Source organism: Deltaproteobacteria bacterium (genome assembly GCA_013151235.1).
GTDB lineage: Bacteria > CG2-30-53-67 > CG2-30-53-67 > CG2-30-53-67 > CG2-30-53-67 > JAADIO01.
Genome location: JAADIO010000031.1, coordinates 1 through 43,089 on the forward strand (window position 1 = coordinate 1; position 43,089 = coordinate 43,089).

General features: G+C 54.5%; 43 protein-coding genes and 2 tRNA genes. 10 read left to right on the forward strand and 35 right to left on the reverse strand.

Going from position 1 to position 43,089, the window contains the following annotated elements; all coding sequences use genetic code 11:
* Positions 1–70: 70 nt before the first annotated feature.
* The 5 genes from GXP58_05690 to GXP58_05710 form a co-directional block, all read right to left on the reverse strand.
* Positions 71–706 (reverse strand): hypothetical protein, encoded by a 636-nt coding sequence (locus tag GXP58_05690; protein ID NOY53099.1) that lies wholly within the window; start codon positions 704–706, stop codon positions 71–73.
* A gap of 554 nt (positions 707–1,260) precedes the next feature.
* Positions 1,261–1,337: transfer RNA gene (locus GXP58_05695), tRNA-Met, on the reverse strand.
* Positions 1,338–1,420: 83 nt separating this feature from the next.
* A complete protein-coding gene (locus tag GXP58_05700; protein ID NOY53100.1) occupies positions 1,421–2,473 on the reverse strand; it encodes a hypothetical protein in 1,053 nt (350 codons plus the stop codon).
* 35 nt (positions 2,474–2,508) lie between these two features.
* Entirely contained in the window at positions 2,509–3,492 is a 984-nt protein-coding gene (locus tag GXP58_05705) for a 2-hydroxyacyl-CoA dehydratase (protein NOY53101.1), read from the reverse strand.
* A gap of 119 nt (positions 3,493–3,611) precedes the next feature.
* Positions 3,612–4,124, reverse strand: coding sequence for a tRNA (cytidine(34)-2'-O)-methyltransferase (locus GXP58_05710; protein NOY53102.1), 513 nt, complete (start codon positions 4,122–4,124; stop codon positions 3,612–3,614).
* Between the two features lie 209 nt (positions 4,125–4,333).
* Here GXP58_05710 and GXP58_05715 point away from each other — a divergent pair, with 209 nt between their 5' ends.
* On the forward strand, positions 4,334–5,293 hold the full coding sequence (locus GXP58_05715; GenBank protein ID NOY53103.1) for a hypothetical protein: 960 nt from the start codon (positions 4,334–4,336) through the stop codon (positions 5,291–5,293).
* A 5-nt stretch (positions 5,294–5,298) separates the two neighbouring features.
* Here the strand turns inward: GXP58_05715 and GXP58_05720 are convergent, their stop codons facing one another.
* Positions 5,299–5,853 carry a hypothetical protein gene (locus GXP58_05720; protein ID NOY53104.1) on the reverse strand — a complete coding sequence of 185 codons (555 nt, stop codon included), beginning with the start codon at positions 5,851–5,853 and terminating at the stop codon, positions 5,299–5,301.
* A 35-nt stretch (positions 5,854–5,888) separates the two neighbouring features.
* Positions 5,889–6,296: a hypothetical protein gene (locus GXP58_05725; protein NOY53105.1), complete on the reverse strand. Its 408-nt coding sequence runs from the start codon at positions 6,294–6,296 to the stop codon at positions 5,889–5,891.
* 235 nt (positions 6,297–6,531) lie between these two features.
* On the opposite strand from GXP58_05725, the gene GXP58_05730 reads away from it, so the two are divergent.
* From GXP58_05730 to GXP58_05745, 4 genes are all read left to right on the forward strand, one after another.
* Positions 6,532–7,308, forward strand: a complete 777-nt coding sequence (locus tag GXP58_05730; GenBank protein ID NOY53106.1) for a hypothetical protein — start codon at positions 6,532–6,534, stop codon at positions 7,306–7,308.
* Complete coding sequence (locus tag GXP58_05735) at positions 7,305–8,288, forward strand: response regulator (protein ID NOY53107.1); 984 nt, start codon at positions 7,305–7,307, stop codon at positions 8,286–8,288. The genes GXP58_05730 and GXP58_05735 overlap by 4 nt, the downstream gene beginning before the upstream one ends.
* 344 nt (positions 8,289–8,632) lie before the next feature.
* Positions 8,633–9,106, forward strand: coding sequence for a MerR family transcriptional regulator (locus GXP58_05740; GenBank protein ID NOY53108.1), 474 nt, complete (start codon positions 8,633–8,635; stop codon positions 9,104–9,106).
* 109 nt (positions 9,107–9,215) lie between these two features.
* A complete protein-coding gene (locus tag GXP58_05745) occupies positions 9,216–9,647 on the forward strand; it encodes a hypothetical protein (protein ID NOY53109.1) in 432 nt (143 codons plus the stop codon).
* Positions 9,648–9,657: 10 nt separating this feature from the next.
* On the opposite strand, the gene mtnA is transcribed toward GXP58_05745, so the two are convergent.
* The 18 genes from mtnA to GXP58_05835 all read right to left on the reverse strand — a co-directional run bounded on the left by mtnA (position 9,658) and on the right by GXP58_05835 (position 30,993).
* Positions 9,658–10,734, reverse strand: a complete 1,077-nt coding sequence (mtnA, locus tag GXP58_05750; protein ID NOY53110.1) for an S-methyl-5-thioribose-1-phosphate isomerase — start codon at positions 10,732–10,734, stop codon at positions 9,658–9,660.
* 32 nt (positions 10,735–10,766) lie between these two features.
* Complete coding sequence (locus tag GXP58_05755) at positions 10,767–13,172, reverse strand: phenylalanine--tRNA ligase subunit beta (protein NOY53111.1); 2,406 nt, start codon at positions 13,170–13,172, stop codon at positions 10,767–10,769.
* Between the two features lie 35 nt (positions 13,173–13,207).
* On the reverse strand, positions 13,208–14,224 hold the full coding sequence (pheS, locus tag GXP58_05760) for a phenylalanine--tRNA ligase subunit alpha (GenBank protein NOY53112.1): 1,017 nt from the start codon (positions 14,222–14,224) through the stop codon (positions 13,208–13,210).
* A gap of 19 nt (positions 14,225–14,243) precedes the next feature.
* A complete protein-coding gene (gene rplT / locus GXP58_05765; protein ID NOY53113.1) occupies positions 14,244–14,609 on the reverse strand; it encodes a 50S ribosomal protein L20 in 366 nt (121 codons plus the stop codon).
* Positions 14,610–14,668: 59 nt separating this feature from the next.
* Positions 14,669–14,866 carry a 50S ribosomal protein L35 gene (rpmI, locus tag GXP58_05770; GenBank protein ID NOY53114.1) on the reverse strand — a complete coding sequence of 66 codons (198 nt, stop codon included), beginning with the start codon at positions 14,864–14,866 and terminating at the stop codon, positions 14,669–14,671.
* Between the two features lie 26 nt (positions 14,867–14,892).
* A complete protein-coding gene (infC, locus tag GXP58_05775) occupies positions 14,893–15,528 on the reverse strand; it encodes a translation initiation factor IF-3 (GenBank protein ID NOY53115.1) in 636 nt (211 codons plus the stop codon).
* A gap of 34 nt (positions 15,529–15,562) precedes the next feature.
* A complete protein-coding gene (gene thrS / locus GXP58_05780) occupies positions 15,563–17,512 on the reverse strand; it encodes a threonine--tRNA ligase (GenBank protein NOY53116.1) in 1,950 nt (649 codons plus the stop codon).
* Between the two features lie 148 nt (positions 17,513–17,660).
* Positions 17,661–17,737 (reverse strand) — tRNA-Val (locus GXP58_05785).
* 179 nt (positions 17,738–17,916) lie between these two features.
* Positions 17,917–18,186 carry an HU family DNA-binding protein gene (locus tag GXP58_05790; GenBank protein ID NOY53117.1) on the reverse strand — a complete coding sequence of 90 codons (270 nt, stop codon included), beginning with the start codon at positions 18,184–18,186 and terminating at the stop codon, positions 17,917–17,919.
* Between the two features lie 145 nt (positions 18,187–18,331).
* Entirely contained in the window at positions 18,332–19,783 is a 1,452-nt protein-coding gene (locus GXP58_05795; GenBank protein NOY53118.1) for a sigma-54-dependent Fis family transcriptional regulator, read from the reverse strand.
* A gap of 30 nt (positions 19,784–19,813) precedes the next feature.
* Positions 19,814–20,965, reverse strand: a complete 1,152-nt coding sequence (locus GXP58_05800; GenBank protein ID NOY53119.1) for a PAS domain-containing protein — start codon at positions 20,963–20,965, stop codon at positions 19,814–19,816.
* Complete coding sequence (dusB, locus tag GXP58_05805; protein ID NOY53120.1) at positions 20,949–21,956, reverse strand: tRNA dihydrouridine synthase DusB; 1,008 nt, start codon at positions 21,954–21,956, stop codon at positions 20,949–20,951. The genes GXP58_05800 and dusB overlap by 17 nt, the downstream gene beginning before the upstream one ends.
* A complete protein-coding gene (gene tsaD, locus GXP58_05810; protein NOY53121.1) occupies positions 21,953–23,032 on the reverse strand; it encodes a tRNA (adenosine(37)-N6)-threonylcarbamoyltransferase complex transferase subunit TsaD in 1,080 nt (359 codons plus the stop codon). Before tsaD ends, dusB begins: the two co-directional genes overlap by 4 nt.
* Before the next feature lie 16 nt (positions 23,033–23,048).
* The gene (locus GXP58_05815; protein NOY53122.1) at positions 23,049–24,269 is read right to left on the reverse strand and encodes a divergent polysaccharide deacetylase family protein; all 1,221 of its coding nucleotides are present in this window, start codon (positions 24,267–24,269) and stop codon (positions 23,049–23,051) included.
* Between the two features lie 188 nt (positions 24,270–24,457).
* Positions 24,458–26,032, reverse strand: a complete 1,575-nt coding sequence (murJ, locus tag GXP58_05820) for a murein biosynthesis integral membrane protein MurJ (GenBank protein ID NOY53123.1) — start codon at positions 26,030–26,032, stop codon at positions 24,458–24,460.
* A 219-nt stretch (positions 26,033–26,251) separates the two neighbouring features.
* Complete coding sequence (locus GXP58_05825; protein NOY53124.1) at positions 26,252–27,778, reverse strand: SpoVR family protein; 1,527 nt, start codon at positions 27,776–27,778, stop codon at positions 26,252–26,254.
* Positions 27,778–28,884 carry a DUF444 family protein gene (locus GXP58_05830; GenBank protein NOY53125.1) on the reverse strand — a complete coding sequence of 369 codons (1,107 nt, stop codon included), beginning with the start codon at positions 28,882–28,884 and terminating at the stop codon, positions 27,778–27,780. The genes GXP58_05825 and GXP58_05830 overlap by 1 nt, the downstream gene beginning before the upstream one ends.
* Before the next feature lie 42 nt (positions 28,885–28,926).
* Positions 28,927–30,993 carry a serine protein kinase gene (locus GXP58_05835; protein NOY53126.1) on the reverse strand — a complete coding sequence of 689 codons (2,067 nt, stop codon included), beginning with the start codon at positions 30,991–30,993 and terminating at the stop codon, positions 28,927–28,929.
* Positions 30,994–31,251: 258 nt separating this feature from the next.
* Between GXP58_05835 and GXP58_05840 the strand changes: the two genes are divergently transcribed.
* The 5 genes from GXP58_05840 to argJ all read left to right on the forward strand — a co-directional run bounded on the left by GXP58_05840 (position 31,252) and on the right by argJ (position 35,147).
* On the forward strand, positions 31,252–31,890 hold the full coding sequence (locus GXP58_05840; GenBank protein ID NOY53127.1) for an MBL fold metallo-hydrolase: 639 nt from the start codon (positions 31,252–31,254) through the stop codon (positions 31,888–31,890).
* A 99-nt stretch (positions 31,891–31,989) separates the two neighbouring features.
* Positions 31,990–32,424 (forward strand): 50S ribosomal protein L13, encoded by a 435-nt coding sequence (gene rplM, locus GXP58_05845; protein ID NOY53128.1) that lies wholly within the window; start codon positions 31,990–31,992, stop codon positions 32,422–32,424.
* A gap of 19 nt (positions 32,425–32,443) precedes the next feature.
* Entirely contained in the window at positions 32,444–32,839 is a 396-nt protein-coding gene (rpsI, locus tag GXP58_05850) for a 30S ribosomal protein S9 (GenBank protein ID NOY53129.1), read from the forward strand.
* A 43-nt stretch (positions 32,840–32,882) separates the two neighbouring features.
* Complete coding sequence (locus tag GXP58_05855; GenBank protein ID NOY53130.1) at positions 32,883–33,923, forward strand: N-acetyl-gamma-glutamyl-phosphate reductase; 1,041 nt, start codon at positions 32,883–32,885, stop codon at positions 33,921–33,923.
* 9 nt (positions 33,924–33,932) lie between these two features.
* Positions 33,933–35,147: a bifunctional glutamate N-acetyltransferase/amino-acid acetyltransferase ArgJ gene (gene argJ / locus GXP58_05860; protein ID NOY53131.1), complete on the forward strand. Its 1,215-nt coding sequence runs from the start codon at positions 33,933–33,935 to the stop codon at positions 35,145–35,147.
* 23 nt (positions 35,148–35,170) lie between these two features.
* Here argJ and GXP58_05865 read toward each other — a convergent pair whose 3' ends face one another.
* The 10 genes from GXP58_05865 to GXP58_05910 form a co-directional block, all read right to left on the reverse strand.
* Positions 35,171–35,452 carry a DUF507 family protein gene (locus tag GXP58_05865; GenBank protein ID NOY53132.1) on the reverse strand — a complete coding sequence of 94 codons (282 nt, stop codon included), beginning with the start codon at positions 35,450–35,452 and terminating at the stop codon, positions 35,171–35,173.
* 59 nt (positions 35,453–35,511) lie between these two features.
* Positions 35,512–35,787 carry a DUF507 family protein gene (locus tag GXP58_05870; GenBank protein NOY53133.1) on the reverse strand — a complete coding sequence of 92 codons (276 nt, stop codon included), beginning with the start codon at positions 35,785–35,787 and terminating at the stop codon, positions 35,512–35,514.
* A gap of 34 nt (positions 35,788–35,821) precedes the next feature.
* Complete coding sequence (gene tsaE, locus GXP58_05875; GenBank protein NOY53134.1) at positions 35,822–36,289, reverse strand: tRNA (adenosine(37)-N6)-threonylcarbamoyltransferase complex ATPase subunit type 1 TsaE; 468 nt, start codon at positions 36,287–36,289, stop codon at positions 35,822–35,824.
* Positions 36,290–36,291: 2 nt separating this feature from the next.
* Complete coding sequence (locus GXP58_05880) at positions 36,292–36,741, reverse strand: CBS domain-containing protein (GenBank protein ID NOY53135.1); 450 nt, start codon at positions 36,739–36,741, stop codon at positions 36,292–36,294.
* A gap of 31 nt (positions 36,742–36,772) precedes the next feature.
* Entirely contained in the window at positions 36,773–37,519 is a 747-nt protein-coding gene (locus GXP58_05885; GenBank protein ID NOY53136.1) for a hypothetical protein, read from the reverse strand.
* Between the two features lie 40 nt (positions 37,520–37,559).
* Entirely contained in the window at positions 37,560–39,152 is a 1,593-nt protein-coding gene (locus GXP58_05890) for an NAD(P)H-hydrate dehydratase (protein ID NOY53137.1), read from the reverse strand.
* A 103-nt stretch (positions 39,153–39,255) separates the two neighbouring features.
* On the reverse strand, positions 39,256–39,969 hold the full coding sequence (locus GXP58_05895) for a pyridoxine 5'-phosphate synthase (GenBank protein ID NOY53138.1): 714 nt from the start codon (positions 39,967–39,969) through the stop codon (positions 39,256–39,258).
* A gap of 30 nt (positions 39,970–39,999) precedes the next feature.
* Positions 40,000–41,355: a phosphoglucosamine mutase gene (locus GXP58_05900; GenBank protein ID NOY53139.1), complete on the reverse strand. Its 1,356-nt coding sequence runs from the start codon at positions 41,353–41,355 to the stop codon at positions 40,000–40,002.
* Positions 41,356–41,415: 60 nt separating this feature from the next.
* Positions 41,416–42,372 carry a hypothetical protein gene (locus GXP58_05905; GenBank protein ID NOY53140.1) on the reverse strand — a complete coding sequence of 319 codons (957 nt, stop codon included), beginning with the start codon at positions 42,370–42,372 and terminating at the stop codon, positions 41,416–41,418.
* A 19-nt stretch (positions 42,373–42,391) separates the two neighbouring features.
* A partial coding sequence (locus tag GXP58_05910) for a TIGR00159 family protein (protein ID NOY53141.1) occupies positions 42,392–43,089 on the reverse strand: 698 nt, incomplete at its 5' end.

The window sequence follows — 43,089 nt, forward strand, 5'->3', positions numbered from 1 at the left end:
TTTATAGTTATGCGATATTGCCGTCTCTTTTGAGGTCACACTAGTAGTAGTCGATGTTTTCGTCTGAGTACTACTCATCGTCGTCCCCCTCTAATTTTAGGTTGAACATTGAATTAAGAAGTTCTTTGGTTAATGTAATCATCCCTGATGACCGACTAAGCCATGTAGTTAGTTCTTCGACCTTGGTTGATGAACGATGAAAATTGAAGAGCAGGAATCCAGAAATGTCTTCACTTTGATGGATTTCAATATTTAGAATTCCTTCATTCCATGTGATTGAGCGCTTCATCACTTTACCAACTATACTATAGTTGGCATCTGAAAGTTTCTCATCGAGCGACATAGTTAATAACTCAAGCAGTTCTTCTGGTAATGAATCAATTTTGAACCGTAAATTTATTCCGGCTGCATTCATGGGTGTTTCGGGTAATGATTGTATTCCTTGAATACAAATGGACGCAGCCTTGTCGAGTCCATCCGGGGTTGGATCATTGGGCGCAATAACAAGACGACTGTTTGAAGGTACAACTGTTATGTCATTGTAAACAACGCGGATCGGAGCCTGTTGTTCGAGAGGTACCTGTATCTCGACAAGTTTATTCGATTCGAGTTGGAACAGGCGTTTTGCAATCCCCTCAGGAGTAAGGATTGCGATATTCCATGCCCCTGGAACCACTACATTCCAATCTACCGGAACTATAGACATTCTTGACTTCCCCTTTGCGGGCAATCTTTTCGTTTTTAACTATGCGGCATAACACCTAACTACACGAAGGTGATCCTCAGCCGCAACCAATTCACTGCGGCATAGATCCAGTTCTCATAGTAACATTTCAGTGCATATTCGCGATGTACTTTTTGAAGTACGTCGAAATTTACTCCAATATCACATTCACGTCAACACGAATATTGCAGTGACGACTCGTGATTGGCCAAAATAATATTGTGCCATATATCATTAAGATGCAAAGCTGAGAGTTCAGACAATGATGTTGGAATGAGTATTCAAAAAAGACCAGAATAGGGTGTGCAATGTAGACCGGGATAAGTAGCCCCACCCACAGGCCGCCTTTTTTATCGCGCCAGAAAGTCACCAGCCACCACCCAGCATTTGCAAGGCTTTGCGACAGGGGTGGTACACCACTGACCAACATTTTATGACAACACGTAAGTCATTGAAAAGGCAGGTGTGACACACCGGTGACACACCGTTTGGGGGGTGGCGATTGGAGTTAAGTGTTTGATTTATTTATGATTTTATGGTGGCGGTGGCTGGACTCGAACCAGCGACGCTACGGATATGAGCCGTATGCTCTGACCGACTGAGCTACACCGCCGTACCGGATGGAGATGGGTAAGCTAATGGATTCTTTCGGGAATGTCAAGATTTTTCGGTCCTGTGTGTTGCACCGGCGTGCTACTACTGGATGTTTTTACGGATATCCTCGCCGAGAAGATTGAGCAGGGCATCAAGCTTTTGCCGGATCAACTGGCGGACCATGAAAGGTGAAGCGGTCCTTTTTATCATCAATTCACCCTCCCGGATGCCTAACAGTGCGGCATCGCTGGATCGAATCGCCCGGACCCAGATTTTGACGGAGAAATCTTCTTCAAAGGCCGGCATCTCCGACTCTTTGGCCGTGCGGATCTCGACAAGTCCCAGCACCACGGCATCGGCACTCAGGCGCCTCCCCTGAAGCGCTGTCAAACGGTTATTCACTCGCAGTTTCTCAAAACTGTTGGGGCTTTCTTCGCTCGCAACGGGATCCCGGATAATCTCAAATCCTCTCGTCCGGTACTGCTGAGCGGCAAAGCGGGTGAAATCTTCTTTATTTCCCATCAGGCGGTTAGGCACACCTTGGTCGATTCGTGTCTGAATAAAGAGCGCCAGGGCAAGGGTTTTGCCTTCATAGCGGATCAAGCCGACTTCCGCAAGCTTCCGTTTAATCTTCTCTTCGGAAACTCCGGCTTCGACTTCAACCTTGTAAAGATTATCCTCCCGCCGGTCGAAAAGAATTCGGTAGCGGTCTATGTACTCCATTGGATCGTGTGAAAGGATCTCCTTCAGGGCATCGTTGTAACGGGAGAGGGTCGAAAAATAGAAGAGTCCGGCCACGGTTTCTTCCACAGCGCCGGAAAAGGCCTTCTTGAGGGCTTGATCTCTTGCGGCATTGACATCCTTTTGCAGGATGACGCCGATCCCGGTACTTTGTACGGTCTTGAGGGCTGATGCCGATTGAGGGAACACAAAAAAAAGAAGAACAAAGAGGCATACGCACCCGAAAGAAACCCCGTTCTTTCTTTTACCCCGGAGGATGGCGCAAGATTTTTTAAAAGGTTCAACCATGATGGTGTCGTAAAAAGTCACGAAGCCCTTCGACCCTTCGACCAGCTCAGGACAGGCGTGCTCAGGGCGAACGGTGTAAGTGATTGATATTTTGATATTCCGTTCGTGGTGAGCCTGTCGAACCATGAACGGAATCCGGAAAACGACTTTTTACGACTTCATCAACCATTAAGCATCTCCACGAAGGCTTCGAGCCGAATCCGGGTCCGCTGGTCCAGTCCCCCCGGTTTATCCCCCTCCAGCGTCAGGACCGGCACTTCCAGCCGTTTCCGGAAGAGGATATCCTCAATCTGCCGGAAGCAGAAGGCCTGGGCATAATGAATGATCCCGTGAATCTTCCTCTGTCGAATCTGTCCCTGCACATCCTCCAGCCGCCCATAGATACTGTAGGGATAGGTATAGATGAGATACTGCTCAACGAGATCCGCCGCTTCAAAAGGCATGGCAAACTGCCTCTGCACTTCGTTATAGACAACCCGTCCTCCCATCTCCTCGATCGCCTCATAGAGTCCGTTGATAATCGGAGGAACACCAATGAACCCGATTCGGGGTCCATCGGGAAAGGGCTTTCGCTGCGCCACTTCCGCAAGAAAGCGGTCGAGCTCAGATTCGTAGGTCACTGGGTCTCCACGAAAGTCACTGGCGCAGACCTGGTAGTAATGATTTTCCTGCCCGGTGACCCGGTTTCCTTCCCAGGTTTCCCGATCGATCTTTCGGATCTTTCCCCGGAGGGACAAAAGCTTTTTCCGGACCGATTCCGCGGCCTCCAGGGTGGTCCCAAAATGTCCGGCCGTCTTCTCCATTTGCAGACGGAGCAGGTCCGGGTCCCGGTCGTAGGGATAGGCAAAGGGGAAGATGCGGATCCCCTCTTCTTCAAAGATCTCCATGAGGGCATGGGTGTTGCTGCAATCCCCTTGGGTAACGGCGATGACTTCCTCAAGTCCTTCTTTGCGGGCCGCCGAATAGATCCCCTTGATCCACCCGCAGGTGTTTCGAGGAAACCCGCGTTCCTCCGCCTCTTCCACACGGCTGCAAGGATCGGGATCCTCGATAAAAATATTGTTCAGGTCCACCGGCGTCCGGCCTGCGGCCAGAAGAATCTCCACGGGGATGCTTGTCGTAAACCCGACCGGTTCGTTTTGCATGAAGGTTAAATTACATGAACCATAAGAAGCTGTCAACTTTCTCCTTACGTCTGATTAAAAGAGCAAGATCTTTCTCTCCGCCGACACCCATCGGGTGATCAGACATCATCCCTTGTCAATCACCGCCCGGTTCCTCTACTGTCGCATGAATGATCCGGAGAGAAGAGGGTATGCTGCCGGATCATTTCGTAGGAAACAATGGCGACGGCATTTGAAAGGTTTAAAGATCTCATCCGACCGGTCATGGGGATGGTAATCGTATGGTCGGCGTTCGCCCGGAGCAAGTCCTCGGGAAGCCCTTTCGTCTCCTTTCCAAAGACCAGGAAATCCCCTTCCCGATAGGTAACGTCGGTATAGTACCGTTTTCCCTTTCGGGAGGCATAGAAGAAGCGTCCTTCGGGATAGGCCTCCTGCAACTCGGTCAGAGAATCATGGTAATGAAGATCGAGGTATTCCCAGTAATCAAGCCCGGCCCGGCGCAGGTGCTTTTCATCGGTCCGGAACCCGAGTTTCCCCACAAGATGAAGGGTGGCCCCCACGCCGACGGAGAGACGGGCGATATTGCCCGTATTGGGGGGGATCTCCGGTTCCACCAGAACGATATGAAAACGGGGCAGTCTCAGAGTCGTCATATGCAGATTCTTTCCCTCCGGTCAGGCAGATAAATATGGACGAAAATTATAGCCGGGCCGTGCGGGAAAAAACAAGGAAAAAGGAAGACCGCACAGAGACAAGGCGGAAAATATGCGCTCTCGGTGATCGCTTTTGCAAGAGAAACATTGACGGATTTGAGGTGATGGGGTTAAAATTTTAATAGGAGCCGGAAAAAAAGGAGAATATCGTGCTGGATTTGAGTACTCCCTTTGTCATGCGGGAAGATTTATATGCCTGTGACGGGACCTTGATTTTGCGTCAGGGCGAGATCCTCACCAAGCGGGTAATCAATGAAATACAAAAGAGCGCCAAAATGAGAACCCCGGAGGCATCCCCGGTAAAGAACTCAGAGGTTCTTGACGATTACCGGGCTGTTATGGAAGAAGAGAATTATCACGTCATCTTTTCGAATGATGCCGTCAAGGAGGAAGTGCTCGGTATCGTAGGTGAAATCTCTTTGATCCGGGAAGTCTATCAGGAACTGGAACTCTGCAAGGTCATGGATCACTATACCTACCGGCATATCCTGATCACATCGCTTCTCACAACCCTGCTGGCAAAAGACTCTTTCTCCGACCTGCAAGAGGTTCTCCAGGCGGGATCAGCCGCGCTGACCCACGATTTCGGCAAATCCCGTATCCCCATTGAGGTTCTTCAATCCGCCCGGAAGTTGGATTACGACGAATTCCTCTATATCCTGGAACACCCCTGGATCAGTTTTCTTCTTTTAACCTACTATACGGGAGAAGCGGAAGCGCTCCACTCGCTGGTGGCCTTCAATCATCATGAAAAGATCGACGGTTCCGGTTATCCACGCGGAATCAAGATCGAAGATCCGATCATTCGTCTGGTGACAATATGCGACATGTTCGATGCCCTCATCTCCCCCCGGACCTACCGTGTCGATCCCTTCAATGTACGTGGAGCACTCGATTTTCTCTATGAGGAGGCCACTTTCGGACGTCTCGATATGACCTTCGTAAAATTCCTGATTTCCCACAACCGTAATGTCAAAATGCCGGTCGATTCGTTGATCATCTCCCAGGACAATACCGGCTACCGCCCTCCCTCTGAAAAGAACAATTACAGTTGCCACCAGGATTACGAGGAGCCGGACTGGGAAGATGGATCCGCCAATACCGCCTAACCCCATCAGGGCCAGTAAGGATAGTAAGGAAAATAGTAGGGGTAACGATAATAATAGGGGCCGTAGAAATAAGGATCGTACCACCCGTAAGGAGGATAGGAACTCTCCTCTTGCACCGGCCAGAGGCGAATCTTGGTCACCGTGATGACCGGATAGCCGTAACGGATCTCACCTAAAGCACGTTCCTCTTTCCCACTCACAACTCCCAGCACCGTCACACGACGGTCTTTGCTGTACACCTTTGTTTCCAGATATCCCTTATACAGTGCAATGAATCGTCCGTACGATTCATCCACCTCCCGAGGCTCGTCTCCTCGATCCAGAGGCTTCTGGAGAATTGTAATCTCCGTTCCCTGTGGCCGGTTCACAGCGGAGAGGATGACGCCTCCCAGAACGACCAAGGTCCCCCGGTAGTATTCCGGGTTCTGCACCAGTTGCGAAAAAGAGACACTGCGGTTTACCCGCCCCCGGAGTTCCGGAGGTACGACAGGAGCGGCACATCCCGCTGCGTAGATTATCAGGGCAAAAAAAGGAAACAGACGAGAGAGACAACGCTTCATGACCCCTCCTCCTTCCCGGGGAAACCGGAATATCCCTACGGCAACAGAGCCCGGAATTCATCCAGGTCCTTGACTTCATCGAGGAGAATCTTGTTGATCGTATCGTACATGTACTCATGCTCGCTGAGCAACGGCAGCAGCTCCCGGTAGATGCCGATGGCCTGCTCTTCTCTTACGATATTGTTGCGGATCATCTCATCCGGAGTCCGCCCGACCTCAACCGGCTCCACGCTTTCCGCCGGGTCTCCTCCCAGATTAACGACCATCTCCGCCAGCAGTTTTGCATGCCCCAATTCCACATCGGCCTCGGCAGCCAGGAACTGACTCAAGGCAAGGGTGCTGTAGCCCCGTACCTTCAGGGATTGATAAAAATACTGGATAAACGCCTGATACTCCAACGCCACAGCCTTGTTCATCAGAGTAATCACTCGCTCGGTCTCCATCTCCACCTCCTTTTATTACAGTCCAATACGGATAAAAACAATATACCGAAGGTCCCCGATTTTGTCCAATCGATACAGGATTACTGCGTATGTGGAATAATCAGGTTACGTTGTTGTAGGAATCAAAAAAAAGTGCTATAGTTCTTGAAATCAAACGCCCGTTGCGGTACTGTTACACAAAAGCAACATCCACTGTGGTATTTGGCAGCGGGGCTGATGCAAGTTGAAGGATGACGTGAAAAGATCATGTAATGTGAAAGAGGATTTCGACAAAAACAGGTCGTCGGAAACCGCTTCATTCATGGAATTTGATCGGGCGAAGTTGCCGGAAATGGATGCCGTGATTTCCGCGCTCTCTCATGATCTCCGGTCTCCGTTGAACACGATTATCGGGTTCTCCGAGATCCTGTTAAGCAAGCGGATCGGTAAACTGAACGCAAAGCAACAGAAACAGATCGGAATCATTCTGAGACGAGGGAACCTTCTTCTTTCGATGCTTGATCAACTGATCGACTACACGAAAGTAATCCGCCGGGAGCAGCCGCTTCGACCGGCATCACTGGCATTAAATGTTTTGCTGACCTCTATCGTAGAGCAAATCCGAACGAACCGGCCGCCCGAGGCGCCCCCTCTTGTCTATCGGCCGGCGAAAGGCTCTTATCGAATCAAAGGCGATGAACGAAAATTGCATAGAACCCTGATGCAGATCATCCGGGAGGGTGATGAGTTCTTTCAACCTCGGGAAATCCGCATCTCTCTTGGCAAGATCCGGAACGATGGGAAGAAGTCGACACGAGAGAATTTTCGAATCCGTATCCAATTCCTCGGCCGGGACATGATGGACATCCGGGAGTTACCGCCATTCAATGACAACCGCAAGATCCCAGGGAAAACAAAGTTTGCATGGCACCTGGCTGATTTCTATATAGGATTAATGAAAGGGAAACTGGGGATTTCCCGGAAAAGAGGCTCCATTGACTTTACTGTAGACTTTTGTGAGGAAGAAAAATGAATGAGATCTTGGTAGTGGACGATATTCAGGACAACCTGCTCCTTTCCAAAACCATTCTGGAATTGAACGGTTATTACGTACACGCAACACAGAACCCGAAGGATACAAACAAGATCCTGAAGAGGAACAATGTCGATCTGATCATTCTCGATGTGAATATGCCTGAAGTCAATGGAATCGAACTGTGCAAGCGGCTCAAGAAAAATCCGAAGACGGCTCATATTCCGGTAATTCTTTTTACAGCGGAGCGGACCTCAACGGAGGACATTGTCTCCGGTCTGAACGGAGGAGCAGACAAGTACCTCACCCGTCCGATCCAGGAGGAAGAACTGCTGGCCTGGGTGCGAGCCTCGATTCGGGACAAAATGGCCTATGATGATGCCTTCCGTCAGATGAAAGAAGAGCGGCTGGTCTTTGAACAGGCCTGCAATGAAGCGCCTCCGGCCATGATCCTCTTTGACTCCGAAGGCACACCGGTTTTCCTGAACCCCGGAGCCCAGGCGATCTTTTCCCGCTACAGCACAAAAACCCGGACCCGGACGAAACCGCCCTATGGACTGCATCCCTCGGTCATCAAACTGCTCAAGAACCTCTATGCAACAACTCTGGTGGCACGGAGGCGGAAACGATCCAATCGGGCCGATACGGAGTGGACACTGCCGGACGGACATACCCTGCAGATGTTGATCATGTCGCTCGAAAGTGATCCGAAAGATTCCCGTGGAAATGACTACACCCTGGTCATGACCCAGGTGCCGCTGAAGAATCTTCCCTTCGATCCCGATACCTTCGCCATCCGTCACGGTCTTTCCAAGCGGGAGAAGGAACTGGTAACCCTGATCTTCCAGGGCTACAGTAACATGGAAATCGGGGAGCGGATGTTCATCAGTGAACACACAGTGAAGGTCCACCTGAAGCACATCTTCGACAAGGTCGGCGTCAAGAACCGGACCTCTCTGATCCGGAAACTTTTCGTCTGAGGTGTCCCACAACGAAATGTTTCAAAGCACTTTGAAAACATGGAACCGCCCTCCCGCAAAGAGGGCGGTTTTTCTTTACCCTCTTTGATCCCTTTTATTCCTTACCCACATCCTGGCCTGCTGTCTTTTGCCACCCGGCGGAGGCGGGAAAACCGTGTCCGTTAGATGCCGTGAACTGGGGAAGTCGAAAGCTGTGAGTGGCGGTCATCCGAGTAGGTTACGAAGACCTTCTCCCTGAGATTTCCTTCTTCAATAGTGTTCATTTTTTTACAGAAAGGTACTTGATAATACAGTAACGTTACTGTATTATATAGGCGCCTTGCAATACCAAAAGGAGAACACAAATGAAACCAGCGGAAAAACTGTTACAGATCGGTGAGGTAGCCAAACGATCAGGGACAACGATCCGGACCGTCAGATACTACCTGGAGGAAGGATTCATCGAAGCCGGCAACCGCAGTCCGGGGGGGTTCTATCTCTTCAATGCGGATGTCGTCGAAAAGGTCCTCTTTATTCAGAAACTCAAAAAACTGGGCCTGCCGCTCAAAGAAATAAAATCGCTCTACAGCATCCGCCGGGAACAAAAGACCGGCGCCCAGGCCTGCTTGCTGGTCCGGGGAAAACTTCAAAGAGGACGAGAACGGACGACGGCAAAGATTGTGGACTACAGGAATCTTCTGAAAGAACTGGATGAAGCGATCGAACTTGTTTCCGAATGTGAAGGATGCCGGAAACGTCCGGCCAAAGAGAATTGTCTTGCCTGCGAAGTGGTCAAGAAAAGGGACCATATCCCTTTGCCCTTCGGAGCGATTCTATAGAAGAGTGATTTCATCGACGGACTCGAATCTGTCGGGGCTTCGAGTTATCCGGATATTGCCGGCAACACAAAGATCAATCTTTCCATATGATGCAAAGGCGGTCCCCGATATGGACATCAAGGCAATTGCACGATTCATAAAACACCGTGTCATCACTGACCCGCGGTGTGAACCCCGTGTTGCCCCGGAATTGGATCTGGAGGCGCCCCTGATGGTGCCGAAGGCGGTTGTGGTCCGCGCGCTTCTCGACCGGATGATGCCGGGCCGGGAGATCATTCTCAGAAGCCGGGACCTCGAGGTCCCATGGGAAATCGAGCATCTCTGCAACCGGCTGGGCCATGAACTCGTGAAGGTTGAAAGAGAGGGGGCTACCTGCTGGTTTACGCTGAGAGCAAGAGAAACGGAATGCCGGCTTGCCTTTCAGGACCCCTTCGGCCTGGAGCTGACCCCGCAGGTCCCCGTCACGACAATCGACGTTCCCCGCAGGAACAAATTGAAGGGGCCGGGAAGAGGGATATCATCCGCAAGCGGAGCCGGGTGACGGGGATCCCTTATTTGGGCTCAGGCCCCTTCAGCCGGACCTCATCGAGGTCCGCCTTCGGGTCGTTGAGGAAGTGAAGATCCTCGGGCCGGAAGGCCCCCTTCTCCGTGATGATGGCCGTGATGTAGCGGGCAGGGGTTACATCAAAGGCGGGGCTTTCGACTTTCACCCCTTCGGGAGCGATTTCGAGCTGGTTGCAGATCCGGGTGACCTCTTCGGGGTCCCGTTCCTCGATGGGAATCCCCTCCCCCGTCGGAATGGAAAAATCGATCGTGGAGGTCGGAGCGGCCACGTAGAACGGGATCCCATGCTCTCCGGCAAGGACGGCGACGGAATAGGTCCCGATCTTGTTGGCCACATCGCCGTTGGCCACGGTCCGGTCCGTCCCGACCACGACCAGGTCGATCCTTCCCTCCTTCATGAAGTGACCGGCCATGTTGTCGGTAATGAGGGTCACGTCCACCCCTTCCTCCATCAGTTCCCAGGCGGTAAGCCGGGCACCCTGGAGGATCGGACGCGTTTCATCGGCAAAGACGCTGACCTTCTTCCCCTGCTCGCGGGCGGCATAGATCACCCCCAGGGCCGTGCCGTAAGCGGCCGTGGCAAGAGAGCCCGCGTTGCAATGCGTCAGGATCGTCGCACCGTCCGGAACGAACTCCGCGCCATATCTCCCCATGGCCCGGTTGACCGCGATGTCCTCCTCACGCATCCGGTCGGCCTCGTCGATGAGCGCCTGTTTCAATTCAGGAACGGAGAGTCCCTCCTGCCCGGCGGCGAATCTCCGCATCCGCTCGATGGCCCAGAACAGGTTGACGGCCGTTGGACGGGCCGAGGCCAGGTGATCGCAGACCGGCTGGAGGCGCCTCAAAAACTCTTCCCGCTCCTCCGTGTCTATACCCTGCGCCCCCAGGGCCACCCCCATGGCCGCCGTTACACCGATGGCGGGCGCTCCCCGGACCACGAGATCCCGGATTGCAGCGGTCACCTCCCGGTAATCGCTATAGTCGATGTAGACCACTTCCCTCGGAAGTTTTGTCTGGTCGATCAGCCGGACCTTTCCGGCCTTCCATTCAACGGTGGGAATCATTCATTTTCTCCGGTCCGGTTGCGGACCCGTATCTAATCACGCAGGGTCGCATCAAATTCATTCTCCAGTTTTTTCACGATACCGTCCCGTACATCGTTGACCTCGCTGTCCGTCAGGGTCCGGTCTTCCGCCTGGAAACGTATGGAGAAAGCGAGACTCTTCCTGCCTTCCGGGATCGGTTTCCCCCGATAGAGGTCAAAGAGCCGGACGTCCCGGATCAGCCCGGGCGCAGATTCCCGGATCGCTTTGTCGATCGATCCGGCCGGAACGGTGTCGGGGAGAACCAGCGCAATATCCCGTTCCACGGCGGGAAAGCGGATTGCAGGACGGTATATAATCTTTCCGGACGCCGCCCGGAAAAGGGCCTCAAGATCGATGTCGAAACAGAGGACCCGCTGCGGCAGTTCAAAACGCTTCATCGCTTCCGGGTGCAATTCGCCGAGGTACCCGAGAGAGGTTTCGCCATTTCGGATCAATGCGCTTTTCCCCGGGTGAAGAAAAGGAACCGTCTCCAGCGCCGTCCATTCCGTGGAAGAGATCCCGAGTCCGCGGAAAAGCCTTTCCAGGACGGATTTGAGGTCGAAGAAATCGACCTCTCTCTCCTGACGGTCCCATCCCGGAAGGACTTCCGCTCCGGCGGCGACTCCGGCAAGGCGTTCTTTTTCCAGCGCCGGGGCATCGGCGCTTTTCTCAAAGGTCCGCCCCACCTCGAAAAGACGCAGGCCGGACCGTGAACGTTTCAGGTTCCGCCGGAGATTGTGAAGCAGGGCGGGAAGCAGGGTTGTCCGCATGACGCTCTGATCCCGGCTGAGGGGGTTTCGAATCTCGATGAACCGCCGCAGGGGGTCATCCGGGGCCAGGCCGAGCCGGTCGAGATCATCGGGGTTATGGAAACTGTAGTGGATGGTTTCGAAGAAACCTTCCGCCGCCAGAGCCCGGCGGATCCGCATCGACAACTGCCGGTTGCGGGTGGTGCCGCCCGGTTCCAGGGTTGCCCTTGTGCGTGTGCTTGGAATGCGGTTGTAACCGTATATTCGGGCGATTTCCTCGATGAGGTCGATTTCACGTTCCAGGTCGACGCGGAAGGGCGGAATAGCAACGTGGAGGGTTTCCCGATCCCCCTCTTCCACAGTCAGCTGAAGACGTTCCAGGATCAGGCGGATCTCCCCTGCGGGAAGAGAAATGCCGAGCAGGTCCCGGACCTTTGCAGCACGGAGAGGAATGACCCCTTCCCGGAAGGGCGCCGGGTAGATGTCGATCCGTCCCTTCGCCACGCGCCCGCCAGCCAGCGCAGCAATAAGGGAGGCGGCGCGGTCCAGAGCGGTAGCCAGACCTTCAATGTCCGTTCCCCGCTCGAAACGGTGGGAAGACTCGGAATGAAGACCCAGCCGTTTCGCCGTCCTCCGGATCGAGGCCGGCTGAAAACAGGCCGCTTCGAGCAGGACCCGCCGCGTTCCGTTTCCGACTTCACTGTTGCCTCCCCCCATGACCCCGGCCACGGCGACCGGTTTCTTACCGTCGCAAATCAGCAGCATCCCCTCGTCGAGGGTACGTTCCACCTCGTCGAGGGTACGGATCTTTTCTCCCTCCCCTGCCCGGCGGACTTCGATCCGGTTCCCCTTAAGCAGATCGAAGTCAAAGGCATGGAGAGGATGACCCAGTTCCATGAGCAGATAGTTCGTGACATCGACGACATTATTGATCGGCCTAAGACCGACGGCACGGAGCCGTTCCTGCATCCAGGGTGGAGAGGGAGCAATCGTCACATTCTCGATGACACGGCAGGCATAACGTGGGCAAAGATCCGGTTCGCGGACATTCACGTCGATCAGGGTCGAAATCTCCGGGCCCTTTTCTTCAACTACGGCTGCGGGCTCTTTCAGGGCGTTCCCCGTCCACGCGGCAATCTCCCGCGCCACGCCGAAATGGCTGAGACAATCGGGGCGGTTCGGGGTCAGGTCGATCTCGAAAACGGTATCGTTCCGTCCCAGAATTTCCGCAGCGGGGGTCCCGGGAACGGCATCCCCCGGAAGGATCATAACCCCCTCCGATGTATCGGAGAGGCCCATCTCCTTTTCGGAGCAGATCATCCCGAAGGATTCCACTCCCCGGATCCCGGCCGGAACGATTTCCATTCCGTTGGGAAGACGGGCGCCCGGAAGGGCCACGACGACCTTGTCACCCTGCCGGTGATTCGCGGCGCCGCAGATGATCTGAACCTCGTCCTTCCCCACATCGACCCGGCAGAGGGTCAGGTGGTCGGAATCGGGATGGGGGTCCTTCCTGAGTATATGTCCGACCACCAGCCGATCGAATCCTTCCGCAAGATCCCGTACCGATTCCACCTCCAGGCCGGCCATGGTCAACCGCCCGGACAGTTCGTCGGGGGACTCGTCAATGGAAATAAATTCTTTCAACCAGTTGAGACTGATCAGCATGGATAACTCTCATCAAGAAGGCGCCGCGGTCCCTTTCAGAATTGCGACAGGAAGTGCGGATCATTTTCGAAAAAACGCCGGATATCATCGATCCGGTAACGGAGCATGGCAATCCGTTCCACCCCCACGCCGAAGGCAAATCCCGAAACCTCCTCCGGGTCGTAGCCGACCCTGAGGAAGACCTCGGGGTCGACCATACCGGCCCCGAGAATCTCCAGCCATCCGGAATGTTTGCAGACGCGGCATCCCTTCCCGTTACAGATCACGCAGGCGATATCGACTTCTGCCGATGGTTCCGTGAAGGGGAAAAAACTCGGCCGGAAACGGATTCCCACATCTTTTCCGAAGAGCCTGTGCAGGAAGATCTCCAGGATCCCCTTGAGGTCACCGAAACGGATACCCCGGTCCACCATCAGCCCTTCCACCTGGTGGAACATGGGGGTATGGGAGACGTCGGCATCACAGCGGTAGACCTTGCCCGGGGCGATGATCCGAACGGGGGGAGGCTGTTTTTTCATGATACGGATCTGAACGGGCGAGGTATGGGTCCGCAGGAGTATGTCCCCGGAGATATAGAAGGTATCCTGCATGTCCCGCGCGGGATGGTCCCTGGGAATGTTCAGGGCTTCGAAATTGTAAAAGTCTTCTTCAATCTCAGGTCCTTCGGCTACCCGGAAACCGAGTCCGGTGAAGACCGATTCGATCTCCCGGAAGGTCCGGGTAATCGGGTGGAGCGTCCCCCGCCGGCGGGGCCGTCCGGGGAGAGTGATGTCGATACGTTCTTCACGGAGCCGCCGCTGCAGTTCCTGATCTTCAATTTCTTCACTTCGCCGGGCAAAAGAACGGTTCAGCCTCTGCTTGACCTCGTTGACCGCTTTCCCGACGACCGGACGTTCAGCGGGGGACAAATCCTTCATCCCGGCAAGAAGTTTCGTCAGTTCGCCCTTCTTGCCAAGGATGCAGACCTTGCAGTCTTGAACCTCGGTTAAGGTCGATGCCTTCCGGATTCGTGCATCCGTTTCCGACTCGATGGCTTTCAGTTTTTCAATCAGTTCAGACATATCACCATCATCAGGATTGGGGTGCAAGACTGCTCTTGGCAATCTCCGCCAATTGCGCAAAATCCTGAGGATGGTGAACCGCCAGTTCCGCCATCATCTTCCGGTTGATCCCAACCTGTGCATTTTTCAGTCCCCGGATCAGGCGGCTGTAAGAAAGTCCCTGTTCCCTAGCCGCGGCATTGATCCGCACGATCCAAAGCGATCGAAAATCCCGCTTCCGGAGTTTCCGCCCGATATAGGCCTCCTGCATCGATCGATCCACCGCTTCAATCGCTGTGCGAAACAGGTTTTTGCGGGCTCCATAAAACCCCTTGGCCTGTTTTAAAATTTTCTTCCTGCGGGTAAGACGTCGATTACCCCCTTTTACTCTCGGCATAACTGCTTCCTCCTGCTACGATCGAACTGTTGTTTACCACAATGTCAGGGAACAAGGACTCACGCGTAGGGAATGAGTATCCGGATCGCTTTAAGATTGGTACTATCGGCCGTCGTAGATTTCCTCAATCCCCGTTTCCGTTTCCGCGATTTCGTTGTCAGGATATGACTCGCATAAGCCTTGTTCCGTTTGATCTTCCCCGATGCGGTTTTCTTGAAACGCTTTGCCGCACCACGGTGTGTCTTGATTTTCGGCATCTCCTTCTACTCCTTTATCTTAAGAATTATGAATCGGCTGCAGGCGGATTCTCCTGCACCGGTTTCTTGTCGGCGGCCGCAGCCGGTTTCTTTTTTCCGGCGCCGGCAGCCGGGCCCGAGGGCGCCAGAATCATTACAACCGTTCGTCCCTCCCGTTTCGGCATCAATTCTATGACGCTGATTTCGGAAAGACGCTTCGCAAAGTCCATCAGCATCTGCTTGCTTCGTTCGGCATACATCATTTCCCGGCCACGAAAACGAACGGTAATCTTGGCCTTGTTCCCATCCTTGAGAAATCGCTCGGCATGCTGTAACTTGAAGGCGAAATCATGCTCCTCCGTGTTGGGTCTCAGCTTGACCTCCTTGACATGGATAATTTGCTGCTTCTTCCGTGCGAGGTTCGCCTTCTTGCTCTTCTGGTACTGAAACTTTCCGTAATCCATAATACGGCAGACCGGCGGCTTTGCTGTGGCCGCAACTTCTACAAGATCCAGTCCTTGGTCCTCGGCAATCCGGAGGGCCTCCTGCGTCGCAAGAATTCCAAGTTGTGACCCGTCTTCATCCACGACCCGGACCTCCGGAATACGGATCTCATGATTGATCCGTTCCTTTCGTTCCTGTCTGCCCTTGGGGCTTCTTCGTTTTATAGAACCACCTCCCATTCGATTGCGCCGGGATTACACTCCCGGCGGATTGTCATCTGCCGCCTTCAGTTGTCCCGCTCCCGTCCCGTTTTTCCTCGATTTCAGAGCGGATCATCCGCAGGGTTTCTTCAACACTGCAATCCCCGAGATCTCCACGGTCCCGTGAACGAAGGGAAAGGCGGGACGACTCCACCTCCCGGTCGCCGATAATGATCATGTAGGGAACCTTCTGCATTTGTGCTTCCCGAATCTTGTACCCCATCTTTTCCTTCCGGTCGTCCAACACCGTCCGAATCCCGGCGACATCGAATTGTTCCTTCACCTTTCCGGCGTAAGAAAGCTGGGCATCCGTAATATTGATAATAACCGCCTGCGTCGGGGCCAGCCAGGTGGGGAATTTCCCGGCATGATGTTCAATGAGAACCGCCATGAACCGTTCCAGGGAACCGAGGATGACCCGGTGGAGCATGACCGGCCGGTGTTCGGCACCGTCGGAACCGACATAGGTAAGCTGAAAACGTTCCGGCAGGGTAAAATCGCATTGAATGGTCGCACACTGCCAACTCCGCCCGATCGCATCCCGGATTTTGACATCTATCTTCGGTCCGTAAAAAGCGCCGTCTCCTTCATTGATCTCATAGGAAAGGTGATGGGTTGCAAGGGCATCCTGCAGCGCCTTCGTCGCCCGTTCCCAATCCTCATCGGAGCCGATCGACTTTTCAGGTCGGGTGCTGATCTCCAGGGAATAGGCGAAACCAAAGACCTTCATCACATCTTTGATAAAGTCGATGACTCCGATGATCTCGCCGGTCAACTGCTCCGGCAGACAAAAGATATGGGCGTCGTCCTGGGTAAATCCCCGGACCCGGAGAAGACCGTGGAGAACACCGGTCTTTTCATGGCGGTGTACCGTGCCTAATTCAAAGAACCGGATCGGAAGGTCCCGGTAGCTGCGGGTCTTCGACTTGAAGATCATCATATGAGCCGGACAGTTCATCGGCTTGATGCCGTATTCCTTCCCTTCGATCTCGGTAAAATACATATTTTCTTTATAATAGTCGTAATGACCGGAGATCCGCCAGGTATCACTCTTCAAGATCTGCGGACCGATGACCGGCTGATACCCCCGCTTGAGATGTTCCTGCTTTTCAAAATCTTCCAGAATCCAGCGGAGCATCGCTCCTTTGGGGTGATAGAGGATCAGGCCGCCGCCGACGGTCTCGTTAATCTCGAAGAGTTCCAGTTGACGACCCAATTTCCGGTGATCCCGTTTTTTGGCCTCCTCCAGCATTTGGAGATATTGCTTGAGATCTTCCTTCCGGGCAAAGGCCGTTCCGTAGATCCGCTGAAGCATCGCATTCTTCTCGTCCCCCCGCCAATAGGCTCCGGCAACACTGAGGAGCTTGAAATGACGCAACAGGGAGGTCCGGGGAAGGTGCGGCCCGCGGCAGAGATCAACATAATCCCCCTGCGTATAGAGAGAGACCGTCGGTTCATCGGTCAGATCGTTAATCAGCTCCACCTTGTAATCTTCATGACGTTCCGCGAAGAAGGCCAGGGCCTCCTCCCGGCTCATTTGACTCCGGACAATGGGGAGATTCCGCTTGATGATCTCACGCATCCGTTTGGTGATCTTCTCCAGGTCCTCCGGTGTGAAGGGACGTTCCGTATCGAAATCGTAATAGAACCCTTTTTCAATGGTCGGTCCGATGGCCACCCGGGTGCCGGGAAAGAGTTCCTGGACTGCCTGAGCCATGATGTGCGCCGCCGTATGACGGAGAATATCCTCCCCCTCTTCGGACTCCGGAAGGATCCCCGCCAGTTCGGCAGATTCATTCACAGGAAAAGCCAGATCCACGGCCTTCCCGTTCAATCTGGCACCAATAAAACGTTTTTGATCGTCCGGCATCAGGACCGAGAAAACCGAAGCAATGTTCGCCCCCGCATCAAATTCACCGGCAGGACCATCTGTAACCCGTATTTTGATCTTTTCCACACCCATAAAAAACTCACCCAAAAACGGTTTTCCGTACCGCCATCAAGGATGTTCAAAAACAAAAAGGGCATCACATCCATGAAAAGTGTTGTGATGCCCCCACAAACAACTCTGATTATTCCACAAATGTTCCCCAGCTATTCGATAATAAGGATGGTAGGCGGTACTGGAGTTGAACCAGCGACCTCCACGATGTCAACGTGGCGCTCTAACCAACTGAGCTAACCGCCTTTACCGGACAAATTCCGTATAAATCTAATGGATTCGGGCGGTTCATGTCAAGACAAAAATGAGGCAATGGAAAAGCTCCATTGCCTCATTCGGCCTGATTCACAGCATTGCAACCCTCCGAAATCTCCCGAGGCTTCAATTCCGGTCCCAATCTGTTCAATCTTTTCATTCCGTCTCTTTCAGAGAGCGGACCGGAGACCTTTACCCGGGGTGAACTTCGGCACCTTTTTGGCCTTGATCTTGATCGTTTCACCGGTCTTGGGGTTCCGGCCGGTCCGGGCCTTCCGTTTGACAACGGAGAAGCTTCCGAAACCGACCAGGGTGACCTTGTTGCCTTTCTTGAGGGTCTTGGTGACACTTTTGATCATCGAGTCCAGGGCCTTGGCGGCAGAGGCCTTACTGATCTTTGCATCTGAAGCCATCGTTTCGATCAACTCTGCTTTCGTCATCAAACGTCCTCCTCTGAAAGATGTTTATGTTGTGGGAAATGGTTGACTGACTTGTGTAGACAAAAACCAAAATAGCAACGGATTCCGGACTTGTCAAGGAGAAAAGTGCCTTCAAGCCTTTATTTTTCAGGTCCCGGACGTTTTTTTATTTCGGGATCGACCGGAATGATTTGGGGTCGATATGGTATTCCCGGATTTTTTTCCGCAGGGTATTTCGATTAATCCCGAGAAGGTAAGCGGCTTTAATCTGGTTCCCGCCGACCTCTTTCATGACCATCTCAATCAGGGGGGCCTCAATTCGATCAAGAAGAAGTTTCCGGATATCCCGGGCACCCGCCAGGACCATTCGCTGCACGAATTCAGCGAGATTGTTGCGCAGGAGGAGGTCGAAATTGTTTTTCCCGGCTTTCTCCGTTGTGGTGCCATCCTGAAGGATCGTGCAGATATATTCCGATGTCAGGTTCGGGCCCCGTGACATCACAACCGCCCGTTTAACAAGGTTTTCCAGTTCCCGGACATTTCCCGGCCAGAAGTATTGCAACAGGCAGTCAAGCGTGGCCTCCGTATAACCGGTGACCTCCGTACCGAGTTCATGGCGGGACTTCTCCAGGAAAAACTTCAGAAGCAGCGGAATATCCTCTTTTCGCTCCCGGAGCGGCGGAATCCGGATCGGTACGACATTGAGGCGGAAAAAAAGATCGTCCCGGAAACGACCCTCCCGGACCTCCTTCTGAAGATCACTATTGGTCGCAGCAAGGATACGCACATCCACGGGGATCGGTCCCGTTCCGCCGACCCGCTCAACCTCCCTTTCCTGGAGTACGCGAAGCAACTTGGTCTGGAGGTTCATTTTCAGATCGCCCACCTCATCGAGGAAAAGCGTTCCCCCATTCGCCTGTTCGAATTTCCCGATCTTCCGGGCCGTCGCCCCGGTGAAAGCTCCCTTTTCATGGCCGAAGAGTTCCGACTCCATCAGGTCATCCGGAATCGCCGCCAGGTTGACGGCCACAAAGGGTTTTCCGAAGCGCCGACTATGATAATGGATCGCCCGGGCCAGCACCTCTTTGCCGGTTCCGCTCTCCCCGGTCAGCAGGACCGTCACATCCCGAGCAGCGACCCGGCCGATCGTCTTGAAGATCTCCTGCATGACCGAACTCTCACCGACGACGGTATCGGCTTCAAACTTCTCGAGGATCTCTCCCTTCAGGGTCTTCACCTCCTCGTTCAGCGCAAGGATCCGGAAGGCCTTGGCAACGAGAACCTTGAGCTCCTCCATATCGAACGGTTTGGTAAGATAGTCGAAGGCCCCCCACTTCATTGCATCAACGGCATTATTCATCGTGGCCTGTGCCGTCATTATGATCACCAGTACGGGATTTCCGTTCTCCTGCAGTTTCTTCAGGAATTCCAGACCGCTCATGCCGGGCATCCGGATATCGAGAATCAGCAGAGGCCAGGATTCCTCGTTCAGCCGCGACATTGCTGCTTCGGCGGAATCAAGTGTCAGTACCTGGTACTGCTCCTTTTCGAGAGCTTTGCTGATCACCCAACGCATGCTCTCATCGTCATCCACGACCATGACTTTTTTGCCGACCATAATTCCCTCAAAGATTTTTCCGTTGACGAATCACAACTCCGTGGCGGCAGCCACCGGCAAAGATGTACGAACACAGGTTCCCTCATCGGGCCGGCTGACGACATCGATCTTCCCGCCATGTTCCTCGATCATCCGGTGACACAGCGCTAACCCCAGGCCCACGCCGTCCGGTTTCCCGGTATAAAAAGGTAAGAAGATCTTCTTCAGATTTTCCGCAGGAATCCCGCAGCCCCGGTCTTTCACTTCCACGGAAATCATTCGGCGTTTGACGGAATCACCCCGACGAACCTGGTAGCCGGGCAGAATCCGGGTAGTCAACGTTAATTCCCCCGCACCGCCCATTGCATCGATCCCGTTCCGGCAAAAGTTGAGAAAGACCTGGGTCAACGGGTCGGGATCACCCACTATTTCCGGCAGGCTCGGGTCGTATTCCCGAACGATGGAGATCGATCTCCCTCCATACTCCATCTTCACCAGTTCCGCCACATGGTCCAGTACCTGATGGACATTCATGGCCCTAAGATGAAGCGGCGCCGGTCTTGAAAAATCGAGCAGTCCTTCCACGATCTTGTTCAACCGGTCGACCTCCCGGATCATGACATCCGTGTATTCGATACAGGAGGATTCCGACGATAGTTCCTCCCGGAGCAGTTGTGCGGCCCCGCGGATTCCCCCGAGGGGGTTTTTGATCTCATGGGCCATGCCGGCAGCGAGAACCCCGAGGGAGGCAAGACGCTCCCCCTGACGGACCCGCTCCTCCAGGGATTTCATCCGGGTCAGGTCCCGAAAGACGATCACGACCCCCGAAGGGTTTCCATCCCGGTCCAGCAGGGGGGAAGTGGTCAGACCGAGAGAGCGATGTTCTCTCCGGAAGGTCTTGAAGGAAAAGCTGGAATCGGTATGGCCCCTCCCCGTGGTCAGGGTCTTTTCGACAAGGTGATGGAGTTTCTTCTCTCCGGCGAAAACATCCGTCATCGTCCGATCCTGTACGTTCTGCGCCTTGAGGCCGGTCATCTGTTCGGCGGAGGCGCTGAAGATCATGATCCGTAATGCAGCGTCCACCACAACAATCCCGTCCACCAATCCCGCCAGGATATTATGGTAATAATCCCGGACCTCCTCCAGAGAAGGAGGGGCTTTCTCTCCGTCGGGCACACTCATGGATTCACGTTCCGATTTCATAGGCCAAGCCCGCCGCCTTCGGGGAAGGCCCCTTTTGCAGGAAAAAGGATTCCATCTCACAGAGGAAATCCTCGCAGGTCAGCACATGGTTAATCCGGTCCCGGAAAGCCGTAGATGCCGGCAGCCCCCGGGAATACCAGGAAGCGAATTTCCGCATCCTGAAAACGGCACGGGTTTTGCCGGAAAGCTCAACTTCACAAATGAGCTGATCCCGCAGAACGGAATAAATTTCCCGGGGCGACGGACGGGAAGGAATTTCACCGGTCAGCAGATAGGTACGGATCCGCTCGAAAATCCACGGGTCGCCCAATGCCGCACGGCCGATCATCATCCCGTCGCAACCGGTCCGACGGAGCATGTCGGCGGCATCCCCAGGCGTCCGGATATCTCCGTTTCCGATGACCGGGATCTTCACGGTCTCCTTGACCTTCCGGATCTCTTCCCACTCCGACCGGCCGCCGAACCCCTGGGTCTTCGTGCGGGGATGGAGGATCACGGCAGCGGCCCCCTCGCCCTCCGCCATTCGGGCCACCTCCGCTGCACAGAGGCTCTCATGATCCCAACCGGAACGAAACTTCACAGTCACCGGCAGCGGTGTTGCACGAACCACACTCCGCACGATACGGGCGGCGTGGTCGAGGTTCCGGAGCAGCGCAGCCCCGGAACCGGAGCGGACCACCTTCTTTACGGGACATCCCATATTGATATCGATCAGATCCGGATCTCTTTCCGTCAAGAGTGCCGCGGCCTTTTCCATCTCCTCCGGTTCGGCACCGAAGAGCTGGGCGGAGATCGGACGGGGATCGAGAGGATGGGGCATGTAAGGTTCACAAACCTTCGGATTGCGGGAGAGCGCCGCCGCCGAAATCATCTCGGTACAGACCAGGTCGGCGCCGAGACGGCGGGTAATCCTGCGAAAAGGGGAACCGGTCACACCGGCCATCGGCGCCATCACCAGTCCCATTCCAAGTTCAAGGGAACCGATTTTCATGATGACGAGTCCTCTTCTTTCTTCTCCCTGTCTCTGTTCGCACGAGAGAAATGGTGTCCCAGGCGAAGCGCCGCCGAAGCATTGAGGGAGAGATCGTCCACGATGCCCCGTGCATGATAGCGGGAAGCAACGGCGGCAATCATGGCGGCATTGTCCGTACAAAGGATGGAAGACGGCAGGGAACAGACAGCCCCTTCCTTTTCAGCGGCCTGGGCCAGCCGTCTTCTCAGCATCCCGTTGGCGGCAACCCCCCCCCCCAGCGTGACACGCGCCAACCCTTCCCGGTGCAGTGCCGTCATCGTCTTTGTGATCAGGACTTCCATGACGGCCTCCTGAAAGGAGGCGGCAACATCACTCAAATGTTCCCGCAACCCCTCTGCCCCCTCCCCTTCCGGACCCCAGCCATTCCGTAACAGAAAATTCAGGACGGCCGTTTTCAGCCCGCTGAAACTGAAATCGAGAGAGTCGTTCTTCAGCATGGAGCGGGGGAATCGTACAAAACAGGGATTTCCCTGATGCGCCAATCGATCGATGACGGGTCCGCCGGGATATCCCAATCCCATCATCTTGGCAACCTTGTCGTAGGCCTCCCCGACGGCGTCGTCCCGGGTTTTTCCCAGCACCCGGTACTCTCCGAAAGCCCGCACATGGATCAACGCCGTATGCCCGCCGGAGACCACGAGACAGAGGTAGGGGGTGGGGACTTCCCGCTCCAGGGTGACGGCATGGATATGCCCCTCGATATGATGGACCCCGACGAAGGGGATGCCTCCGGCAAAAGCCAGGGCCTTGGCGTAAGAGAGCCCGACCAGCAAGGCGCCGATCAGACCGGGTCCGCAGGTTGCACCGATCAGGTCAATCTGCTGGAGGGAGACCCCGGCGTCCATGAGCGCCGCATCCACGACCTGGGTCACCTGTTCCACATGATGCCGGGATGCAAGTTCCGGAACCACCCCGCCATACTTACTGTGTATCTCCACCTGCGAGGAGATAATATTGGAACGGATCTCCCGGCCGTCTTCCACGACCGAGGCCGAGGTCTCATCACAGGAGGTTTCAATCCCTAAACAAAGCATGCTATAACCTAACGGATTACGACCGATCAAGCAACTCCGAAACGGGTACAATCCTGATTCCCGCGGCACGAAATCGTCCCAGTGCATCCCGGAGTGCCTCCAGGGTAACGGCATGGGGGTGGCAGATGGCAATCGCAAAGCCCTTTTCCTGTGCCCGTTCAATCAAACGCCCAATCTGTTTTTCCACAGCATCAGGATGGATCACATCATCGAGAAATATATCCCGCCGGGCCGCAGGAACTCCCAACCGCCTCGCCTCCTCATACGCAACGGAACGGCTTGTCGTCAGACTGTCCACAAAGAAGAGGTCCCGTTTTTTGATTTCCTCCAGGACCACCGCCATCCGGTCCCGATCCTGCGTAAACCGCGATCCCATATGGTTGTTCACACCGGCGATCCGGGGATAAAGATCGAGTAATCGCCGGACCCGCTCCCGGATCTCCTTTTCCCCCATCTTCACCAGGAGAGCGTCCGACCCGGGCCGGTGTTCTAAAGAATCGATCGGCTCCATCGGCAGATGAAGCATCAATTCCCGGTGGTGATCAACAATCTCCCGAACGGCGTCTTTCGAATGGCGCAAGTCCGGCAAAACGGAAAAAGTGATCGCAACATTCAGAGCGATCAGGCTGTTGAGCGGAGCAAGGCCTGCGCCGATGTCGTCCACAATAATGGCCACGCGCGGCCCCGAAGGTTTTTCCCCGGCACCTGCCGCCGGAACAAGAGAAACGAGAACGACGCTCCGTACAATCGTACTCCCCACATACAGACTCAGGATCGTCCGCTCTTTTTTCCCCGCAAGCTCATGACGTGTCCGGAGAAAAACACCGGGGAATTGACGGACATACCGATTCAGTTTCATCTCAAACAGGGAAAGCGTCTCCCTCCGGGAAAGATCCACTTCCACCCGTTTGGAGATAAATGTGCCCTTCGGACCCTTCCTGCGTGTTCTGTGTACCCGGATATTTCTCCGGGCGACATGGGCATCTTTCAGTAACCCGTCCAGATACCGGTCGAATCGTTTCAGCACGAGATCGTATTCCACCGATGAGATTTTCCTCTCGGCATGTTTTTTGCCGGCCCCGACCCATTCGGAAAAACGTTCGCGGTGAACTTCAAAATAGAGAAGAATCGAGACAGCGGCGGCCAGAAAGAAGAGTACGGAACCGATCGTGAACCAGAGAGAACGATTGTTTTTCCGCCCCATTTTTCGGGACCGCCGTTTTTTATTTTTTTTCATTCATCAATCCTTGATGGTGTCGTAAAAAGTCACGAAGCCCTTCGACCCTTCGGCCGGCTCAGGACAGGCGTACTCAGGGCGAACGGTGTAAGTGATTGATATTCCGTTCGTGTGGTTCGACCATGCTCGGAAGCTTGTCGAACCATGAACGGAATCCGGAAAACGACTTTTTACGACTTCATCAATCCTTAACGATGGGGACTCCCGGAACGCCTCAAAAGCCAGTCCCGGACCATCCGGACCTCTTCGACACGAAAAAGGAGACACATCACCGTATAGCCGCCGCCCCCCAAAAGGATCCCCCAGCCCAGCCTATAAAATTTTTCCAGCGTATGTCCATGAAGTTTCCAGAGAGCCGTTCCCGCCCCGTAGTACGCACAAAATCCGAGGATCGCCGAAGCGGGAAGAATTTTCAGCAGAAGACGGAGAAAGGCCGTCCCCCCGAGGGGACCGACCCGTTTTCTGAGAATCCAGACCAACAGGGAAACGTTCAGCATGGAGGAGAGAGAATTGGCCAGGGCCAGTCCCCCATGCTTCAGAGGCCCCATGAGAACCAGGCTCAGCACGACGTTGGCCAGAACGGCCGTGGCGCCGATCTTCATCGGCGTCCAGGTATCCTGCAGAGCATAATAAACCTGAGCGACCACGCGTACTTCCGCAAAGGCCCACAGCCCCAGGGAATAATAGAGAAGGGCCTGCGCCGTGGCAACGGTCGCGGAATAGCTGAAATTTCCCCGCTGGAAGAGTGCACTGACGATGGGAACGCTCAATACGGACAGCCCCACCAGGGAAGGAAGCATGAGAAAAATGACTAATCGCATGGTCCGGCCAAGGGTCTCCACCATCCCCGGGAGATTCTTTTCGGCGGCGTGCTGTGACAGCGTGGGCAACATCGCCGTGGCGGCGGAGATACCAAAGACTCCCAGAGGAAACTGCACCAGCCGATCGGCAAAAAAGAGAAAGGAAATACTCCCCGTGGGGAGGAAGGAGGCCAGAATATTTCCGATGAAGATGTTGATCTGGAGTACGCTCTGGCCGATGATACCGGGGACCATCAGACGGACGACACGCTGAAACCCAGGATGACGCGGCTGAAACCGGAATCGAAAACGGAAGCCTCTTTTCCATAAAAAGGGAACCTGCACGAGAAGCTGAAAGATCCCTCCCAACAGGATGCCGATGGAAAGACTCAGGATCGGCACGGACAGATGGGGCGATAGAAACAGGGCACAGAGAATCATCATAATGTTCAGAATGGCCGGGGCCAGGGCGGGGGCGCCGAAGTGTTTCAGGGAATTCAAGACCCCCATCACCGCTGCGGAGATCCCGATAAAGACGGCAAAAGGGAAAGTGACCCGCGTCAGCAAAACGGCCAGTGCAAACTGTTCAGGATTGTCGGAGAACCCGGGGGCCAGGCCCCGCACGACCCAGGGAGCAAAGAAGATCCCGAGAAGAGTCAATAACGTTACCAGCGCTGAAATGGAAGTCATGACCACGTTGGCCAGTTCCCATGCTTCGCTTTTGGACCGGCGGGTCAGATATTCCGAGAAAACCGGGACCAGGGACGCGTTCAAGGTCCCTTCTCCGAAGAGTCTGCGCAGGTAGTTGGGAATCCGGCTGGCGACGATAAAGGCATCCGTGGCCAAACCGGCGCCGAAGAGATTGGCCACGATGACATCTCTCAGATATCCCAAAATCCGGCTCAGGAAGGTGGCACTGCCGATGATACCGGCAGCCTTCGCAATCTCCTGATTCTTGCCCATGTTTCCTCTGTTTCAGATCAATGCGGAACGGCTTTGAAGGATCCCTTCCGCGCAGCCCGGAAGGCGGACCTCAACAAATTCAGGACGGGAAAATTGCCGGGTAATATAGCATACCCCCTGAATATGGACAATCGCAAAAGACCGTACCTCTATAATCTTTTGAAAGGACTTCGGAAATTCCCGAGGCATGGCGAGTTTGATCCCGACAGAAAATGGAGATCAGGCCTCGACCTTTTCGGCTGTGTCTTCTTTTTCGGCGGCGGGGATCTTTTCTTCGATGACCTCTTTGCCGTCAAAACCGATCCGCGTCGCTTCATCGTTCACGACGGTTTCGATAAAGACCGGGCGCCGCCAGATGGTCTGGATGTTCTTGAGGGTATCCCGGGCGTAATCCTGCTTGAGACCGATTCCTTCGTACTGGTGTTTGAGGAGCAATTCACCCCGGTTCCTGTAGTTCCCGTCGATAACCGTGATGAGGGGCTGTCCGAAGTTGGTCAGTCCGAAAAGGAGTTGGGCCTTGATCTTCCGATAGTCCCGATCGGCAATCTCATACATTCCCGTTTGACGATTGAACTTGTAGGTGAAAAGCTTGTGCTTGTCGCAGAATTCCTGGGTCAGGAAGGTATCAATAAAGGTAATGTCGTTATGGATCTTCCGGACTTCGAAGATCTTTTCCCTGCCGAGTCCGAGTTGCTTATCCCAGGCCTTTTTCTCGGCGACATTTTCACATTCTTCGAATTCCTTCCCGAACCGTCCCCTGTTCCAGCGGTCTTCGATATCCCGGAAGAGTTCGATCCCCACCTTGTACGGGTTGATTACGCCGGGCCGGGTCCCCATCGTCCCGGAATGATGGTCGGCGTAGTCGATCAGTTCGGAGTCCTGAAGGATCTTCTGCGTCATGATCGTCGAGTGCCAGTAGCTGGCCCACCCTTCGTTCATGATCTTGGTCTGCCCCTGGGGCGCGAAGTAGTAACTCTCTTCCCGAATGATCGAGAGGATATCCCGCTCCCAGTTCTCCAGGGGTGAATATTCGATCAGAAATTGCAGGACATCTTTCTGCGGCGATTCGGGGAAGGCCTTCTTTCTCTCCATCGACTCCCGGGCCTTCTCCAACTGCGCTTCGATATATTCCCGGGGATTGATGAAATCGTTCATGTACTCTTTGCTTTTAAACTTTCGGGTGCTGGGAGCTTGATTCTCTTCTTCGTCAAGCGTACGGCCGGTCGGCTTTTTCCTGCGCTGAACAAAAGGAGCATGATAGTCGATCAGGTGTTCCAGTGAGAGGCAGGCGTCAAGAAAGGTTTCCACCTTCTCCATTCCGTACTTCTCCATGTGGCGCCGGACCCGGACCCCGTGATTTGCCATTTCATCGAGCATCTTTCGGTTCGTTTTTGAAAACCAGTCGTTATTCTTGAAAAAATCGACGTGACCGTAAACATGGGCCATGACGATCTTCTGGTCCACCAGGTTATTGACGTTCAGCAGATAGGCATGGGCGGGATCATTGTTGATGACCATTTCATAGATCTTCTGCAGTCCGTAGGCATAACCCTTGCTCAGCCGGTCGTATTCCATTCCGAACCGCCAGTGGGGATAGCGGGTCGGGAACCCGCCGTAGGCCGCGACCTGGTTGATGCCCGCAAAATCAAGCAAGTGGAAGAATACCTCGTAAAAATCAAGACCGTACCCCAGGGCAACGTCCCGGATCCGCATCTTGATTTCGGCCATTTCCGGTGGAAGCAGCATCAGCGCCCCTTTCCCAGGAAGTCCTTGATCGATTGCAGAATGTCATCCCGGCTGTTGATTTCGGAGGCGACCATCTTCTCCTCGTCGGAGAGGTGCTGCCGCAGGTCCTTGATGAACTGTCCACTGCCGTAATGGCTCTTGACCTGGCCGTAGGAGAACTGGTTGCTCACGGGAAGGAGTTCATCTTTCAGAAGCTTCAGGCACCGCGCCGTGTCGCCCCCGCTCCAGTTGTCGCCGTCGGAAAAATGGAAGGGGTAGATATTCCACTCATCCGGGTTGTATTCCTGTTTCAGGATCTTCCGGCAGAGTTCGTAGGCCGAGGAGATCACCGTCCCGCCGCTTTCCTTTGTCCGGTAAAAGGTCTCCGAATCGACCTCCCGGGCGGTGGCGTCGTGAACGATGTAACGGATCTGCAATCCTTCGTACTGCGAGTGAAGCCAGGTCTCGATCCAGAAACTTTCGATCCGGACCAGTTCCTTCTGCTCCTCCCCCATGGAGCCGGAGACATCCATCATGTAGAGGATGACGGCAGAGCTTTCCGGTTTCACCTGTTCTTTCCAGGATCGGTACCGCCTGTCTTCCCGGATGGGGATGAGGATCGGGCGGTCGGGATTGTAGGTTCCGGAGATAATCTGCCGTTTCAGGGCTTCTCGATAGGTCCGTTTGAAGTGGCGGAGCGATTCCGGCCCCACCCGGCGGATGCCGGTGTAGCGACCTTTGCGGGAAATGATGTTCTTCCTGCCCTTCGGTTCGATCCGGGGCAGTTCCAGCTCTTCCCCCAGGATCTCCGCTAATTCTTCGATGCTGATTTCCGCTTCGAGGAGGTGTTCACCCGGCTGGTCCCCGGCCTGTCCCGTCCCCTCTCCCGGATCCCCCTGCCCGATCGGCGTGCCCGGCTCTCCCTCCCCCTGCCCGACACCGCCGACCTCTTCGTGACCGTACTTGAAATGGGGAAGATCGATCTGGGGCACGGGGATGCTCACAAGGTCCTTCCCCTTCCGCCCGATCATCTCGGAATGGCTGATATACTTTTTGAGATTTTTCCGGATCGTCCCCTTCACGATCTGACGGAAACGGCTGTAATCCTTTTCAATCCTCGCGGCCATGGGTATCCCTCTTCCATCTCAGAAGTGATCCCGGCAATGGCGTTAACTCTTCACATCGCCCCGGGCAAAGATACTCGCCACAAAATGCAGGACATCGCCGGCGCAGATATCGCAGTAACCGTAGTTCCGGATCAGGCGGCTTTTGACCACATCGATCTTCTCCTGCGTCTTGTCGTCCACCACCGCCGAGGAGACGAGACTGGTCAGCTTGATGCTGTCCTTCTGATCCTCAAAGAGCTTCAGTTCCAGCGCCTTCTGAAGCCGTTCGTTGGTTTTGTAGTCGAACTTCTTCCCATCCACGGCGAGGGCGCCGATGTAATTCATGATCTCACTTCGGAAGTCATCTTTGCGGCTGTCCGGGATATCGATCTTCTCTTCGATGGAGCGCATCATCCGCTCATCCGGTTCCTCATCTTCACCGGTATATTTGTTCCGGACCTTTTCCTTCTGGGTATAGGCCTTGACGTTATCAATGTAGTTCGCACAGAGCTTGGCGATCGACTCCTCGTCGGCCGAGATGGCCCGCTGCACATCGTTCTTGACGACATTCTCATATTCCTCCCGGACCACGGCGAGGAGTTCCTTGTACCGTTTCCGCATCTCATCCGAACTGATCAGGGAATGATGGGCCACCCCTCCCTCCAGTTCTTTCAGCACCATGAAGGGATTGATGCACCCTTCATGTTTGTCGCTCACAAGGGCATTGGAGATCTTGTCCTGAATATAACGGGGGGAGATCCCTTCCATCCCTTCCTTCTTCCCTTCCCGGCGAAGTTCGAGAACGTTGTCCTCGGTGAAACCGGGGAGCGACTGCCCGTTGTAGAGTTTCAGTTTCTGCATCAGGGTGAGCTGCGCCTTTTTCGGTTCCTCGAGGCGGGTCAGGATCGCCCACATGGCCGCCGTCTGGATCGTATGGGGAGCGATATGGATATGGGGGATCTTTTCGGAATTGAAATCCTTTTCGTAGATCTTGATCTCGTCGTCGAGCCGGGTAATGTAGGGAATGTCGATCTTGACCGTCCGGTCCCGGAGGGCCTCCATGAACTCATTGTTCTGGAGTTTGCGGTATTCCGGCGCGTTCGTATGACCGATAATCACCTCGTCGATATCGGTCTGGGGAAACTTCTTCGGTTTGATCTTGTGTTCCTGCGACGCCCCCAACAGGTCATAGAGAAATGCGACATCAAGTTTGAGGACTTCAATAAACTCGACCAGTCCCCGGTTGGCCACGTTGAACTCCCCGTCGAAATTGAAGGCACGGGGATCCGAATCGGAACCGTACTCGGCAATCTTCCGGTAATTGATATCTCCAGTCAACTCCGTAGAATCCTGATTCTTCTCATCCTTGGGCTGAAAAGTTCCGATCCCGACCCGGTCCTTTTCGGAAAGAATGACCCGACGGACCCGTATGTGGTTCAACACCTGTGTCCAGTCGCCCCGGTAGCGGGAGATCAGTTCCTTGTACATCTGACGGCAGCAGGGACACAGTTCTCCTTCAATATGAACCCGCTCTTCCGGAGGCCGCCCTGCATTAAGTTCTTCGAGAACCTTCGCCCGCCAGTCCAGGGGAATCAGGTGGAGCGGCTCCTCATGCATGGGACAGATCATCTCGTCGCTGAGACGATTATGGCTGTCCCCTCCGTCTTTCCCGGCAGAGGTCCAGGCAATCGTGTACAAGGCCCCCGCATCGGTCCGGGAATAAACCTCCAGCCCCCGCTTCATCAGGCGGACGATGGTGCTTTTCGCACACCCGACCGGCCCATGGAGCAGCAAGACCCGTTTTTCCGTCCCATACCGACGGGCGGCGGACTTAAAGACATTCACCATCCGCATCAAGGGCCGTTCCAGACCGAAGACAGCGTCCCGCCCATCGGCCGTAGGATCATCAAAAAACTTGTACCGGACAAGATGTTGTTTGTTGTCCTCGAACGCCTCCGTACCGTAACTGAGGATCATATCATAGATCCTCTCGAAAGCGCTTCGAGTCACCCTGGGATCTTCCTTTACAATATTGAGGTAGTCTTCGAATGAACCTTGCCAGTGGAGAGTCTGGAAATTGTCCGTGTTCTGGAGTTCCTGGATATGGTGGATGATACTGTTTTCGCTCATGATCACTCCTCCCCTGATGGGTCCTCTTCAGTTGCAGAGTCAAGATCAGAACTGTATTGTATTTGAACATCTTCAATGTATCATACGAAACATTCAAAGTCAATTTAACCATCAGGAAATATTGACGTTTTTGCATATCCGGAAAGACCTTTTCCCTTGATTTTTAATCAGAGTGCCGTTATCTTGGTTTCTTCTTACTACCGCAGGAGATACGGACCGGAAAAGATCGACAGAAAAGGGAAAAGAGGAAACGGAAGAATGATTTTAAAAAGCCTGGTCGTCGGTCCCCTCGAAGTCAACTGTTACATCCTCGCTCCGGAATCCGGGACAAAGGCCGTTGTCATTGACCCCGGCGATGAGGGAGAGAAGATCCTCAACGTCTTGAAAAACGAACGGTTGACCCTGGCCGCCATTCTGAACACCCACGGTCATTTTGATCATATCGGCGCCAACCGGTTGCTGAAAGAAAAAACAGGCGCCCCCATTATGATCCATGAAAAAGATGCCCCCCTGCTGCCGGCCGCCGGGGAACATGCCCGGCTCTTCGGAATGGAGGGAATCCCCTCCCCTGGGGCGGACCGTTTCGTCATGGACGGGGAAGTCCTGACGATCGGGGAAATGACCTTTGAGGTCTATCACACGCCGGGCCATTCCGAAGGAGGCGTCTGTTACCGAAGCGGCGATCTTCTCTTCACCGGGGACACCCTTTTTGCGGATTCCATCGGGCGGAGCGATCTGCCCGGCGGCTCCTTTCGGGACCTCATGGTCTCCATCCAGAACCGGATCCTGCCGCTCGGTGACGGAATCGCCATCCACCCCGGGCATGGGCCGGCATCGACCATCGGTCGGGAAAAACGGACCAATCCCTTCCTGACGGACTTCAAACATCCCTATTGATAGAAAAAACGTTTCAATTTGCGTCAAATTTTTCTTGACATCAGCCCCTAACTTCTTTATAAATATGAAGTTCTGTAAAAATACTCGAAGGAGCATTGGATGAAAACCTTTATGGCAAAAAAAGAAGACACGGAACGCGGCTGGTATGTCATTGATGCCGAAGGCGCTACGCTGGGACGCCTTGCAGCAAAGATCGCCGTCCTGCTGACCGGGAAAAACAAACCGACCTATACGCCGCATGTCGATACGGGGTCTTTCGTGATCATCGTCAATGCGGAAAAGGTCCGGCTGACGGGACGAAAATTAGATCAAAAAAACTACTATCATTACAGCGGCTATCAGGGAGGTCTGAAACAGATCACGGCAGGGAAGCTTCTGGAAAAACATCCCGACCGTCTGATTCGTTTTGCCGTACGGGGGATGCTGCCGAAGAACCGCCTGGGTCGGGCCATGCTGAAAAAACTGAAAATCTATGCCGGACCGGAACACAAACACACCGCGCAGAAACCGGAATCATATTCGGTGACATCATAAACGAGGGAGGCCAAGCAGAATGAATCAGGAGCGTATCTACGCCACGGGAAAAAGAAAGAATGCCGCCGCGAGGGTCTATCTTTCGGAAGGTACGGGGCGGATGATCATCAATCGTAAAGAAATGAAGGAATACCTCGGAGGGCGTGAGACGCTCCACATGATGGTCCAGCAGCCCTTTGAATTGACCGAGACCGTCGGTAAATTTGATGTACTGGTCAATGTAACCGGCGGGGGAATTTCCGGACAGGCCGGCGCCATCCGTCACGGGATTTCCCGGGCACTTTCTCTTCAGGACGGTTCCAACCGGGCCGTGCTGAAAAAAGCCGGACTGATCTCCCGGGATCCGCGGAAGAAAGAACGGAAAAAACCGGGACAGCCGAAAGCAAGGAAAAAGTTCCAGTTCTCGAAACGTTAAAACAAAAAAAGGCCTTCGGGCCTTTTTTTTTGAGGTCTTCGCCATGATCAAGATCGCCATTGCCGGCGCCACGGGATATACGGGATCGGAACTCCTCCGGATCCTCCATCATCATCCGGAAGCCTCGGTTATCAGGATCACATCGGAACGGAGCGCCGGCTGCCATATCACGGAAATTTTTCCACAATTTCAGGATCTCTACGACCTGACTTTTGAGTCACTGCAGGAAGACACCTTTTTACAGGACGTCGATCTTCTCTTTACGGCACTCCCCCATGGAGAATCGATGAAGGTCATGCAGCGGATCACGAACAATTCCGTCCGGATCATCGATCTCAGCGCAGACTTCCGGCTCCATGACCGGAATCTTTATCCCCAGTGGTATCATTATGAACATACCGCCCCGGATCTTCCGGACCGGTGGATCTACGGATTGCCGGAACTGCACCGGGAGCGGATCGTGAACGCAAAACGGATCGCGAATCCCGGCTGTTACCCGACCGGCGCCATTCTGGGAATCACTCCCCTGATCCGGGAGGAGAAGGTTAATCTTCAGGGAATGATCTTTGATGCCAAGTCCGGCGTCACCGGTGCAGGAAAATCCCCGAAGGCCCATCTCCACTTTCCCGAAGTCAACGAATCGCTCACGGCCTACCGGATCGGGGAACACCAGCACACACCGGAGATCGAGCAGGAAATTTCTCTGTCGGCAGGGGAAAAGGTTACCATCAACTTCACACCGCACCTGATCCCGATGAACCGGGGAGTCTACAACACCATCTATGCAACCCTCTTAGAACAGGTTTCCACCCGGGATCTGTTAGGGATCTATCAGAACTTCTATCAAGGAGAACCCTTCGTCAGGGTCCTCCCTGAAGGAGTTCTTCCGAACACAAAACAGGTGCGGGGTACCAACTTCTGCGATATCGGCCTGAAGGCCGATCCGCGGACCGGCAGGGTGATTATCACATCGGCCATCGACAACCTCGTCAAGGGAGCCGCCGGTCAGGCCGTACAGAACATGAATCTCATGATGGGATTTGAAGAAACGGCCGGTCTGCAGTTTCCAGCGCTGAGCCCATAGGACATTCCAATGACTGCGACAATCCGGTCCATCACGGGCGGTGTCACTGCGCCTGCGGGATTCCAGGCTGCAGGTCTTGCCTGCGGAATCAAGAAAGACAACACCCCGGACCTGGCTCTCCTCTTCTCCGACCGGGACGCCGCCGCCGCAGGCGTCTTCACCCGGAACCGGGTCGTTGCAGCACCCGTCGTCTGGACACGAAAAATCCTCCGAAAGGAAAAACTTCGGGCGGTCATCGTCAACAGCGGGAATGCCAATGCCTGCACAGGCCGACGCGGGAAGGACGACACAACGGCCATGGCGGCGGAGACGGCACGCTGTTTCAACCTCTGCGCGCAGGATATCGCCGTCGCTTCAACCGGCGTAATCGGGCAGCCCCTGCCGATGGAAAAGATCCTTCCTGCAATCCCGCTCGTGGCAGCAAAACTTTCCGGGCGGGGAAACGCACAAGCCGCCCGGGCCATCCTGACGACCGATACCTTCCCCAAATCGAAGGCGGTTGAAATCCGGGAAAAGACCGGCCGCTTCAGGATCGGGGGGATTGCCAAAGGTTCCGGAATGATTCACCCCGACATGGCCACCATGCTCGCATTTTTTACAACCGACGCAGCGATTGCTCCCGCCCTGCTGAAGAAGGCGCTCCGTACTGCGGTGGACCGATCCTTTCACCGGATCACCGTCGATGGGGACACGAGCACCAACGACACGGTTCTGATCCTGGCAAACGGCGCATCCGGAATCCGGATTGAGGAAGGAGAACTAATCTCCTCCGGTTTTCAGAAAGCACTGAACGGGATCTGTCTCGAACTGGCACAGGAGATCGTCAAAGACGGGGAAGGCGCAACAAAGTTCATCACCCTTCGGGTGATCCACGGAAGAAAAACGCAGGAGTGCCTGAAAATAGCCAAGGCCATCGCCACCTCCAGCCTTGTCAAGACGGCCCTGTTCGGGGAAGATGCCAACTGGGGCAGGATCTTGTCGTCCGCCGGGACGGCCGGCGTTCCTTTTCGACCGGAATCGGTCGACATCTATTTCGGCGATATCCAGATCGTGAAAGGGGGCTGCCCTTCCGGGGCGGCAGAGGAAAAAGAAGCCGCACGGCTCCTCAAGAAAAGGAAGATTCAGATTACCGTCGACCTGAATCTCGGCACAGCCGAAACCGAGGTCTATACCTCGGACCTGAGCTATGACTATGTCCGGATCAATGCCGAGTACCGCTCCTGAAAGTCATTCTTTCCACAAACCGGCTACCGCGATCCACTCTTTCCCTTCTCCTCATTGTAAAATCGTTGATACAGGATATCCCATTCGCTGCTCCCCTCCGGGATATCCCTTCGATAGGATGCAATTTTTTTCCGGACACGGTCATCGAGTTCATCTTCTTTGCTCAGTTCGCCGAGAAAGACCGTTTTAATCTTCCGGCGCAGCGCCGGTTCCTCAAGCTCGGAGACAAAGAGGAACCCCTTGTTGAGAAGCTGATCGAGAATCAGATGCGAAAGATGGGAGATCCGTTCTTCACTTAACCGCACAAGAACCTCCAAAAGGGGTCAAGTCTGCTCTTGACTTTTCTTGCACCACACCGGCCCTCTTACAGGATAAAACCCTTTTCCTTGACCAACTTTTTCTTGATCATCAGAAACATCCTGTGGGGGTCCACACTTCCCCGATCGATCTCCCGGGCATATTGATCCATGATTCGGTCACATTCGTCGTTAATCCGCCGTTCTTCCGCCATGTTGCGAGAGAGGACGGCAATGATCTCCTGAACGATTTCCTCCTTCGTCCGGTGAAGATCAACTTCTTCGCTATCAAAGGTATTGGTAATCCGCTCTGCAATCCGCTGTATCTGTCCGTCAGTCAGCATGGAACAGGTCCTTCTGAAAATAGCCGAAAACACTTTACGGATCTTCCCGGAGTGCCCTGATTAAACCCTGGAAACGATCTCCCCGGGAGCGAAACTCCAATTCACGCCCCTCTTCCGAAAACCGTCTCAGTTCCAACAGCAGATAAGGCTCCGGAAGCCATTCAAAAAAGCGGTCCGGCCACTCGATCACCGTAACGGCATCCTTTTCAAAGGCATCATAAAAACCGATATTCTCAAGGTCATCAGGATCTTCAAGCCGGTAGAGATCAATGTGGAACAACCGCAAAGGACCTTCAATCTCGCGAATCAGAGTATAGGTCGGGCTGACCACATCTTCTTCATCAATCCCCATCCCCCGGGCAATCCCTTTCACCAGACAGGTCTTGCCGGCACCCAGATTGCCCTGCAGGGCCAGGATCTCCCCTCCGACAAGTCTTCTCCCGATCCGTTCTCCCCATGCCCGCGTCTGCTTTTCGGAATAAGACCGTATGCAATCCCGCATGGTTATTCAATCATCGACCTGACCACATCGGCCTTCCCCACAATTCCAACCATCTCCCCCTCCCGAAGTACAGGAAGGAGATCCTTCCCCTGGTCTGCGATCAAGGTTGCGATTTCCCGAAGGGTAGTCTCTTCCGAAATCGTCTCCACCTCGGAGACCATAATGTCTTCCACGGTCGAGGCAGCCAATTTCTTCAAGTCCTCTTTGAAGTGTTTCTCGCTTTCCAGGTAGATCACGGCATCAAAGAGGGTCACCACCGTAGGAAGATGCAGTTTTTTATCACGGGAAATCAGGTCCTTTTCCGTCACAATCCCGCAGAGCGTTCCATCGGCCTCGACAACGGGAACACCGCTGATATTCTTCTTTATCAGAAGTCGCGCCAGATCTTTCACCGATGTCTGTTTCTCAACAGTGATGACCTCCCGGGTCATAATGTCTTTCGCCTGAAGCATCTTCTATATTCTCCGGAAAGTTCGAGCGTTATTAAAATCGGAGTGTTGCCGAAACGGAGGGGCCTTCCAGCTTTACGTTGGCACGATCACCGTTATCGGAGATATCAAAATGAATCGCGCGATACCCGAGGGCAAACGACAGATTGTTAATCGGTCGGTAAGACAGCTCCACGTTCCCATCCCAGAAGCCGCTCCCCTTCCACCAGAGACCCGTCAACTGCCCCGTGAGTTCCACTTTGTTTTGCAGGAACCCGGCGCCGAGACGGATCCCCGGCATGGGCAGGACCAGGTTCGCCTTGTTATCCGTCGAAGTCATGGAAGATTTTAATTTGGCATAGATGGAATAATAGTTTACATTCAGGATAAAACCTGCCCGAAAACTCTCAGACTGCAACAGGTCGAAGGCATATCCGGCCCCCAGAGCATCAAGATCCAGCGTGGTGGATACCTTTGTCCCTACGGAAAATGTTTCCCCATTAAACCGGACCTTGGTCTTCAGGTTCTGATTGTGGTTATCATACCCGACGGACCAGTAGGAAAGCAGAAAATGCTGGCTCCGGCCGAGTTTAAGATCAACCGTAATCCCGGGAATAGACTCATTATCCAAACCGAGTTCATTGACGAAATCGACTTTTTCCCCGACCGAACTTTTCTGAATCTTTGCTTCGGCATTGAGATCCGGCTTCCAGTACATCGGCTTAACAGAAATTTCCGCTGCTGCAGCCACAGAGACCATCCAGAAGATCACGCACCCTGTCATCAATAGAATTCTTTTCATCCCCTCCTCCTTTCGCCATTCCCAAGAAACATTACTGAGTTTAACCACACGCTTTTAAAACACAAGGGACCTCATGTAAAAGATCCCGGGCAATCAGACTCCGTTTTCCCAAACGACCGGCTGCTCGATCCCCGCACAGCCCATGGATATAAACACCGGCCTTCGACGCCGCCAGGGGATTCATTCCCTGTGCGACCAGCCCGGCAATCATCCCTGTGAGCAGGTCCCCCATCCCGGCGGTTCCCATGCCGGAATTCCCTGTCGTGTTGATCCAGCACCGCCCCCCGGGATCGGCAATCACGGTCCGGGCTCCCTTGAGAATGAGGATCACCCCGAACTCCCTTGCAAAAGAACGGGCCAGGTCAATCCGCAGCGTAGTCAGGACTTCTTTTGAGACCCCCGTTAACCGGGCCATCTCTCCCGGATGAGGCGTCAGGATCAGAGGGGCCTTCGCCTTCCGGAGGATCTCAGGATCCGCAGCAATCTGGTTAATCCCGTCGGCATCAAGAATCACGGGAATCCGGACCGTTTGTATGAGGGATCGTACCATTTCCCCCGTCTCCGGGTCAAGACCGATTCCGGGGCCGACAGCCACCACGTTTTTCCCTTTGGCGGCCTGTAAAATTGACCTCAGGGAGGCAGGCGTCAGATGGTCCCGGTCCGAATCATCGAGCGGGATGACAATCCCTTCCATCAGCCGTTTCAGAAAGGTCCCCTCGATTGAAGACGGCAGGGCGGCATAGACCAGGCCGGTCCCCACTCGAAGAGCCGAAAGTGCCGTCATCACCGCCGCCCCCGGCATCCCCTTGGAGCCGGCAACCAAAAGAACCTTTCCGACACTCCCCTTGTGGGCATCCGCACGCCGTTTCGGAAGTAACCGGAGGATCTCGTCACCGATCCATTCCACAAGGATCCCGGCCTTCTCCACGCATTCCACGGGAAGGCTGATGTCGGCAATCACGACATGGCCTGCAACGGATAAAGAAGGATACTGAGTGAGGGAGATCTTCGACAGGCCGAAGGTAACCGTCAGATCGGCCTCCACCACCTCTCCCAGGACAGCGGAGGTATCGGCGGAAAGACCGCTGGGAAGATCAACGGAAATCACCGGGCCGGCATAACGATTGATCCGCTTAATCACTTCGGCAATCATTCCCCGAACCGGCGGTTTGATCCCCGTCCCAAGGAGGGCATCAATGACCAGATCACATCGACTCAAATACGATGCCAGAGAACGCAATCCACTATTCGTGGTCACGGGAACCAGAGGGATCTTCATCATCCGACAGATCCGCAGGTTGGTCGCAGCATCCCCCCGGAGAAGATTCGGATCCCCCGGAAGAAAGAGATGCACCCCGGCCCCCCGGTTTGAAAGATGACGGGCTACGGCAAAACCATCCCCTCCGTTGTTCCCCTTCCCGCAGATTACAACCACCTTTTTCCCACAGAGGTCCCCGTACCGTTCCTCCATAGCACGGACCACCCCGAGAGCTGCGTTTTCCATCAGGACGATGCCGGGAATCCCGTATCGTTCAATGACCTCCCGGTCAAGAGCACGCATCTGCTCGGCAGTAGCGACCTTGTGCGAAGATGGAGCCGGATCAGATTTCTTCCTGTCCTTCATCTGTTTCATAGCAAGATTGAGCTTTCAGTGTGCCTGTGTGCCTGAGACCCCTGCTCCCCAGGTCTATCCCCGTGTTCTCCGTGTTCCCCGTGGTTCATTGCTTTTGCTCTTATCAGCCTACCAATGCCTTCATCTCCCGGACGGCCCGCTCCAGACCGATCAGGATCGCCCGGGCGATGATGCTGTGACCGATATTGAATTCCTCGATCGCGGCAATCTCCGCGACGGGCGCAACATTCCGATAGGTCAGTCCGTGTCCGGCATGAATGCCGACTCCCACATCACAGGCGATTTCCACGGCCCGGACAATCCGCTTCAGTTCCCGCTCACGGTCACGGGCGCTGCGTGCATTGGCATACAGTCCGGTATGAATTTCCACGGCATCCGCCGACAGCTCTTTGGCGGCAATCACCTGCCGGGGGTCCGGATCAACAAAAAGGCTGACTTCGATCTTTTTCTTTCGTAATTTCCGGATCGGCTCCTTCAGACCTTTCGCCAGGGAGACAACATCGAGTCCCCCTTCCGTGGTCAGTTCCTGCCTCTTCTCCGGAACCAGGCAGACGGCATCGGGCTGTTCCTTCAGGGCGATCTTCACCATCTCCGGGGTCGCCGCCATCTCCAGATTCAGCTTTGACTGCACCACCTGCCGGATCAGCGTGAGGTCCCGGTCCTGAATATGACGCCGGTCCTCCCGAAGATGGATGGTAATCCCGTCAGCCCCGGCCAGTTCCGCAAGGATTGCCGCCGCCACCGGATCCGGTTCCGTCGTCAGCCTTGCCTGACGAACCGTCGCCACATGATCGATATTGACACCCAGACGTGCCAAAGCATACTCCTTTCTTGGCAGAGAGAGACCTTATGCCCCGATCTGCCGTTGAATGACCTCGGCAATAGATCGGGCCATCTCGTCAATCGTATCCTGATCCGGTCCTTCAATCATGACCCGCGCCTTCGGTTCGGTACCGGAATAGCGGACCAGGACCCGCCCTTCTTCCCGGAGTTGTCCCTCCACCCGTTGAATCTCGGACCGGACCTCCGGAATCGCTTGTAATGGAAGTTTTTCCCGCACCATCACATTTAACAGGGTCTGCGGGTAGGTCGTCATCATCGAAGCCAATTCCGAAAGTTTCTTCCCGCTCCGCTTCATGAGGGAGAGGACCTGCAGTGCGGAAAGGACACCATCTCCCGTCGTGTTGTAATCCATGAAAAGAATATGGCCGGACTGTTCCCCACCGAGATTGTAGCCGGAGCGGATCATCTCTTCGGCCACGTAACGGTCCCCGACCTTCGTCCGAATCACCCGGATTCCCGCCTCTTTTAGAGCAACTTCCAACCCCATGTTACTCATCACCGTGGTCACCAGGGTGTTGCCCTGCAAGCCCCCCCGGTCTTTCATGTCAATGGCGGAAAAGACCATCACCGGGTCCCCGTTGACCTCCCTGCCTTCTTCATCGGAGAAAATGACCCGGTCGCCGTCCCCATCAATGGAAATTCCAATATCGGCCTGGTGTTCCCGCACGGCCTTGCAGATCACTTCCGGATGAAGGGAGCCGCACCCCTTGTTGATATTGCAACCGTCCGGCCGGTCTCCGAGAACAAGGACCTCCGCACCCAACTCCTGGAAAACGAGAGGAGCCGCCTTGTACGCCGCCCCATTGGCACAGTCGACCACGATCTTCATCCCCACGAGATCATATTCCTTGGGAAAGGCCGTCTTGATATAGGAGACATACCGCCCTTCGGCATCATCAATCCGGTAGGCCTTGCCGACCTCCCCGGCCGTCGGACGGATGGAGTCGATATCGTCGGAAAAGATCAGCGCCTCCATATTCGCCTCCATCTCATCGGGGAGTTTGGTCCCCTCGGCGGAAAAGAACTTGATTCCATTATCCTGATAAGGATTGTGAGAAGCGGAAATCACCACCCCGGCATCGGCCCGGAGGTTCTTTGTCAAAAAGGCAATGGCCGGTGTCGGGAGGGGACCTACGAGAAGGACGTCGACCCCCATGGAACAGATCCCGGACATGAGCGCGCTCTCCAGCATGTATCCGGAAAGACGTGTGTCCTTTCCGATCATGATTTTATGCCGGCCCTCTTTGGATTTCTTGAAAATATGCGCCGCCGCCCGTCCCAGCTTGACCGCCGTTTCCACATTCATGGGATAGACATTCGCCACGCCCCTGACCCCGTCCGTTCCAAAAAGTTTACCCAATGGACTTTCCCTCCTGTTCAATAACTATTCTTAATTCTGATTGTAATCCTCCCGGACCGCCTACTTTCCTTTGTGTCGCTTTTTCTCCGCAGGTGCTTTCTTCAACAGAATCCCGACATGGATGGTCTCCGGTATCATCTTGACCATGTGAACCGACGGAGGAAGAACAACTTCAGGAGTCACATCAAAGGTCCCGCTCATTTGCGGTGCAGGAACAATCACCCGGATATTGCTCCCCGGAATCAACTCCCGAATAATTTTCTCCGGACCGGAGAGGGTGAGACTGACCTTGTCCGGCTTCAGAACGATTTTTTGATAGGTCCCCCTCACCTGGACCGGTAGTGCCTTGAAGGTTCGTTCCAGAGTTTTAACGACAATCCCGACCTTCACCTTGACCTTGTGATCTCCCTTGATATGAACATTTCCATTCAGAGGTTTCAGATCAGCCTCCACGGTAAAAGATTGTTTCTTCCCGAAGAGTTCAATATGATGCGTCTCGATCTCTTCCTGCCCGAGCAGGGCCTCTTCTAATCCCAGCACGGGAACCTTGGTCGGCGAAACCTCTATGCGGCCGAGTTTGTACCCTTGTGCCGGGGCGCCTAAAAAGGAGGGGACCACGAGAAGCCACTTTTCGGTCAGCCGGTCAAGTTGAATGGTAAATCGGGAGGGGCTGACCCGGACGACCGAGAGCCCTTCGGGAAGTTGAATCTCTTCCGGGAAGATCGTCATATTGTTCTCCCCTTCCCGTGCATCGGTCAGGTCGAGGATCACATGAATCTGCTTTGTGTCGAGGGATCGCAGTGCCCCCCGCCGGCCCCGAACCCGGACATTCACATAGTTGATCACATCGTTACTGATGATCATATTTCCGGGGATGTTCGTGATGGTCAGCGGAACGACAAAAAACTCCTCGCCGCTCTCGCCTCCCACGATGGAAATCCAAAGGAAGACGGCAAAAACAAGGGAAAAAACCTTGATCCAGAAATCCTTCAGCACGGTATCCGTAATCCGTCCCATCTCGTTCCTCCGAAATCCCTTATCCCAGAATCGGCCGTTTCGTCTGTTTCCGCTGGGGCTGTGTCAGATTTGTCAGGACGCGGCGCAGGGCCTGTGCATCCAGATCCCGGGTGATCTTCCCCCCGATCACCACGGAGATGGTCCCCGTCTCTTCGGAGACGACCACCACAATGGCATCGGTTTCTTCCGTAATCCCCACTGCGGCACGATGCCGGGTCCCTAATTCCTTGCTCAGATTCAGGTTGAGCGTCAGGGGAAGAAAACAGCCGGCGGCCTTGATACGATTCTTTCGGACAATGACCGCTCCATCATGAATCGGCGAATAGGGAAGAAAAATGCTCAGGAGAATTTCTTTGCTCAATTTTGAATCGAGGATCGTTCCCATCTCGATCAACCCTTCGGTATTGTTCTCCCGTTCAATCAGGATCAGCGCCCCGATCTTCCGGCTCGCCATAGTCGTCGACGCCTTGACCAGCTCGTCAATGGTCTTCGCCTCCGCCTCCGGATTCAAAGTATAAAAAAGGGGGTTCCGACCCACATGGGCCAGCGCCCGGCGGATCTCGGGTTGGAAGATGATCAACACCCCCAAAGCCAGATAGGCCCAGAGATTGTTCAAAAGCCAACTAATGGTATAGAATTTCGCCCATTTGAAGAGAAAAGAGGACATGACCAGAATGGTCAGCCCCAGGAGCATCTGCAGCGCCCGGGTCCCCTTGA

Excerpts from the sequence above, each read along its gene's own strand:
- GXP58_05690 (NOY53099.1), bottom strand. The coding sequence starts at position 706 with ATGTCTATAGTTCCGGTAGATTGGAATGTAGTGGTTCCAGGGGCATGG.
- GXP58_05700 (NOY53100.1), bottom strand. The coding sequence starts at position 2,473 with ATGGTTCGACAGGCTCACCACGAACGGAATATCAAAATATCAATCACT.
- GXP58_05705 (NOY53101.1), bottom strand. The coding sequence starts at position 3,492 with ATGCAAAACGAACCGGTCGGGTTTACGACAAGCATCCCCGTGGAGATT.
- GXP58_05710 (NOY53102.1), bottom strand. The coding sequence starts at position 4,124 with ATGACGACTCTGAGACTGCCCCGTTTTCATATCGTTCTGGTGGAACCG.
- GXP58_05720 (NOY53104.1), bottom strand. The coding sequence starts at position 5,853 with ATGAAGCGTTGTCTCTCTCGTCTGTTTCCTTTTTTTGCCCTGATAATC.
- GXP58_05725 (NOY53105.1), bottom strand. The coding sequence starts at position 6,296 with ATGGAGACCGAGCGAGTGATTACTCTGATGAACAAGGCTGTGGCGTTG.
- GXP58_05735 (NOY53107.1), top strand. The coding sequence starts at position 7,305 with ATGAATGAGATCTTGGTAGTGGACGATATTCAGGACAACCTGCTCCTT.
- GXP58_05740 (NOY53108.1), top strand. The coding sequence starts at position 8,633 with ATGAAACCAGCGGAAAAACTGTTACAGATCGGTGAGGTAGCCAAACGA.
- GXP58_05745 (NOY53109.1), top strand. The coding sequence starts at position 9,216 with ATGGACATCAAGGCAATTGCACGATTCATAAAACACCGTGTCATCACT.
- mtnA (NOY53110.1), bottom strand. The coding sequence starts at position 10,734 with ATGATTCCCACCGTTGAATGGAAGGCCGGAAAGGTCCGGCTGATCGAC.
- GXP58_05755 (NOY53111.1), bottom strand. The coding sequence starts at position 13,172 with ATGCTGATCAGTCTCAACTGGTTGAAAGAATTTATTTCCATTGACGAG.
- rplT (NOY53113.1), bottom strand. The coding sequence starts at position 14,609 with ATGCCGAGAGTAAAAGGGGGTAATCGACGTCTTACCCGCAGGAAGAAA.
- rpmI (NOY53114.1), bottom strand. The coding sequence starts at position 14,866 with ATGCCGAAAATCAAGACACACCGTGGTGCGGCAAAGCGTTTCAAGAAA.
- infC (NOY53115.1), bottom strand. The coding sequence starts at position 15,528 with ATGGGAGGTGGTTCTATAAAACGAAGAAGCCCCAAGGGCAGACAGGAA.
- thrS (NOY53116.1), bottom strand. The coding sequence starts at position 17,512 with ATGGGTGTGGAAAAGATCAAAATACGGGTTACAGATGGTCCTGCCGGT.
- GXP58_05790 (NOY53117.1), bottom strand. The coding sequence starts at position 18,186 with ATGACGAAAGCAGAGTTGATCGAAACGATGGCTTCAGATGCAAAGATC.
- GXP58_05795 (NOY53118.1), bottom strand. The coding sequence starts at position 19,783 with ATGGTCGGCAAAAAAGTCATGGTCGTGGATGACGATGAGAGCATGCGT.
- GXP58_05800 (NOY53119.1), bottom strand. The coding sequence starts at position 20,965 with ATGAAATCGGAACGTGAATCCATGAGTGTGCCCGACGGAGAGAAAGCC.
- dusB (NOY53120.1), bottom strand. The coding sequence starts at position 21,956 with ATGAAAATCGGTTCCCTTGAACTTGGAATGGGACTGGTGATGGCGCCG.
- tsaD (NOY53121.1), bottom strand. The coding sequence starts at position 23,032 with ATGCTTTGTTTAGGGATTGAAACCTCCTGTGATGAGACCTCGGCCTCG.
- GXP58_05815 (NOY53122.1), bottom strand. The coding sequence starts at position 24,269 with ATGAAAAAAAATAAAAAACGGCGGTCCCGAAAAATGGGGCGGAAAAAC.
- murJ (NOY53123.1), bottom strand. The coding sequence starts at position 26,032 with ATGGGCAAGAATCAGGAGATTGCGAAGGCTGCCGGTATCATCGGCAGT.
- GXP58_05825 (NOY53124.1), bottom strand. The coding sequence starts at position 27,778 with ATGCTGCTTCCACCGGAAATGGCCGAAATCAAGATGCGGATCCGGGAC.
- GXP58_05830 (NOY53125.1), bottom strand. The coding sequence starts at position 28,884 with ATGGCCGCGAGGATTGAAAAGGATTACAGCCGTTTCCGTCAGATCGTG.
- GXP58_05835 (NOY53126.1), bottom strand. The coding sequence starts at position 30,993 with ATGAGCGAAAACAGTATCATCCACCATATCCAGGAACTCCAGAACACG.
- GXP58_05840 (NOY53127.1), top strand. The coding sequence starts at position 31,252 with ATGATTTTAAAAAGCCTGGTCGTCGGTCCCCTCGAAGTCAACTGTTAC.
- rplM (NOY53128.1), top strand. The coding sequence starts at position 31,990 with ATGAAAACCTTTATGGCAAAAAAAGAAGACACGGAACGCGGCTGGTAT.
- rpsI (NOY53129.1), top strand. The coding sequence starts at position 32,444 with ATGAATCAGGAGCGTATCTACGCCACGGGAAAAAGAAAGAATGCCGCC.
- GXP58_05855 (NOY53130.1), top strand. The coding sequence starts at position 32,883 with ATGATCAAGATCGCCATTGCCGGCGCCACGGGATATACGGGATCGGAA.
- argJ (NOY53131.1), top strand. The coding sequence starts at position 33,933 with ATGACTGCGACAATCCGGTCCATCACGGGCGGTGTCACTGCGCCTGCG.
- GXP58_05870 (NOY53133.1), bottom strand. The coding sequence starts at position 35,787 with ATGCTGACTGACGGACAGATACAGCGGATTGCAGAGCGGATTACCAAT.
- tsaE (NOY53134.1), bottom strand. The coding sequence starts at position 36,289 with ATGCGGGATTGCATACGGTCTTATTCCGAAAAGCAGACGCGGGCATGG.
- GXP58_05880 (NOY53135.1), bottom strand. The coding sequence starts at position 36,741 with ATGCTTCAGGCGAAAGACATTATGACCCGGGAGGTCATCACTGTTGAG.
- GXP58_05885 (NOY53136.1), bottom strand. The coding sequence starts at position 37,519 with ATGAAAAGAATTCTATTGATGACAGGGTGCGTGATCTTCTGGATGGTC.
- GXP58_05890 (NOY53137.1), bottom strand. The coding sequence starts at position 39,152 with ATGAAACAGATGAAGGACAGGAAGAAATCTGATCCGGCTCCATCTTCG.
- GXP58_05905 (NOY53140.1), bottom strand. The coding sequence starts at position 42,372 with ATGGGACGGATTACGGATACCGTGCTGAAGGATTTCTGGATCAAGGTT.